Raw genomic sequence first — 55,062 nt, forward strand, 5'->3', positions numbered from 1 at the left:
TCCACCGCGCTCGGGCAAGTCACGCCGCTCATCGTGCTGGTCGGCTCCTCGATGCTGTTCGGCGAAAAGATCGGCGCCACGCGCATGGCGCTGATCGGCCTTGGCTTTGTCGGGGCGCTCGTGGTGGCGCAGCCGACCATGCAGGGCATTTCGGTCTATGCGCTGCTGGCGCTCGGCAACGCCGCCTTCGCGGCGGTGCGCGATATAGCTGGCCGTAAGGTAGGCGCTGAGGTGCCGGGCATGATCGTCGCCATCTCCGCGGTCGTGGTGGTGCTAGCCGGCTCAGGCGCGGCGCACCTTGTCTCCGAACAATGGGTAATGCCCGAAGGACATCATCTGCTCCTGATCGCCGGAGCGGGCCTGTTCCTGATTTTCGGCCATTTCTTCATCTTCATGGCATACCGGGTCGGGCCGACAAGCGCGGTCGCGCCCTTCTATTACTGCTTCACCGTCTGGGCGGTGATCTCGGGCCTGCTGGTGTTCGGGCAATTCCCCAATGCGCTCGCGGTCTGCGGCATCCTGCTGGTGATGGCCAGCGGTCTCGCCATCGTCTCGCTCGACGAAAGAAAACGCCGGCTGGCCATGGTCGCCTGACGGCGCGCATCCAGCCTGGGTCGACCCGACCGGGTCGACCTCCAGCAGCCTACTGGGCCGCTCCCTGGCCTTCTACAGCGTGCGCTTGCCGGAAAACTGGTGATAGGCCCAGAGCACGACGACCGAGCCGATGACGGCCACGATCAGGCTCCAGATGTTAAGGCCGGTGACGCCCGACGCGCCGAAGGCGCTGAAGATGACGCCGCCGACAATGGCGCCGACAATGCCGAGCACAATATCCATGATCATGCCCTGACCGGTCTTGTTGACGATCTTGCTGCCGATGAAGCCGGCAACGATGCCCAGAATGATCCAGCTGATAATGCCCATTATTCCCTCCAAATTCCCCTGCCGCGCCATCATGGTCATATGATTGTCAAAAGCTCAAGACAGCTTGAAATTCCGCCCGTTTGCGCCATTCTGGGGCCGGGCGGACTTGGCTGGACAAGGAGATCCACGATGGGCCTTTTCGACAATGCCGTTCCGGGCGGCAATATCACCAAACCCCTGATGATCGCGCTCGGCGCGCTTTTGGTCGGCAAGATGCTGAGCGGCAGAAGCGAAGAGGCGGCCGCGCCGCAAGCGCCGACGCCGACGCCGGCGGGAACCGACACGTCCGCCGATGGCGGCCTGCTCGGCGGCCTTGGCGGACTGCTCGACAGGCTGAAGAATGCAGGCCACGGCAACGTCGCCGACTCCTGGGTCGGCACCGGCCAGAACCAGTCGATCAACCCGGGCGATCTCGGCTCGGCGCTCGGCCCAGCGGTGATCCGCGAGATCGCGCAACGCACCGGCATGAACGAGCAGGAATTGCTGCAGCAGCTCTCCACGGCGCTGCCTGGCATTGTCGACAAGCTGACGCCGAACGGCCAGGTGCCGCAGAACCATCAGGTTGCCTCGGCCTTTAACAGCTAAGCGGGCTGGATGTAATGGAAACGCTGCGCGCCACGGCGCGGCGTTTTCTTTGGAGCGAAGAAGAAATCTGGAGCGGGTAGCGGGAATCGAACCCGCATATTCAGCTTGGAAGGCTGCTGCTCTACCACTGAGCTATACCCGCGCCTTGCACTGAGGTACCGGATTCACCGGAAAAGCGCCACGCATTTTCGGTCCGAGACTTTTCGTTTCAGGGCATCCGGGCCGGCAGTGGTGGAGAGGGTTGGATTCGAACCAACGTAGGCTAAGCCAACGGATTTACAGTCCGTCCCCTTTAACCACTCGGGCACCTCTCCAGTCTGCCGCCGGAGCCATGCAACGAGGCATTTCCGCCGATCCAGAGCCCGAGTAAGATCTTCTCCGAAATCAGCGAAGCGCCTTATGGCGGCAAGGCCGGTGGGTGTCAACCGGCGCGGCCAGGGTTTTTCGAGGATGTTCGGCATTCATTTGGCCAGCCCATATCCTTAGCCGGACGGGACGGCTATAGAGGCCGCCATGAGCGACGATAAAAGCAACAAATCCGGCACGCGCAAGGACACCCACTACGCCAAGCTGAGGCGCGCGCATCGCGACCAGAAGGCGGGCGGGGCGCCGGCATTCCGGCCTCGCCAGCCGGTGCCGCCAGGCGAGGCTGCCGCCGACGGGCTGGTGCGGCTTTACGGCCTGCATACGGTGCGGGCCGCGCTCGACAATCCGCGCCGCAAGATCAGGACGATGCTGGTGACGCGCAACGCCGCCGAGCGGCTTTCGATCGGCGATCTTGCCGCCCTGCCCTTCAAGGCCGAGCTTGTCGAGCCGAAGGACATCGACAGGATCACCGGATCGGACGCCGTGCATCAGGGCGTGCTGATTGAGGCTGAGCCGCTCAAGCCGAAGCGTCTCGACGCGCTTGGCGACACAACGCTAGTGCTGGTGCTCGACCAGGTGACCGACCCGCACAATGTCGGCGCGATCCTGCGCTCCGCCGTCGCCTTCGGCGCCGGCGCGCTGATCACCACTGCCCGCCACAGCCCGCAGGAATCTGGCGTGCTGGCCAAATCCGCCTCCGGCGCGCTCGAGCATATCGACCAGATCGAGGTGAAGAACCTCGCCGATGCGCTGGGACAGCTGCACGAGGCCGGTTTCCAGACCATCGGGCTCGATTCCGAAGGGCCGGCCGAGCTCGAAAAGACCTTCGACGGTGAGAAAATCGCGCTGGTGCTGGGCGCGGAAGGCAAGGGCCTGCGCCAGAAAACCCGCGAGACGGTGACAACGCTCGCCCGCCTCGACATGCCCGGCGCCATCCACTCGCTGAACGTATCGAACGCGGCGGCGGTGAGCCTTTATGCGGCGAGGAAATTCCTAGCGAAAAGGTGAACGGTGAATGGTGAATGGTGAATGGTTAGGACGCGCCCCCATTCACTATTCACTATTCACCCACTTCATGTCCCGCCATCCGCTCCAGCGCCCTGACCAGCGCGGAGTGATCCTCTTTGGCGCCGCCATTGGCGGCGCAGGAATTGAAGAGCTGCTGCGTGGTCGAGGTGTTGGGCAATGACACGCCGAGCGCCTTCGCCCCTTCCAGCGCGAGGCTGAGGTCCTTCTGGTGCAGCTCGATGCGGAAGCCGGGCGCGAAGCTGCGCTTGATCATGCGCTCGCCATGCACTTCGAGGATGCGCGAGGCGGCGAGCCCGCCCATCAGCGCCTGCCTGACCTTGGCCGGATCGGCGCCGGCCTTCGAGGCGAAGACCAGCGCTTCGCCGACGGCTTCGATGGTCAGCGCGACGACGATCTGGTTGGCGACCTTGGTGGTCTGGCCGACGCCGTTCGGTCCGACCAGCGTGATGTTCTTGCCCATTTTCTCGAACACCGGCTTGGCGCGTTCGAACGACTTCTCCTCACCTCCGACCATGATGGTGAGCGACGCCGCCTTGGCGCCGACCTCGCCGCCCGACACCGGCGCGTCGAGATAGTCGCAGCCGAGATCGTTGATCTTCTTGGCGAATTCCTTGGTGGCGATCGGCGAGATCGAGCTCATGTCGATGACGAGCTTGCCCTTGGTCAAGCCGGAGGCGACGCCGTTCTCGCCGAACAGCACGTCGGCTACCTGCGGCGTGTCCGGAACCATGGTGATGATGATGTCGGCGGCCTTCGCCACCGCGTTGTGGCCGGAAACGGTCTTTAGGCCCCTGGCGAGGAGGTCGGCGGGCGGCTTGGAGCGATGGTCGCTGGCGACGACCGGATGGCCGGCATCGAGAAGATGGCCCGCCATCGGCGCGCCCATTATGCCGAGGCCGATGAAGCCGATGGTTTCCATGTTGTTCTCCGTCGTAATTGTCGAGGTCGCGTTTCTTCGCGCCCCCCTCTGGCCTGCCGGCCATCTCCCCCACGAGGGGCGAGATCAGCAGTTTCGTCGCCGTGCTCTTAAGCCGCCGCGCTGCCTTGCCCGGCGAATTCGCGGAACCAGCCGAGCCCGGCCTCCGTGCCGGCCTTCGGCTTGTATTCGGCGCCGATCCAGCCGGAATAGCCGAGCCGGTCGATATGGTCGTAGAGGAAGGGGTAGCTGATCTCGCCCGTCCCCGGCTCGTGACGGCCGGGATTGTCCGCAAGCTGGATATGCGCGATGCGGCCGAGGTTGGCCTCGATGGTACGGGCGAGATCCCCCTCCATGATCTGCATGTGATAGATGTCGTACTGCAGGAACAGGTTCTTCGAGCCGATGCGGTCGATCAGTGCCAGCGCCTGGTCGGAATAGTTCAGGAAGAAGCCGGCGATGTCGCGGGTGTTGATCGGCTCGATCAGCAGCCGGATGCCGGCCTGCTCCAGCTTCTCGGCCGCGAAGGCGAGGTTTTCGGCAAAGACGTTCTCCAGCACCGTGCGATCCGCGCCCTGCGGCGCGATGCCGGCGAGACAGTTGATCTGCTCGCAGCCCAGCGCATGGGCGTAGGTGATCGCCTTGGCGACGCCCTGGCGGAATTCCGGCACGCGGTCGGGCAGCACGGCGATGCCGCGCTCGCCCTTCGCCCAGTCGCCGGCCGGCAGGTTGAACAGAACCTGCGTCAGGCCGTTCTTCTTCAGCCGCGCCGCGACGATATCCGGGGCATGGTCATAGGGGCCGATATATTCCACGCCCTTGAAGCCAGCGCGGGCGGCGGCATCGAATCTATCCAGGAACTCGTGCTCGCCGAAGAGCATCGAGAGATTGGCTGAAAAGCGCGGCATTCTTTTTCTCCTTCGTCCGCCTGAACTCAATCCAACATCATGATGGCCGTCGGCGCATCCTCATTACGCTCGGCAAGCTCCTCGAATTCGGTGACCTTGTCGATTTCCGTGCCCATGGAAATGTTGGTGACGCGCTCGAGGATGAATTCCAGCACGACCGGAACCTGGTGCTCCTTCATCAGCCGCTGCGCCTCCTTGAAGGCGCCGGCGAATTCCTCGGGCTTCCTCACGCGGACCGCCTTGCAGCCCATCGCCTCGGCGACCGCGACATGGTCGACGCCGTAGCCCGCCTCCGGATCGCCGGCACGATTGACGTTCTCGAAGGCGAGGGTCACCTCATAGTCCATCGAGAAGCCGCGCTGCGCCTGGCGGATGAGGCCGAGATAGGCGTTGTTCACGACGACGTGGATGTAGGGCAGCTTATGCTGGGCGCCGACGGCCAGCTCCTCGATCATGAACTGGAAATCATAGTCGCCGGAAAGCGCGACGATGTCGCGATCCGGATCCGCGGCGCGCACGCCGAGTGCCGCCGGCAGCGTCCAGCCGAGCGGGCCGGCCTGGCCGCAATTGATCCAGTTGCGCGGTTTGTAGACATGCAGGAACTGCGCGCCGGCGATCTGCGACAGGCCGATCGTGGTGACATAGGTGGTGTCGCGGGCAAACGCCTTGTTCATCTCCTCATAGACGCGCTGCGGCTTCAGCGGCACCTGCTCGAAGTGCGTCTTGCGCTTCATGGTCTTCTTGCGCTGCTGACATTCCTTGGCCCAACCCGACCAGTCGCGCAGCTTGCCGGCGGTGCGCCATTCGGTGGCGACGTCGAGCAGGATCTTTAGCGCGGCACCCGCATCCGAGACGAGGCCTAGATCCGGCGCGAAGACGCGGCCGATTTGGGTCGGCTCGATGTCGACATGGATGAATTTTTTCCCCTTGGTGTAGACGTCGACCGAACCGGTATGGCGGTTGGCCCAGCGGTTGCCGATGCCGATCACGAAATCGGCTTCAAGCATCGTCGCATTGCCGTAGCGGTGCGATGTCTGCAGGCCGCACATGCCGGCCATCAGCCGGTGGTCGTCGGGGATCGCGCCCCAGCCCATCAAGGTCGGGATGACCGGCACGCCGGTGACTTCGGCGAACTCGATCAAAAGATCGGAAGCGTCGGCGTTGATGATGCCGCCGCCGGCGACGATCAGCGGCTTTTCAGCCTCGTTGAGCATCGCCAGCGCCTTCTCGGCCTGCGCACGCGTTATCGCCGGCTTGAAAGGAGCGAGCGGCTCATAGGCGTCGATGTCGAATTCGATCTCGGCAAGCTGCACGTCGACCGGCAGGTCGACCAGAACCGGCCCGGGCCGCGAGGAGCGCATCAGATGGAAGGCCTTCTGCAGCGTCATCGGCACCAGATAGGGCTCCATGACGGTGACCGCCCATTTGGCGACCGGTGCTGCGATCGAAGCGATGTCGACGGCCTGGAAATCCTCCTTGTTGAGGCGCGCGCGGGGAGCTTGACCAGTTATGCATAAGATCGGAATCGAATCCGCCGAGGCCGAATAGAGGCCGGTAATCATGTCGGTGCCGGCCGGACCGGAAGTGCCGATGCAGAGCCCGATATTGCCGGCCTTGGCCCGCGTATAGCCTTCGGCCATGTGCGAGGCGCCTTCGACATGGCGCGCCAGCACATGGCGGATGGTGCCGCGCGCCTTCAACGCCGAATAGAGCGGGTTGATCGCCGCGCCCGGAACGCCGAAGGCATTGGTGATGCCTTCCTTTTCGAGAACGAGAACCGCAGCGTCGACAGCGCGCATCCTGGCCATGACAAGCCTCCATTTCATTGGGTGGCTTTGAGGATGCCAGTGTGCGTTCGATTTTTCAATTTTTTCAGAATATTTTTTCATTTCTAGAAAACCGGTGTTATCGGCTGATTTCGCTTCACTTTTCCTTTTCCAAAAAATCGCTCATGGCCGTCACTAAAAAACTTTTTCATTGCATGCGATGTCAAATCGGCGAGAATGGCCGGTATGGAAACCACGGAAAAACGCCAGCGCGGCCGGCCGCGCGCCTTCAATGGCCCATCCGAAGCGGCCTCGGTGCAGTCGCTCGACCGGGCGCTGCGGATCCTGGCCATCGTCGCCGAGGCCAGCGGCTTGTCGCTGAGCGAGATCGCGGCGCAAAGCGGCATTGCCGCCTCGACCGCCTATCGCATGCTGACGACGCTGGAAAACCACGGCATGGTCGAGTTCGATACGACCGATCAGCTCTGGTCGGTCGGCGTCGAGACCTACCGCATGGGCGCTGCCTTCCTGCGTCGCCGCAAGCTGGTCGACCGCGCCCGCATCGTCATGCAGGAACTGATGGAGAAGACCGGCGAGACGGCCAATCTCGGCGTCGCCGAGGACGATTGCGTCGTCTTCGTCAGCCAGGTCGAGACGCACCAAGCGATCCGGGCCTTCTTCCGGCCGGGCACGCGCAGCCCGTTCCATGCTTCCGGCATCGGCAAGGCGGTGCTGGCGCATCTCGAGCCCGAACGGGTCGCCGCTATCCTGCGCAAGGCGGGCCTGCAGCGCTACACCGACAAGACGCTTTCCGACATTTCGGCGCTTGCCCATGATCTGGCCGTTATCAAGCATCGCGGCTGGTCGGTCGACGACGAGGAGCGCCACCCCGGCATGCGCTGCGTGGCCGCCGCCATCTTCAACGAGTTCGGCGAGCCGCTCGGCGGCGTTTCGGTGTCCGGACCGACGGTGCGGGTCACGCCCGAGCGGCTGGCCGAGATCGGTCCGCTGGTGCGCGACGCCGCGGTCGAAGTGACGAAGATGATCGGCGGCGTGAAAGCCTACTAGAGCGTTTCGTTTCATGGAAACGGCGAACCGCTCTAGCTCTTTGTTTTAACGCAATTCCGGACGGAAAACCGCTCACACTTTTCCTGGAATTGCTCTAGGACGCGCCTGGCAATGCGCTCTTTGCCGATATGTCGAAGAAATCCAGCAGGATCGCCAGCCCAACGCCACAGGCCGCGAAAATGAGGCCGGCGAGGAATATCCGACTGGCGCGGTCATGAATGCTTCGCTGCAGGGATTTGATGTCGAGCAGAATGGCCAGCGCCCGGATCTGCAGCGCAATGCCGACCAGAATCGGCAGGACGGCAATCAGATGGTAGGTCTGCCATGGGATCGGGTTGGCCGCCCAATGGGTGATAAAGCCTAGCGAGAACGCCAGCAGGATGCCGACGATGGTGATGGTGCCGTTGCGGAAAACCGGTTCCACCCGTTCTTCCTTGGGATCCTGATTGTTCAAGTGACCCTCCCCTCGATGCCGTCAAAGCCAGACTAAACGCTTGCAAAATCGCTGTACATCGTTGGTGCTCGGCAAGACCGACAGACAATAGCCAGTCCGGACGCCGGGCTTGACCGTCTTGCCGCGCCGTCGGAATGCATGCGAAAGGGCGCGGATGCGGAAAACACTTTACCTCCTATCCGCCGCCTCACTTTGCGGATGCATGGCGGCGGCACCGCCGCCGCCCGCGACCAGCGGCAACCCCATCGGCAACCCACTGGTCGATCCCATTCCGATCTCGCTGGCCCTGGAGGAGATCATCACCGCCGGCGTCCGCCAGCATTTGAAGAACCCCATCGCTGCGAAATTCGGAACGATGCTCGCCGGAGAACGCACGTTGAACGGCCGCCACGAGATCGTGGCGTGCGGCTATGTGGACGACAAGGGCTCTCCCGGCGGCATCGAGCCTTTCGTCGGCAAGATCTATCCCGATGCCGGAAATAGTTTTGAACTCGTTGCGATAAATGACGTTTCAGTCATCGGCGCCTGCAAGGCGGCGGGATTGGCAATGCCGGAGCTGAAGCCCAATTCCTGAATTGCTGGAGGCGGAACATCGTCCGCTTCAAATCAATCAGGCGGATGCGCAATGCTCAACGCAAGAAAAGGGGCTGCGCGCAGCCCCTCTTTCCAGCCGTTTGTTCAGCTCCCTCCTAGAGCCTGCAATAGCGCGGGCCGTCGTAGCTCATATAGGTGTCGGTGCGCTCGTCGTAGCTGGCGTAGCGGGCGTAGCAGCGGCGGACGTGGATCGAGTCGTAGCCGTCGTCCTCGACATAGACGGTGCGGGGCTGCTGCTGGGCGAGCAGGCTGCCGAGAACGAAACCGCCGACGCCGGCGGCGATGCCGATGCCGAGCTCGCGGCGGTGATGATGGTCGTGGGCGGCCGAAGGCTGAACCGTGCCGACGAGCGAGCCGGCGGCGACGGTGGTGGCGATGAGGCCGGAAACGATGGTGCGCTTGAACATGACGATCTCCTGTTTCGGTGGAGAGGCGAACCATCCGCCTCTTGATCGTCTGTCGCTGCGGCCCGGAAAAAGGTTCGAAGTATTTTCGTGATTTTTTTCGCCGAGATTGAGCGAATAATAGCGAGTAGGGAAAGCGGGGATATGCTGAATGCAAATCCCCTATTCGCTACTCACTATTCGCTACTCGCTCACTTCATCCCATCCCCGTGACATGCCTCAGCCAGAAGGCCAGCACGATGAAGCCGACGAAGGTGGCGACGCCGGTCCAGTCGATGTTGGCCTTCTTCAGATCGCTGATGACCTTCACCAGCAGAAGCCAGGTCACGACGATGAGCGGCAGGATGATGACGAATCTGATCATGCGGCACCTCGTTCGATGCGATTGCACCCGAGAAAGATGTAGGAAGCGGCGCTCCGCTTTTCAGCATCCCGGGCCAAGCCACGGCATCCATTGGCAACCCAAAACGGAGTTTTGTCTTTACTGGCGCACCAAATGTGCTACCGGAGCGCCGTGCCCTTGTAGCTCAGCTGGTAGAGCAGCGGTTTTGTAAACCGAAGGTCGCGGGTTCGATCCCTGCCGGGGGCACCAGATATATCACGCGTTTTTCTTTCCTGTCGTCTGTCAAGGATCAATGCTCGCCAACGTCCTCGTCGAGGCGACAGGTGCTTGAGCTGAAACCAATCGCAACGCTGTAGGCCGCCCAGATGGCAGTTGCGTAAGCCATTGGCAACTTGCAGCAAAATCGACCGAAATCGGCTCCCGGCAGTCTCGCGCAATCGGCTGTGCGAACGTTGTTCGCCGTTTTCAGAACCTCCAGTTCGACGGACATTGGAGTTTCCCGCTCAGATGTTGTTTAGTCATCGAAGGGCAACGTCGAACGAACGGCGTGAGGTGGCTGTGAAAAGCCGCGTGAAAACCGCGAAAGAAATCGAAATTCAGAGCAAATCGCGATGAGCTTGGCGCGGCTCGATCTGCTGGGCGGGTTTCGCCTCACGTCTCGGGAGGGAACGAGGCTTGAGGTGCCCGCCAGGAAGAATCGCGCGCTTCTGGGCGTCCTCGCCTTGGCGCCCAACCAAGAGGCGACCCGCCAAAAGCTCGCCGGGCTCTTATGGGGTGATCGAGGGGAGGAGCAGGCCAGAAACAGCTTGCGGCAGGCCCTGGCTTCTATCCGCAAGGATTTTTGCGATCTGGAAGCTGACACTCTGGTTCTGATCGGAGATCGCGTCGCACTCAATCCAAGGCACATTTCGGTCGACGTAACCGAGTTCATCGCCGCCTCCGCAAGCCGCGATGCACCCGGGCTCCGCCAAGCGGCCGATCTGTATGCCGGACCGTTCCTTGACGGCCTGGGTTCGACTGACAATGTCTTAGAAGACTGGCTGCGCGACGTCCGCGCCGACTTGTTGGCCCGAGCAATTCGTGTGTTCGAGTCCCTGGCAGCATCGGTGAGCGGTAGCGAGCGCGTCGCGGCGGCCGCGCGGCTGGTGGCCCTCGAACCCCTACGCGAACAGTCACACATTGCCTTGGTTCAGGCCCATGTCTCCATGGGCCAGACAGCCCTTGCTATCAAGCAGTATGAGGCATGTAAGCTGTTGCTGAAGCGCGAGTTGAGCGTGGAGCCGGGCGACCAACTTCAGCAATTGCGCCGCGTCCTTGACGAGGCTTCGATGATGCAAGCCGGTGACAGTACCCCAAGCCATAGCCCGGTAATTGCTATTCTTCCCTTCGAGAACATGAGCGGCGATTCTGATCAGGACTATTTCAGTGACGGGATTACAGAGGATATAATTACCGAACTGGGCCGATTTGGTGAACTTCACGTCATTGCCCGCAATTCATCCTTCACCTTCAAGGGCAGGGCTGCCGACACCTCGACCCTAGCGAAGCAGTTGTCAGCCGACTACCTTGTTCAAGGAAGCGTTCGCCGTGCCGGCAACCGGGTGCGGATTTCGGCCCAACTCATAGATGCACGGTCTGACAATCAAATATGGGCGGATCGATTCGATCGGGAACTCGTCGACATTTTCGATCTTCAGGACGAGATTGCCAGAAGTGTTGCCACGATCGTGGTGGGAACGATCCGGATTTCAAGCGTAAAGAAAATACGGCGTGTTCCGATCACTCAACTTGATGCCTACGAACTGTACCTGCAGGCGCGTGTTCGCTTCGTTCGCTATGACACAATCCTGGAAGCGGAGCCCTATCTCGTCAGGGCGATCGAGCTCGACCCGAACGTCGCGTCGATTCGTGCCATGATGGCGATTGTACTATCGACAAGATGGCTGCTCGATGCGAATCCGCTCAATCGTGAATTACTCGAGGCGGCTCTGGTTTATGGCCGCAGCGCTCTCAAACTCGGACCGCAACAGGCGTGGTGCCACAAGGCGGTCGCTCACCCGCTCATGTTCCTGGGCCAACTCGACGAGGCTCTTGCCCATCTGGAACAGGGCGTCAGCCTCAATCCCAATGACATCTGGGTTCGAGCAATCCGCGGTTTGTGCCGCAGCTATATCGGTCAGCACGCGGCGGGGTTGTCCGATCTTGACGCATGCGTTGCCCGTGATCCGCTGACTTACGATTGGTTTTGGGACGTGCGTGGGCAGATTCTTTTGGTTCTCGGGCGCTATTCGGAGGCAATCAAGTCCTACCGCAACCTCAACTCCTACTCATTCTGGTCATACGCGTATCTGGCAGTTTGCCATTTGCGGGAGGGCGATGTCGCTCTCGCTGCCGATGCAGTCATGCAATGCCTGGCAGCCAAGCCCGGCGTAACCGTCAGCGCCGTTCTCATAGATCCATATCGTGACCCGAAAATCCTTGAGGGCCTTCGGAAGGACCTTCTTGCTCTCGGCATAACCGACGAGTGAGTCGCAATGCTCGACCCGGTTCTCCGTCCGCAACCGCCATGCGCCAATCGACGAAAGCTCCTGTTACAAGGAATGGCTCTGCGCGGGACGCCGCGTCAGTGAGGAATAGCGTTTGCCTCCTCTACATCCTCATACCCCAATCGCCACCACCAGCACCTTGTTCTGCCTTCGTATCGCCGCGCGCAGTTCCGGTATCTTCGCCTCGTCGCGCTTTACGAACTCGATGAACATCATGTTCATGTTGTTGAAGATCAGCTCGCCCACTGCCAGCCCGTCTATATCCGAGCGCACAAGCCCGATCTCCTGCAGGCGGACTATCAGCGCGCTAATCTGCCTGGTCAGTTCCCGGTCGAGGGCGGTGTAGGCCTGGCCGAAGGGGCTGTCGGGCAGTTGCGTCGAGATCGCCATCGCCTGGCGCCACATCTCCTTGCTGAGATAATTCAGCGAGTGCTCGATATAGATGCCGATCAGCGTGTCCAGCGCGTCGCCGACATTGGCGGGCGGGCTGGCCACCACCCCTCGCCCGGCATTCAGCACCTCATTGACCTCCATCGACACGATGGCGCCGAGGATGTCGCCCTTATTCTGGTAGTAGTTGTAGATGGTGCCGATCGAGACCTCGGCTTGCGCTGCGATCGCCTCGATCTTGGCGCCTTCATAGCCGGCCTCGCGGAACAACTCCGTCGCCGCATCGATGATGCGCCTGTGCCGGTCCGCCTTCTGCCGTTCGCGCAATCCGCTCATATCGGCCTCTCTGCCACAAAATCATAATTGACTCAATTTTAGAATTGGCTCAACTTTTCTTCCAACAAGCCAGCAAGGCAGGGAGAACACTCGATGACCGTCACCACCCGGACTCCGCATTTCACCCTGAAGTCTCATCTCGCAGCCGCCTGGGCGACAGCCGCGTTGCTGCTCGCAGCCAGTGCCGCACAGGCCGCCGATCTCAACGCGCTGATCTGGTGCGATCATTCCGATCCGGCGCTGCTGCAGCCCTTCGAGGAAGCCAACAACGTCAAGGTCAACGTCAAGGAATTCGAAGGCACCGGCGCGGGGCTGGCGATCGTCGACCAGTCGCAGCCCGGCGACTGGGATGTGATGGTGATCGATAGCATCGACGTGCCGCGCGGCGTCGAGAAAGGCCTGTTCGAGCCGCTGCCGGAGGACAAGCTGCCCTTCGCCGACCTGTTCCCGGAAGTGAAGATGGACAAGTCGACCGTCGTCGACGGCAAGCGCTACGGCATCACCGAAAAGTTCGGCTATAACACGATCGGCTTCAACAAGACCAAGGTCGATCCGGCCGACATGCAGTCGCTGGCCTCCCTCACCAGCGACAAATACAAGGGCAAGGTCGCGATCTACGACTATTACCTGCCGGTGATCGGCATGGCCGCTCTGGCCATCGGCAAGAAGACGGCCGACCTCACCGAGGCCGACCTTCCTGCCCTCAAGGCCGAGCTGCTCAAGATGAAGGCCAATGCCAAGCTGGTCGGCGAGGTCACAGCCAGCCAGACCGCTCTTGCCACCGGCGAGGTTGATATCTTGGTCGGCGGCGGCGAATGGGTGACGGCTGGGCTCGCCAAGGAGAACCCGGCGCTCGACTTCTCGATTCCGAAGGAGGGTGCTGTGCTGTGGTCGCAGTCGCTCGCCATGTTCAAGGATTCCAAGAACAAGGACATGGCGCTGAAATTCATCCAATACATCATGAGCCCCGAGGGCCAGGCGCGGCTTGCCACCTCCTCCTGCTATTGGGGCATGCCTTCGAACAAGAAGGCGGCGCTGAGCGACGAGCAGAAGAAGATCCTGCGCTTCGACGAGCAGCCCGGCTTCCTCGCCCGCGCCCAGGCCTATCCGGCGCCGAACGCCGATCTCGACAAGAAGATGCAGGACATGTGGACCGAGATGCTGCAGGCGCAGTAAACCGGCCGATGACATCAGCGGGAAACAAGTCGCGTGCCCTGCCCTGGGCGCTGGTCACGCCGGCGCTGGCGTGGACGCTTCTGTTCTTCGTGCTGCCCTTCATCGCCATGGGGCTTTCCAGCCTCACGGCGCATGACGGCGGCGGCTTCACTTTGGCCAATTACAGCCAGTTCTTCACCGACGCGTCCTACTGGCGGGCGATGGTGAACTCGCTGGAGGTGACGGCGATCGTCACTGTGATCTCGATCCTGCTTGCCTATCCCTTTGCCTGGATTCTTGCCGAGATGGTGCCGGAACACTGGCAACGGCTGGCGCTGATGCTGGCGGTTCTGCCGTTCTGGACCTCCTATGTCGTGCGCTCCTATTCCTGGCTGCTGGTGCTGGCGCAGAACGGTGTCATCAACCGGGCGCTGACCGGCATCGGCCTGATCGGCGAGCCGCTGCAGCTCGCCAACACGCGTTTCGCGACCGTCACCGGCTTCGTGCATTTCTTCGTCATGCTGTTGACGCTGACGATCTTCGCCAATCTGAAACAGCTCAGCCCGAGCTACCGCAAGGCTGCCGCCGATCTCGGCGCCGGGCCGGTACGCACCTTCCTGCATGTCGTGCTGCCGCTCACCTTGCCCGGCATCATGGTCGGCGCCTTCCTCACCTTCGTGCTCTGCATCGGCGACTACATCACACCGCAGATCCTCGGCGGCAACAACGAGCTGGTCATGCCGCAGCTCGTCATGATGCAGATCGGCCGCCGCGGCGATTTTCCGCTGGCTTCGGCGCTGTCGATCATCCTGATGGCTGTGGTGACCATCGCCTATCTCGCCTGCGCCCGCTGGCTGAAGATCGAGCGGGCCTGATCATGCGCGCCGCCATCCGCCTCGCCGCCTGGGTCTACGCCATCGCGATATACGGCTTCATCTTCCTGCCGGTGGTCGTGCTGGTGCTGTTCTCGCTGCAGGCGACCTCCTTCCCGATCCCGCCCTTCACCGGCCCGTCGCTGCGCTGGTACCAGGCAGTGCTGTCGGATGCGCGGCTCACCTCGGCGCTCCTCAATTCGCTGCTCGTCGCGGTGCTCTCCTCGCTTGCCTCCGTCACGCTCGGATTCCTCTCCGCCTGGGGGTTCGCGCGCTTCGTGCTGCCGGGTTCGGCCATCCTGCGCGGCCTGATCACGCTGCCGCTGACCGTCAGCTATCTCATCATCGGCATGGGCCTTCTGGTGCTGTTCAACTGGGCCGGCGTGCCGAAATCGCTGCTGGCGGCCGGCATCGGCCATGTCGTGATCAACCTGCCGCTCTGCTTCGCCATCATCTACAGCCAGATGGGCGACCACCAGATCAACATCGAGCGCGCCGCGCGCGACCTCGGCGCCGCCGAATGGAAAGTGCTGCTCATGATCACCGTGCCGGTCATGGCGCCGGCGATCTTCGCCAGTTTCTTCCTGTCGATGACCTTCTCCTGGGACGAATTCGTCATCTCCTTCCTGCTCACCCGCTTCGAGACGACGCTGCCGGTGGAAATCTGGAACCTGCTGCGTTCCGGCCTCAATCCCAAGACCAATGCCGTCGGCTCGCTGGTCTTTGCCGTCTCCATCGCCCTGGTGGTGTTTTTCGAGCTGACGCTGTTGCGGAGAAAGCCGGCATGAGCGCGCCCTTGGTCGATATCCGCAATGTCTCGCATCGCTTCGGCCAGCTATCGGTGCTGAAGAACGTCTCGCTGGCGATCGAGCCCGGCAGCTACACGATCCTGCTCGGGCCTTCGGGTTCCGGCAAGACGACGCTGCTTTCGATCCTCGGCGGCTTCGTCACGCCTAGCGAAGGCAAGGTCTTCATCCGCGGCGCGGATTGCACTGTCGTGCCGCCGGCCAAACGCCCGACAACGACGGTGTTCCAGGACTATGCCTTGTTCCCGCATATGAGCGTCGGCGGCAATGTCGGCTTCGGGCTGCGCATGCAGGGCGTCGATGGCGCGACCCGGGCAGCCAAGGCGCGCGAGGCGCTGGCGCTCGTCGGGCTGGCGACGTCCTTCGACAAGAAGCCGCATCAGCTCTCCGGCGGCCAGCGGCAGCGCGTGGCGCTTGCCCGGGCGCTCGTCATCGAGCCGGCGGTGCTTTTGCTCGATGAACCGCTCGGCGCGCTGGACCTGAAACTGCGCCGGCAGATGCAGGACGAGCTGAAAGCAATCCAGAAGCGCGTCGGCACCGCCTTCATCCATGTCACGCACGATCAGGAGGAAGCAATGGCGCTGGCCGACCATTGCGTGGTGATGAATGATGGCCGCATCGAGGACGAAGGCACGCCCGAGCGGGTCTATGCGCGGCCGGCGACGCGCTTTTCAGCCACCTTCATGGGCGAGAGCACGATCCTTGCCGGCACCGTGACCGAGACGAGGAACGGGACCGTCACGGCCTCGACGGCGGTGGGGCCGATTTCACTGCCAGGTGCTACGCCTGCCGGCGCCAGGGTCGCGCTCGCCATCCGGCCCGAGCACATTGTTCTCGGCGAAGCGAAAGGCGACGTAGCGCTCGGCACGGCCAAGATCGGCGACGTCGTCTTCCAGGGCAGTTTCAAACGCGTGTTGGCGACTTCAACGCTCGATCCCGCGCTACAATTCATCGCCAAGGCGCCCGCTTCCGCTACCATTCAGGCAGGCGACACGATCTCGGTTTCATGCAACGCTCAAGACATCATCCTGCTGGCGGACTGATCCATGAGCACGCTTCCGGTCATCGAGGCTCCGGACTGGTACGAAACCATCCGCATGGGCGACGACGTCACGCTCATCCATGAGCCGTGGATAAAACCGTTCTTCCGCTGCAACATCTGGCATGTTCGCGGGCGCGACCGCGACCTGTTGTTCGACACCGGCCTCGGCCACTTCAGCCTCAGGCGCCACGTGCCGATGGTCAGCGAGCGCAAGCTTACCTGCGTGGCCAGCCACACGCATTTCGACCATATCGGCTGCCACCACGAATTCCCGGACCGCTGCGTGCATTCCGCCGAAGCGGCAATCCTTGCCGATCCGCGCAACGAATGGACGGTGGCGGACCGCTACGCCAATGAGGCGATGTTCGACGGCGTGCCGCAAGGCTGGGATACGGCGCGCTACCGCATCCTGCCCGCGCCGGCGGCCCGGCTGCTCGAGCATGGCGATGTCGTCGACCTCGGCGACCGCGCCTTCGAGGTCATCCACACACCTGGACACTCGCCGGGCGGCATCGCGCTTTATGAGAGAAAGACGGGCATCCTGCTGTCCGGCGACATCGTTTATGACGGGCCGCTGATCGACGACGTCTATCACTCCGACATCGATGACTATGTCGCAACGCTGCTTGCCATGCGCGACCTCGACGTCTCGGTCGTGCATGGCGGCCATTTCCCAAGCTTCGGCAAGGTGCGCTACCGGCAACTCATCGACGAATATGTCGCGGGCAAGCGCAAGGCCGGGTGCCACTTGCAGAGATGAAGAACACCGAGGGCGACGATACGGTCCCGACTGGGAACAAGCATCTTTCGACGCTGCCGTCTCACCGTTTTGGATCCGCCCGATCCTTCAGGAGCGTGATCGTATATTTCGGCGGCGTTCCATTGCGGTTCTTCTTCCAGGGCCTCAACCGGTCCTTCAACCGCACCACCGTCTTCTTGTAGACAGGCGCCGGCAGTCCGGCGAGATCGTAATAATCCTCGAGGATCGTCGTGCCCAGAAGCGCCTTCTCTTGCGGGTAGAAGGAAAAGTGCGCCGCGATCAGATCGCCGAAAACCTTGCCCGGCCGTCCGAGCTTGACGGGAAGGACGGCGGAAAACCACTCTTCTTCATCTCCCAGCGGGTGAAAAAGGTCGCCCAGTTCGACAATCTCCGACCCGAAAAAGCCGATCGCATTGATGGAAAAACGCGATGCCTTGACTTCGCGATCGGGCACTCTGAAATCGCCCAGCCGGCCGGTGCGCACCGCTTCGATCAGCACCGGATGCATCGCGATCGGGAACGTCGGATAAGACCAGGAGAATGGGCACATCGCCTGGCAGGTCAGCGGCCCTTCGATCTGAACCGCGGAGAGGTATTTGATGAAAGTGTTGCAGATGGCGTTGTTGATGATGAGCGGCGCATACCAAAGGGCCGAGCCCCGCTCGGTCAGCACCCGTTCCACGTACTTTTCGAAAAAACCGTCCTCGAGAAACACGATGTCATCGTCCAGCCTCAGATAGAAAGCATCCGGATCGTCGCAGAAACGGAAAAAACGTCCGATGGCGTCGTTTTTTCCGTTGGCCTCGGGCAACGTCTTGATTTTAATTCGCGAATCGGCGCTCGCCAATTGCCTGAGATAGGCTCGATCCTGCTCGTTGCGGCAGTTGTCCCACAGATGCCATTCGTGCACATGAGAGCTCTTCAGGACATAGTGGCTAAGTACGCCAAGATATTTCTCACGTCCGGCCGGAGTAACAACGATCAGCTTCATGGATAGCCATCCTGACACGGGACGTGTTGCGCAATTGCCGAACTAGCCGTCAGTCGATAACCGGCCGCCGATCTCGCGGCAAGCGTGCCAAGCGTTCAAACCTTCTGAAGCGAGCAACTTTGGTGTAAGTGCCGCGAGACAGCAAAGCAGCCCACCGAAGCATGAACTCCACCAACAGATCTCCGCAGCCGACCAGCCACCGCAATCTCGTGATCGTCAGAGCCGGCGACCGTTCCCTGCATCGTGGTTGGGGAGCGGACGAACCAGGATGCGACTTCGACCTGATCGTTAGTTACTACGGATCCGATCCATCGGCCTTCAGCCTGCCTTACGAAAGACGAGTGGATCGGAAAGGCGGCAAGTTTGACGGCCTTTTCGCGCTGTTCAGTGAGCAGCCGGACTTGCTCCAGCGCTATCGGTATTTCTGGCTTCCAGACGATGATCTCGAAGCAGATCGAAGAACGATCGAGGCTATGTTTGCGAACATGCGCCGGCTCGACCTCGATGTCGGCCAACCCTCTCTGACGCTCGACAGCTACTTTTCGCACCTGCCGTTCATGCGTTGCGACAGCTTCGAGCTCCGCTTCGTGGATAAGGTCGAGATTATGGCTCCCTGCATCCGAGCCGACGTGCTGGTCAAGATGCTGCCGCTCTTCGAACATTCAATGAGCGGCTTCGGCCTTGATTCGATCTGGACGCGCCTGGCGCCGGACAACCGTCGCAAGTCCGCCGTGTTCGATGACTTGTCGATTCGTCACACGCGCCCTGTCGGTAGCGCGCTTGCCCAAGCGATGTTGGAAAAAGGCCTCACACCCAAGGCGGAATACGCGCAATTGAAGGCCAGATTTTTCCTGGATGAATTCTATCCGATCTCCTATGAGGCCGTGGACAAAAAAGGGCGCGTTTGGCGATCGAAGACTGCCATAGGCCTGCGCATGATGCTGCATTACGCCCGACGGCTAAATGCATTCAGACAGGTGTATCGATTGAAGAAAACGCTGTGGCGGCACGTTCGCCGTCAGCATTTCAAGGCGGCCGAACTCTCGACCATCGCGATCGAGCCGCCTCCGGTTCGGACTGCCGAAGGGGCGATGACATGTTGAACGGCGCCGATCTTCTTGTCGTGGGGGCGGGATTCTACGGCGCAACGCTTGCCGAGCGTGTTGCAAGCAGGCTGGGCCGCCGTGTGCTGGTGATCGATCGACGCGCGCACATAGGCGGTAACGCCTACACCGAGCCCGACGCTGCCACCGGCGTCGAGATCCATCGCTATGGGCCTCACCTCTTCCATACATCCAATAAAGAAGTCTGGGACTATCTGCGCACCTTCACGCAATTCAACTCCTATCGGCACCGTGCGTTTTCGTCATATCGCGATCAGATCTATTCCTTGCCGATCAACCTGGCGACGATCTGCCAGTTCTTCGGCAAACGGCTCAGTCCCGATCAAGCGCGAGCGCTGATTGCCGAGCAATCGTCCGAACTCGGCGACCGGCAGCCGGCTAATCTCGAGGAGAAAGCTATCTCGCTTATCGGGCGCCCGCTCTACGAGGCGCTCATCAGAGGCTACACTGCCAAGCAGTGGCAGACCGACCCGCGCGAGCTTCCGCCGCAGATCATCTCGCGTTTGCCGGTGCGCTATACATTCGAGGACGGCTATTTCAACGATCGATACCAGGGACAGCCGCTCGAAGGCTATACGGCAATCTTCCAGAAGATGCTTGCGCACCCGCTCATCGAGACCAGGCTCGGCGTCGATTTCTTCCAGATCAAAGGATCGCTACCCAAGAATATTCCGATCGCCTACACGGGCGCCATCGACCGATATTTCGACTACGCCGAAGGAGACCTCGGATGGCGGACAATCGACATCGAGTTCGAACATATGGACACGCCGGACTATCAAGGCACAGGAATCATGCATTACGCCGATGAAGCCGTGCCTTACACACGCATCGTCGAGTTCAGGCATTTCAACCCGGAGCGTGAATTTGACGGCGACAGGACGCTGATCGGTCGCGAATTCTCGCGTTTTGCTCGTCGCAGCGACGAACCTTACTATCCTATCGACACCCGCGCCGACCAACGTATCTACGAGCGCTACCAGGCGCGCGCTCGTCGCGAACAAAACACTCATTTCGGCGGCCGGCTCGGAACATACCGCTATCTCGACATGCACCAGGCAATCGGCGCGGCGCTCAAGGCGTTCGAGACCGTCTTCGTGCCATATCTCGAAGGTCGATCGGAGACGGTGTCGATGAGAGGCCGGCCTTCCTGAGCGAAGTGGGCCAAACTCTTAAGACCATGATCCCGAAAGTGGGAACCGGTTTTCGGAGAAGATCATGCTCCAACAAAGAGTTGGATCGGGATGGCGATTCAACGAAACGTCATCGTGATCTAGGCTGGGACCGCGGCAGGGGCGGCAATCTGGCTCCGGAACCACTCAAGGGTCCGTCGAATACCTTCCTGATAGCCTGTAACGGCTTCCCACCCAGGAAGAATACGCTTTGCCAATCTCAAGTCAGGGCAACGATTTGTCGGATCTTGAGGAACCGGTTCATCATGGACGATCGAGCTGCCGGGAACCAGGGAGCAGACGAATTTCGCGATATCCAGGACCGGAACCTCGCAATTGTTGCCGATATTCAGCGGGCCACGATGTGAAATGTTGTCGCGCCAGAAGAAACGCTCCAATCCGTCGACGATGTCATCGACATAACCCCAGCTGCGCGATTGCAGACCATCACCATAGACGGTCAGCACTCCAGTCGTCAGCGCCTGGCTTATGAAGTTCGAAATCGCACGCCCGTCATCTATACGTGTGCGGGGTCCGTATACATTGAAGAGTCGCACCACTCTCACGTCGAGACCCTGCGTGCGTTGGGTCTCGAACAACAGCGCTTCCGTGCAGCGCTTGCTTTCGTCATAGGAGGACCTGGGGCCCGTACAGTCCACTGAACCTCGGTAACTCTCCGGCTGTGGGGAGACCTGCGGATCCCCATACACCTCCGAGGTGGATGAAAAGCAGAAGCGGCCGCCGGGCTTGAGCAAACCGAGAAGGTTGAAAGCCCCGCCGACATTGGCACGAATGGTGCGTGCCGGATCGCTCATGTACCAGGACGGCGAAGCGGGCGATGCGAGGTGAATGATCTCGTCGAACCGTTGCGAGGTGGTGAAGGCCTCCGCATCCTCGATCTCAAGGCTCAATCGCGGATCGTTAAGATGCGCAAGGTTCTGGCGCGAGCCGGTCCATAAGTTGTCAACCACAACAAGGCAGTCGAGATCCGTGCGCTGCAGGAGACGATCGGCTAGATGCGAGCCTATGAAACCACTGCCTCCCGCGACCAACACCGAGCAACGATCCTTACGACTTATTCCATGCATCATCACGCCGACTTTGCTTTCGGAGCGCGCTCGCCCCAAGGTTGAATCGAAAAGACCCATAGAGCCTGGCGAATTGCTAGGCAATCCAGCGAGCGCGTTTTCGCTACCCCGCAGATCTGGCAAATACGAGTTAGCCGCAGTCATCGCGACCGCGCGCCGTTGATGCCGCGTATCTGGTGAATGTCATCCCGCGCGGCGTTTCATGGGAACGGCAAACCGCTCATCGCTCGGCGCTGATGCAATTGCGGACGGAAACCCGCTTCGCGCGTTTCCCGGAATTGCCTTAAAGCGCCCTTTGCGGGCAAAGTGTTCCCGTGGCGTCGCCGCAGCGGGAAGCTGTCGGCTGCGGCCGCTGGCTCATCTCTTCGGAATGACGCACCAGCTCGGCGAACATCAGCGCGAAACTTCCCATCATCAGGAAGACTATGATCAGACGCGTTACCGGCAATAGACAGGGCTCTCGACTGGCTAGCCCCCGCCAACCCATCCACTGTCGGCTAACATGATCGATCCGGCTTTACGAGTGTTTAAGCTTCGCCTTAACCATGGCAGCCATCACATTCATGTCGCCGCTGTCACGAAGCGCGATTGTCGGGTGTGACCGCCAGCTGGCGCTGCGCCCTTCACAGATGTGGGCGGCGCATGCTACGCCGTCGCCGGCGCGGCCCAGCAGACGGTCGCCCTCCGGGAGCCATGAGCAAAGCCGACAGCCGTTTCGCCTTCGTTTCTTCCGACACCGACGACGCCCGCGCGGCGCTGGAAAGCCTGTCCGCGCGCTATGGGCAGGTGCCTGTCGCGGATGCCGAGATCATCATCGCGCTCGGCGGCGACGGCTTTCTTCTGCAGACGCTGCGCGAGACGATGAGCACGGGCAAGAAGGTCTACGGCATGAACCGTGGCACCATCGGCTTCCTGATGAACGAATATCGCGCCGGTGGCCTCGAGGAACGCATCGCAAACGCCGTCTCCGAGACGATCCGGCCGCTGGAAATGGTCGCCGTGACGCATGACGGCGAAACGATTTCGGCGCCGGCCATCAACGAGGTGGCGTTGTGGCGCCAGTCCTATCAGACGGCGAAGATCCGCATCACCGTCGACGGCCAGGTGCGGCTGGAGGAGTTGAACTGCGACGGCGTGATGATCGCGACGCCCGCCGGTTCCACCGCCTACAATCTGTCGGCGCATGGGCCGATCCTGCCGCTCGATGCGCCGCTTCTGGCGCTGACGCCGGTCAGTCCTTTCCGGCCGCGCCGCTGGCGCGGGGCGCTGCTGTCCAACAAGGCGACCGTGCGCTTCGACATCCTGGAAGCCGAAAAGCGCCCGGTGAATGCCGCGGCCGATCATACCGAGGTCAAGGCGGTGGCCTCCGTCACCGTGCGGGAATCGCCGACGGCGACGGCAACTTTGCTGTTCGATCCGAACCATTCCTGGAACGAGCGTATCCTTGCCGAGCAGTTCCGCTACTGAGCCGGCGCAAGGATATTGTTTCGATCAATGCATGTCGCCCAAAAGCGCGCAGCGGTTTTGGGCATACGACGTGATCAAGCAAAGATATAAAGCGCGGAGCCTCAAACCGTTTCAGCTCGACGCGCTTTAAGCATCGCGATTAAGGTTACGTCTTCACAATCGCTGTATTTCGGTCCGTTTCTGTTGACAAATCGAGGGCTTGCGCCTAACTGCAACACCGATCTTGCAGGCGCGCGGCGCCTGCCGCGGCTACTGTGTCGCGATTTCCCCAACCAACAAAGACAACAAACACTTGTCCTCAGACACCACGATCGCTCAAGAAGCGTTGACATTCTCAGACCTCGGCTTGTCGCCGAAGGTTCTCTCCGCGGTCACCGATGCCGGCTACACCAAGCCGACTCCGATCCAGGCCGGCGCCATCCCGCATGCGCTGCTCGGCAAGGACGTGCTGGGTATCGCCCAGACCGGCACCGGCAAAACTGCTTCCTTCGTGCTGCCGATGCTGACGCGCCTGGAAAAGGGCCGGGCGCGAGCCCGCATGCCGCGCACGCTGATCCTCGAACCGACCCGTGAGCTCGCCGCGCAGGTCGAGGAAAACTTCATCAAATACGGCAAGAACCACAAGCTCAATATCGCGCTGCTGATCGGAGGCGTCTCCTTCGACGAACAGGACAAGAAGCTCGAGCGCGGCGCCGACGTGCTGATCGCGACGCCCGGCCGCCTGCTCGACCACCGCGAGCGCGGCAAGCTTCTGCTCAATGGCGTCGAGATCCTCGTCATCGACGAGGCCGACCGCATGCTCGACATGGGCTTCATTCCCGATATCGAGCGCATCTGCGAGATGATCCCGTTCACGCGCCAGACGCTGTTCTTCTCGGCGACGATGCCGCCGGAGATCACCAAGCTCACCGAGAAGTTCCTGCACGCGCCGGTGCGCGTCGAGGTTTCGAAGGCCGCCTCCACGGCGACCAGCATCACGCAGCGGCTGGTGAAGTCCGGCACAAAACCCTGGGAAAAGCGCGAGACGCTGCGCAACCTGATCAAGGCCGAAGACGCCGATCTGAAGAACGCCATCATCTTCTGCAATCGCAAGGTCGAGGTGTCGGAGCTGTTCCGCTCGCTGTTGAAGCATGATTTCGATGCCGGCGCGCTGCATGGCGACATGGACCAGCGCGCCCGCATGCAGATGCTCGCCAATTTCCGCGACGGCAAGCTGCGCTACCTCGTTGCCTCGGACGTCGCAGCGCGCGGTCTCGACATTCCCGATGTCAGCCATGTCTTCAATTATGACGTGCCCATCCACGCCGAGGATTACGTCCACCGCATCGGCCGCACCGGCCGCGCGGGACGCGCCGGCAAGTCCTTCACCATCGCCACGCGCTCCGAGACCAAATATGTCGACGCCATCGAGAGGCTGATCGGCACCAAGATCGAGTGGCATGACGGCGACCTGTCGACCGTGACCGAGAGCGAGGGCGAGGAGCAGCCGCGCCGCGGCCGCGGCGCCCCGCGTCGCGCCGGCCGCAAGGACGAGGATCGCAAGGACCGGGGCGAGCGCAAGAAGGACCGTCACGCCAAGCGCGACGAGACGCCCGATGCCGCGCGTGAGGAACAGCCTGTCGCCGAAGTGGCCGACATCGCCGAACGCCGCGCCCGCAAGGATGCGATCCGTTCCGAGAACGAACGCAAGGGCCCTGGCAACCGTCACGAGCAGCGCGGCGACGCCCGACCGCAGCGCGACCGCCCCGGCCGCCATCGTCAGGGAGAAGACGACGCAACCGTCGGCTTCGGCGACGACGTGCCGGCCTTCATGCGGATCGTCGCAAAGGTCTGAAGTCGATACCGGCATAGCCTGAATTGAAAACGGCCCCACACGGGGCCGTTTCGTTTTTGGCTTCGCCTGAAGCAATTCAGCCAAAGGCGATGCCTACATCGGACCCGGCATCATCTTGGTCGGCTTCTCAAGCATCGGGAACTCGGCCCTGCTGCATTTCACGTTCGGGTTCGTTGGACTGAACATGCCGTTCGGATTGTCCTTGAACAGCCATGCATGCAGGTCGTAGTGGACGAACTCCCTCGGAATGAGCGGATAGTGGCCTTCCATCGGCCCCATGAATTTCTGCCCGAACAGCGTCGGCACCTCCTTGGTGTCCGGCGTCAGCGGCACCAGCCATTCCACCCCGACCAGCTTCAAGCCTTTCTTGGTCGGCTCGTAGATCAGGACGTTGGGTTTCATCGGGTCGAGCGGCTTGCCGACGCTCGGGACGTTGACGAAATGAATGCCCATCGCGCCCTTCTGATAGTACATAGCGCCGTCTATCTTCTCGCCGCCATAGTGGATGCAGCCGACGGTCGACAAATAGAGGTCGCGAACAGCGGCGGTGTAATCTTCATACTTGGCCAGCGATTTCTTCAAGGCTTCGATGTCGGCCTTGTTGGCGTCCTCGGCCCGAGCCGCAGCGAGCCCGAACGATGTGCCGATAAGACATGCCAAAACGAGGACGCCGCAGCGCCCCAAGCGAGCTGTTCTTGTCATGCATTCCTCCCAGATTCTCTTGATCTGGCCGTGCAAGACCGGGGCGGCAGATGTTGATTGCGCGGCCTATTGACCGCCCCATCCCCTCTGGAACAGCAGAATGTTAGTCCTTTCCCCGGTTCTGGAAAAGCATTAGTTTCTTCTAATTGATGTCCTAAGACCTTCGACCCATCTTTGGGCCATTTCAAACAAAAACGGCCCCCTTTCGGAGCCGTTGTCTTGATGGAATCACGCCTCTGCGCGCCGTTTTCTCAGGTGAGCGGCGACAGCTGGATCTCGACGCGGCGGTTCTGCTCGCGGCCGGCGGCGGTCGCATTGGATGCGATCGGGCGGGTCTTGCCGAAGCCGGTGACGGCGAAGCGGCGCTGGTCGACTCCCTGGCCGGACAGGTAATTTGCGACGGCAAGCGCGCGACGCTGCGACAGGTCGAAATTGTGCTCGTCGCCGCCGGTCGAATCGGTGTGGCCGAACACGTCCACAGTGGTCTGGCGGAATTTCTTCAGCACCAGCGCGACCGAATTCAGCACCGGATAGAAGCCCGGCTTCACCGCGTCCTGGTCGACATTGAAGGTGATGTCGGACGGCATGTTGAGGATGATCTGGTCGCCGCTGCGGGTGACGCTGACGCCGGTGCCCTGCAATTGACGGCGAAGCTCGGCCTCGTTCTGGTCCATCGTCGCGCCGATCGCGCCGCCGGCGAGCGCGCCGATGCCGGCGCCGATCAACGCGTTGCGGCGGTCGTTGCCACCGGCCAGCAGGCCGAGGCTGGCGCCTGCCAGGGCGCCGAGGCCGGCACCGGCCGCCGTGTTGGAGATCTTCTGGTCGCCGGTATACGGATCGGTGGTGGTGCAGGCGCTCACCAATAGAGCCGCCGCCACGGCGACGAGCACAGTCTTCTTCATGAGATTGGTCCCTCTCCAATTCGCGGCCTTTGCGACCGCGCCAAATCAGCCCTTCCGCAGCCTTGTAACATGAAATGCGGCGAAAAACGGAACGGGAATGCCGCCGGTAATGTCCGGCGGTGGCTCCCCTGTCGGCTCTACCACAAATTCTTGCCGTCGATGACCACCACCTCGACCTTGTCCAAATCGAAATCATCGAACAGGCGCGAATTGACGCTGATCTTCGGGTTGTCGAAATCCGGCTTTCCGGTCGACCAATCAGGCGTCTCGGTGAAGGTGCCGCAGCCGCAAATGGCGCAGAAACCATGCTTCACCGTCTTTGAGCCCCAGCGATAGAAGGAGACGTTTTCCGGCGGGCTCGTGAGCTTGAATTGCGACGGCACATAGTAGGCCCATAACGAGCCCCGCTTCGAGCAGAACGAGCATGTGCATTGCGTCACCGTCCGCGGCGCCTCGGCAACCTCGAAGGTTGTCGCCTTGCAGTGACAGCTTCCCCTGATGGTCATGGACTCAACCTCTCCGTTGTCAGCCGCGCCCTTGGTTTCACGCAATTCCGGACGGAAAACCGCTACGCACTTTTCCTGGAATTGCGCATCCTGGGTGCACGCAATTCCGGACGGAAAACCGCTACGCACTTTTCCTGGAATTGCTCGGTGCAAGGCAACATAAAGAAACCGTCCTGACAACCGTCTGTCAGCAAGGTCGCAGCCTTCTCCTGCCGTGGATCGAGCCCCAGCGCCTCGCCTTCCGCGGCAGGTTCAGAGTCTTAGTAAGAGGGAGGCGGCACGAACAGGCAGATGGTCTTGCCGGCGTCGAGCCCGGCCTGGTGCGCACACCAGTGGTACTCGCCGTCGGGCGAATTCTTGACGCGCTTGTCGGCATAAGCCACCACCTCGCCCGTACCCTTTATGACGTAGCCCTCGGGCCGCTCGCTGATCGACGACTGCGGCACCTCCTTGCAATCGTAGTTGGCACAACAGGCAAAGGGATATTTCCAGCCTTGCGGCGTGGCCGCGGTGGGCTGGGCGTCGTGCGCAGCAGCCGGCGGCGCCAGCGCCGCGATCGCTCCAACGGCGAACAGGGAGAACAAAAGTCGGCCAGCCGGTCGAACGGCTTGGGCCGATCTTGATATGGCAGCAGACATCGAAGCGTTCCTTTCGAGCATCAAGCGTTTTCGCTTGCCCGTTCCCGGAACGTATCTTCCCAGTGGCCGATCGTCGGTCGCAGATATGCCGCATCCGGCCATAAATGCTTTTTACCCAGCACGAAGGCTGGGCTGATTCCCTGGCTGGCGCAAGCATCCGCTTGCAACGGCAATGCCGCGCTTCACGCCAACCTCTGCCATCCAGAATCGTGCGTCGGCTTGGTTGATGAGCGGTTAGCCGCGCGGATCTGGTGCCCGACAACGAGATTCGGCTCAAGCTGGTTCCAGACGTTCAGTCGGGAACGTGCTCATCATACTGCGGCAGGGAGTCGGCGATTGTGAACCACTTCGCCTTGGACCCGACAAAAATGTGCGCGCTCGGCCGTATCGTCGGCTCGTCGACCAGCGTGCCCATGGCGACATGCACGTAGGCGCCGTCGCGGACCAACGAATAGAGGAGCGAGCCGCATCGCCCGCAATGCGCGTCGTGGCCGCTCTCGTCGCCGAAGATCAGCAGCCCGCCCTCGCCCGCGATGAGACGGAACTTGTCGCGCTCGATGCCGGCGAACGGCTTGAACGCGGAGCCTGTCGTGCGCCGGCAGTTCGAGCAATGGCAGTTCGCCGCGTAAATGAATTCGTCCGCAACCTCATAGTGGACGGCGCCGCAGAAGCATTTTCCCGCAAGTACCGTAGACACCGGCTTCCTCCTTCGTCCCCAGGCGGGATATGTTCAGATTCAGGTCAGGCTGAGCCGAGAATGATGGTTTCCGAGAACCGGAGCGGAGCGTACTTCAGTACGTGAGCACCGGAAGCGCAGGAAATCATCGTTCGCAGGCCAACCTCACCTGAATGTGGGCATATTCTAGTCGAGGTCCGCCACCGCTTCGCCTGCGCCGCCCTCGATGCGATGCGAGAGCGAGGCTTCCATGAATTCGTCGAGGTCGCCGTCGAGCACGCTCGAAGGCGAGGTGCTTTCGACGCCGGTGCGCAGATCCTTCACAAGCTGATAGGGCTGCAGAACATAGGAGCGGATCTGGTGCCCCCAGCCGATGTCGCTCTTCGACGCCTCGGTGGCATTGGCGACCGCCTCGCGCTTCTTCAGCTCTTCCTCGTAAAGCCGCGAGCGCAGCATTTCCCAAGCCTTGGCGCGGTTCTTGTGCTGCGAGCGCTCGGCCTGACAGGCGACCGCGATACCGGTCGCCAGATGGGTGATGCGCACCGCCGAGTCGGTGGTGTTGACGTGCTGGCCGCCCGAACCCGAGGAACGATAGGTGTCGATGCGCACGTCCGATTCGGAAACATTGATCTCGATCGAGTCGTCGATGACCGGATAGACCCAGACGCTGGCGAAGGAGGTGTGGCGCCGCGCGTTGCTGTCGTAAGGCGAAATACGCACCAGGCGATGGACGCCGGACTCCGTCTTAAGCCAGCCATAGGCGTTGTGGCCCTTGATCATCACGGTGGCGGACTTGATGCCCGCTTCCTCGCCGTCATGGACTTCCAGCACCTCGACCTTGAAGCGGCGACGCTCGGCCCAGCGCGTGTACATGCGCAGGAGCATCGAGGCCCAGTCCTGGCTCTCGGTGCCGCCGGCGCCGGCATGGATTTCGAGATAGGTGTCGTTGGCGTCGGCCTCGCCCGACAGCAGCGTTTCGACCTGGCGGGCCTTCGCCTCGCCCTGCATCGAACGCAGCGCCGCCTCCGCTTCCGCGATGATGCCGTCGTCGCCCTCTTCCTCGCCGAGCTCGATCAGGCCGATATTGTCTTCCAGCGCCTGCGTCATCCCTTTGACGGCAGCGATGCCGTCCTCGAGCTCCTGGCGCTCCCGCATCAGCTTCTGCGCTTCGATCGGATCATTCCAGAGACTGGAATCCTCGGCGCGCGAATTCAGGTATTCAAGCCGCTTTACAGCCTGATCCCAGTCAAAGATGCCTCCTCAGCAGGGTTATCGCCTGCCTGATCTCGTCGACGATGTTGAGCGTTTCCGCGCGCATGGCTCTTGGTTCGGTCCTGTTCTTTTCGGTCTTTTCGGAATAGGCGCGATACATAGGCACGGCGTCGCTGCCTGTAAAGCGAAATGGGCCGGCACCACCCTGCCGGCCCATCGCGAAATCGGGCAAGGTCAGTAGAGGCCGCCGCCGCCGTCCTGGATGGCCTGGTTGGCTTGCGGCGACAGCGCTCCGCCCGAACCGTTCGAGCCATCCGCGCCCATGCCGATCACCCAGTAGCTGTCAGCCGGACCGGTGCCAGGCTTGAAAGCCTCGATGATGGTGTTCGGATCGCCTTCGGCGGCACGCATGCCGGTCTTGCGGTTGATTGCGATCAGCTTCATGCCGTCGGGAACCTGGAAGTCGGTGTTCGGCTTGCCGTCGAGCGCAACCCGCATGAAGTCCTTGAAGATCGGGGCCGCCAAGCCGCCGCCGGTGGCGCCGTGGCCAAGGCCGCGCGGCGTGTCATAGCCCATATAGAGGCCGACAACGAGGTTCGGGGTGAAGCCGATGAACCAGGCGTCCTTCTCGTCATTGGTCGTGCCGGTCTTGCCGGCAATGTGGCGGCCGAGCTCGCCGATGGTGGCGCCGGTGCCGCGCTGCACGACGCCCTCCATCATCGAGGTGATCTGGTATGCCGTCATCGGGTCGAGCACCTGCTCGGAATTGTCGACCAGCTCCGGCTCGGTCTGGTTCTTCCACTCAGTGGCGTTGCAGCCTTCGCAGCCGCGCTCGTCCTGCTTGAACACCGTCTTGCCGTAACGGTCCTGGATGCGGTCGATCAGCGAGGGTTTGATCGATTTGCCGCCATTGGCCATGATCGAATAGGCCGACACCATGCGCATGACGGTCGTCTCGCCCGAGCCCAGCGCCATCGGCAGATAGGGCGCCAGATGATCGTAGACGCCGAAGCGCTCGGCATATTCCACGACCAGCTTCATGCCCATGTCGTTGGCCAGCCGCACGGTCATCAGATTGCGCGACTTTTCGATGCCCGAGCGCAAGGTGGCCGGGCCGGCGACCGTGCCGTCATAGTTCTTCGGCGTCCAGGTGGTGTTGCCGCTCTGGATGGTGATCGGGCCGTCCATGATCACCGAAGCCGGCGTGTAGCCATTGTCGAGCGCCGCCGAATAGACGATCGGCTTGAACGAGGAACCGGGCTGGCGCATCGCCTGGGTGGCGCGGTTGAATTCCGACTGCGCGTAGGAGAAGCCGCCGACCATGGCCAGCACGCGGCCGGTATGCGGATCCATGGCGACGAGGCCGCCTTCGACCTCCGGCACCTGGCGCAGCATGTAGGTGTTGTCGGAGCCGTCGTTCTTCTGCACGAAGATCACATCGCCGGGTTCCAGCACGTCGGCCGGAGACTTCGCCCTGACGGACTTGCCGTTGACGAAGTGGCGCATGGCGAAGCCCATGTCCTCCTTGCTGACGGTGCCCTGGACGCGCTCCTTGACCAGATCGCCGGAAATCTGCCTCGTCGGCTGGACGCCGACGGTCAGCCCGGTTGCCGAGCTGTCGAGCACGACGGCCAGCGTCCATTCCGGAACATCCTCGAGACCCTTCACATTGCCGAGTGGCACGCCCCAGTCGCCGGAGACGTCGATATGCGTCACCGGACCTCGATAGCCGCGCAGCATGTCGTATTTGAGCAGGCCGTTCTGCATCGCCTTGCGGGCGATAAGCTGGATATTCGGATCGAGCGTGGTGCGCACCGACAGGCCGCCCTCGTAAAGCGCATTCTCGCCGTAGCGCGCGATGATCTGGCGGCGGACTTCCTCGGTGAAGTACTCGCCGGCAAACAGATAAGAACCGTTGCGGCGCGGCGTCACGCCGAGCGGTTCGGCCTTGGCCTTGTCGCCCTCCTCGCGGGTGACGTAGCCATTCTCGACCATCTGGTCGATGACCCAGTTGCGGCGCTCCAGGGCACGGTCGGCGTGCTTGAAGGGGTGATAGTTGTTCGGGCCCTTCGGCAACGAGGCGAGATAAGCGGCTTCCGCGACTGTCAGCTCGTTGACGGACTTGTCGAAATAGGTGAGCGCGGCGCCCGCGACGCCATAGGCGCCAAAGCCGAAGAAGATTTCGTTGAGATAGAGCTCGAGGATGCGGTCCTTCGAATAAGCCTGCTCGATGCGGAAGGCCAGGATCATCTCCTTGATCTTGCGCTCATAAGTCTGATCAGAAGAGAGCAGGAAGTTCTTCGCCACCTGCTGGGTGATCGTCGAGGCGCCGACCTGCCGCCGACCCGAACCGAAATTCTGCAGGTTGACGATGATGGCGCGGCCAAGTCCGGTGATGTCGATGCCGGGATGGTTGTAGAAATTCTTGTCCTCGGCCGACATGAAGGCGGCCTTGACGCGGTCCGGGATGGCCTGGATCGGCAGATAGAGACGCCGTTCGCGCGCATATTCGGCCATCAGCGCGCCGTCGGAGGCGTGAATGCGCGTCGTCACCGGCGGTTCGTATTTGGCCAGAACCTCGTAGTCGGGCAGGTCCTTGGTCAGATGGCTGATATAGATGGCAAGACCGGCCGCCACCAGCAGCGCCAGCGTCGTGCCGATGCCAAAGAAATAGCCGATGAGACGAATCATGCCCGCTCCAGTCCGAGGTTCGGGAATTTCCTAAACGAAGCCGACAGTCGCGCAAGCTTCCCGGGGCGGTCCCAATCCGCAATCGAAAAACCCATGTAGCGGCCATGTGGACAAAATACGGCAGCGCGAAATTTGAGGACTCGGTTGCCGAATAATAACGCCGGGTGTTGTTGTCATGCAACGCCGCTTGCGGTTGCAGACGTCCGGCAGTTGCGGGCAGGTCCGGCGGGTCAGCCGCCCGTCGCGGTTCCGGCCTTGGCGGCGGCAAACAGGGCAACCGCGTTGGTTATGCTTTGCGCCGCCTTGCCTCGCCAGTCGGCGTTCAGCAGTTGCGCCTCGTCCTTGTTGTTGGAGAGGTAGCCGAGCTCGACCAGGACGGACGGCACATCCGGAGCCTTGAGCACCCTGAAGCCGGCCGAGCGCTGCGGATTGTTGATCATGCCGACGCTGGTCGACAGCTGACCGACCAGCGTGTGGGCGAAGCTCATCGAGAAACCATGGGTCTCACGGCGGATCAGGTCGATCAGGATGTCGGTGACTTCCTTGTTGTCGTCCTCGATCTTCATTCCGGCGAACTGGTCGGACAGGTTCTCGCGATCGGCGAGCGCCTGGGCTTCCGGGTCGGAAGCCTTGTCGGAAAGCGTGTAGACCGTGGCACCGCGAAGACCTTTGACGGCGATCGTATCGGCATGGACGGAGATCAAAAGATCGGCCTCGTGCTGGCGCGCGATGCGCACGCGTTCGTCGAGCGCCAGGTACACGTCGTTGTCCCGCGTCATGTAGACATCGTATTTGCCGACCGCGGCCAGCTTGTCGCGCAGTTCCTTGGCAAAAGCGAGCGTGACGTCCTTCTCGACCGTGCCGGCGGAGCTTTCGGCGCCGCCATCGACGCCGCCATGACCGGGATCGATAACCACCGTGAAGCGATGGCCAGGCGCCGAGACCGGTCCGGTGCCGACCCGTTCGCCTTTTTCGGTCGAAACCGTCGAACCGGTCGTCAGCGACTGGTTGGCGAGAGCTTCGTCGAACTCCCGTTCGGAGGCAGCCGACATATCGATGGCGATGCGGTAGCCGCTGCCGTCATTCTTGAGCACGTCGAGCTTGTCGACGACGAAAGGGCCTTTGCCGGTGAGGATCAGGCGCGAGCCATGTCCCTGATCGCCGTACCGAACGGCCCGTACAAGGCCCCGCGGCTTCACATCCTTGGCGTCGAGCGCGAATCGCGTGCGCGGAAGATCGACGACCAGGCGATTGGGACCGCGCAGCAGGAACCATTTGACGTCCGGCTCGTGGTCGAAATTCACGACGATGCGCATCTTCGTGGCGTCGCCGGCCATCTTGTAGCCCGTCGCGCCAAGCAGGATGTCGGCGTGCGCGGCGGCGACGAAACAGGACAGGACCGCCAGCAGCAAGCCAGTCCAGGTCACGCGCAGGAGATGCCCGGCGGCCCCACTCCTCTTGTCTGCGGCGCCCGCCGATCCCATCTCTTATCCGTCGCTCCCGGTTTGACGCATTGCGCCCGGTCTTCTCGCAGAATGCCTGTCAGGCCGCCAACTCGATTAACGATTGGTATTCAGAGAAGGTTAACCAAGCCTTTCAAGGAGCGGGACGAAGACGCCTTCCCTAGGGGAAGCGCTTTTTGCCGGCATCCGAAATCGGGGTTGCCTTCCATCCCGCCAAATCATAAAAGCGACATTGGATCACTGCAATCCTGGAACCGCTCGCCTCAGCAGTTTCCTGCCAAAAGGCTGGATGCAAAGGCGGCTCCTTTACCCTTCCAGGCTCAGGTGGTCGCGACGATTTTCGCAGGCGTGCCCTCGTGGCGGGGGAATCGCTTGCGTGAGGAAAACGGCCGGGTTTGTCCCGCGCCGGCTCTTTATGAGCAAACAAGCTGGTCCGGCTTAGCCCGGGCTTTGGTTCAAAAGGTTCTGCCGGGTGCCGATGGCTTCAAGCGCAATCATGGAAAGGTCCGCATCAAACCGCGCCGTAATGGCTGCGGGCGGCACCGCCATTGCGCTCAAGCGGCGGCCGGCGGACATTCAATTATCCGGCATGCACACAGATACAGGCGCACAGCGGCGGGCATTGCCACGCCAGCTGCGGCCGTCGGCTGCCGGCAGGAAACAAAATAATGCCCAACAAGATGCTGATAGACGCCTCCCACCCGGAGGAAACACGCGTTGTTGTCGTTCGCGGTAACCGCATCGAAGAATTCGACTTTGAATCCCAGGACAAAAAGCAGCTCAAAGGAAACATCTATCTCGCCCGCGTAACCCGCGTCGAACCGTCCCTCCAGGCGGCCTTTGTCGAGTATGGCGGCAACCGTCACGGTTTTCTCGCCTTTAGCGAAATTCATCCCGATTATTACCAGATCCCGGTCGCCGACCGTCAGGCCCTGCTGCGCGCCGAGGCGCAGGAGGCCGAGGACGAAGACGACGAGGAAGCCGAGAACGGCGAAGAGCAGCAGGCGCGCGACCGCGGCGGCCGGCGCAACCGCCGGCGCGGCGGCAAGAACCGCGACCGCGGCGAGCACAAGCACGCTTCCTCGGAGAACGAGGAAAGCCCGGTCGAAGCAATAGCCGTTGACGAAACCGCCGCTGCGGTTGCCGGGGACGAGGAAGCCCGGGGCGAGACCGCCGCTACCCCGGCAGAAAATGCCGGAACAGCCTCCGAGGCCGTCGAGGCCGTATCGGAAGCGGCTGAAGAACCCGCCGCCGAGGCTGGCGGAGATGACGCCACGGACGACAACGATGGCAAGCCTTCCGAAGGCGGCCCTACTTCGATTGCCGCGAGCATCGATGCCGACGTAATTTCCGAAGCGATGCCGCAGGCGGATCAGCAGAGCGGCGAAACCGCCGCCAGCGACGATGATCGCGGCATGCTGGAGGACGTCTCGGCCTCGCATTCGGACGAGCACGAGGTGGAATCGGTCGGCGCCGAGGACGCGCTCGAGGAAATCCGCAACCGCCGCAAGCCGGTGCGTCGCCAGTACAAGATCCAGGAAGTCATCAAGCGCCGGCAGATCCTTTTGGTGCAGGTGGTCAAGGAAGAGCGCGGCAACAAGGGCGCGGCGCTCACCACCTATCTGTCGCTTGCCGGCCGCTATTCGGTGCTGATGCCGAACACGGCGCGCGGCGGCGGCATCTCGCGCAAGATCACCAACGCCCAGGACCGTAAGCGGCTGAAGGAGGTCGTGGCCGATCTCGACGTGCCGCAGGGCATGGGCGTCATCCTGCGCACCGCCGGCGAGAGCCGCACCAAGGCCGAGATCAAGCGCGACTACGAATACCTGATGCGGCTTTGGGAAAACGTCCGCAACCTGACGCTGCAGTCCTCGGCCCCGGCCCTGGTCTATGAGGAAGGCAGCCTGATCAAGCGTTCGGTGCGCGACCTCTACAACAAGGACATCGACGAGATCCTTGTCTCCGGCGAAGACGGCTACCGCGAGGCCAAGGATTTCATGCGCATGCTGATGCCGAGCCACGCCAAGGTGGTTCAGCCATTCCGCGACACCACGCCGATCTTCGTGCGCAACGGCATCGAAGCGCAGCTCGACCGCATGCTGCAGCCGCAGGTGACGCTGAAGAGCGGCGGCTACATCATCATCAACCAAACCGAGGCGCTGGTTTCGATCGACGTCAATTCCGGCCGCTCCACCAAGGAGCATTCGATCGAGGAGACGGCGCTCCACACCAATCTGGAAGCGGCGGAGGAAGTCGCGCGGCAGTTGCGATTGCGCGACCTTGCCGGCCTGATCGTCATCGACTTCATCGACATGGAGGAGAACCGCAACAACCGCTCCGTCGAGAAGCGGCTGAAGGATCACCTCAAGAACGACCGCGCCCGCATCCAGGTGGGCCGCATCTCGCACTTCGGCCTGATGGAAATGTCGCGCCAGCGTATCCGCGCCAGCGTGCTGGAATCGACCATGAAGCCTTGCCCGCATTGCGGCGGCACCGGCCATGTGCGCTCCGATTCCTCCGTGGCGCTGATGGTCGTGCGGGCGATCGAAGAATTCCTGCTCAAGGATTCGCGCAGTCACATCATCGTGCGCACGCCGTCGGCGACCGCGCTCTATGTGCTCAACCATAAGCGCGCCAACCTGGTGGAGCTCGAAGCCCGCTTCGGCCTGACCATCACGATCGAGGCTGACGAGACGCTCGGCACCCAGCATTACGCGATCTTCCGCGGCGCCATCGCCGAGAAGCCGGAAGGTTTTGTCGAGGTGCGCAGCCTACCGGCCTATGTCGAGCCGGACGAGCCCGAGGATGAGATTGTCGTCGAGGAAGCGGAGGACGAGGTCTCGGTCCAGGCCGAACAGCCGCGCCACGGGCAGCAGGACCAGCACCAGCAGCGGTCCGAGGATGGCGAAGGCCGTGACCGCAAGCGTCGCAAGCGCCGGCGGCGGCGCGGCGGCAGGGATCGCGACCGCGAGCACAATGGGGACGTCGCGGCGGCGCCGACGGAAGCCGGCGAAACCGATGACGACGAGACGACGGACGAGGCCGCCGAGGAGGCAACCGTGGGCGGTGAGGCTGTAGCGGCCGCTGCCGACGACGGTTCCGGAAAGAAGCGCCGGCGCGGGAAGCGCGGCGGCAAGCGCAACCGCCGTGAGGACGAAGCTTCGGAGGCCGCTGCCGGCGAAACTGTCGGCGATATCGAGGGTGAGTCGGTTGAAGGCCGGGACGCAGTAAGCGAGCCGGCGATGGCCGCTCCTGCGGAGCAACCTGCTGCTCCCGCCGCGGCTAACGACGATGCCGAGGCGGTCGAAAAGCCGAAGAAGCCCCGCCGTTCGAGGGCCAAGAAGGTGGCTGAGGAAGCCGTGGCCGAGACGGTATCGGAGCCTGTGGCCGAAGCTCAGGTCGCGCCCCCGGCCGGCCAGCCCGAGCCGGAGCCGACGGCTGCCGCTCCCGCGGCCACCGAGGCGGAGCCTGCCACCAATGCCCATCCGACGCGGCGCAAGCAACAGTCAGTCGACGCGCCGGTTGTTCCCGTCGTGTCTTCGAACGTGTCCGACGACGCCAAGGCCGAAGAGAAGCCGAAGCGCGCCGGCTGGTGGCAGCGCAAGGGTTTTTTCTAAACCTTTCAGGTCGTTAAGCTGATCTTTTGAAACAATCCCGCGCCATATCCGGCGCGGGATTTTTCATTTCACCGACTGCCTTTTCAGCGCAGCTCCGGGTGGAACCGCCAACGCTTTGCTGCTTTACGGCGCGAAGATCGACCAGTTCATCATCCGGGCGAGCTTCTCCAGCGCGATGGAGCCGAGCTTCGAGTTGCCGTTCTCGTTGAGGCCGGGCGACCACACCGCCAGCGAAGCAACCCCTGGCACGATGCCGAGAATGCCGCCGCCGACACCGCTTTTGCCAGGGATGCCGACGCGGAAGGCAAAATCGCCGGAACCGTCGTAGTGGCCGCAGGTCAGCATCAGCGCGCCGATGCGGCGTGCCCGTTCGGCCGAGACGACCGAATGCCCGGTCGCCGGGTTCCTGCCGCCATTGGCTAGAAAGCGGCCGGCCATGGCGAGCTGCCGGCAGCTCATGGCAATGGCACAATGGTGGAAATAGACACCCAGCGCGAGCTCCGGAGCATGATGGAGATTGCCGAAGGATTTCATGTAGTTGGCCAAGGCAAAGTTGCGGTGGCCGGTGGCGCGCTCGGAGGCCGCCACCTCGCGATCGATGATGATCGTGTCGTCATCGGCGAGGAACTGAATGAAGCGCAGGATTTCGCCGATCGCCTCGCGCGGCTGATGGCCCGCAAGCAGGACGTCGGAGACGACGATGGCGCCGGCATTGATGAACGGATTGCGCGGTATGCCGTTCTCATGCTCGAGCTGCACGATCGAGTTGAACGGGTTGCCGGATGGCTCGCGGCCGACGCGATGCCATAACGCATCGCCGACCTTGCCCAGCGCCAGCGTGAGCGTGAAGACTTTCGAGACGCTCTGGATCGAAAAGGGCTGATCGGCATCGCCGGCCAGTATGACACGGCCGTCATTGGTCACGGCGGCAATGCCGAATTTCTTCGGATCGACCTTGCCCAACTGCGGGATGTAGGTCGCCACCTCGCCGCGATCGATGCGCTCCACCATTTCGGCGGCGACTTCGGCCAATGCCTGCTCGAGTTCCGGCATCTATTTCAGCCAGCGTTCGATGCGCGCCAGCGCCTCGACCATGTCGTCATGGCTGCCGGCATAGGAAAAGCGCATGGTGCGATGGCCCTGCAGCGGGTCGAAATCGCGGCCGGGCGTTGCTGCGACATGCGCCTCGGCCAGCATCCTGCGCGCAAAGGCCATGCTGTCATTGGTGTGGCGCGTGACATCGCAGAACGCATAGAAGGCGCCGTCCATCGGTGCGGCGAGCGCAAAGCCAAGTTCCGGCAGGCGCTTCATCAGAAGGTCGCGGTTCCAGGCATAGCGCGCCTTCACCTTTTCCAGCTCCTGCGTCGCCTTGAACGCCTCGATCGCCGCGACCTGCGACAGTTCAGGCGGCGAGATATAGAGGCTCTGGGCGACACGCTCGACCGGCCGCACAAGCTCTTCCGGCAGCACCATCCAGCCGATCCGCCAGCCGGTCATGCAATAGTATTTCGAGAAGGAATTGATCGCGGTCACGCCGGCGCCATGCGCCAGCGCGGTGACATCCGGCGCCGCGTAGGCCAGCCTGTGATAGATTTCGTCCGAGATCACGGCGATGCCGAGCTCCTCGGCAGTCTTCACCAGCGCCGCAAGCTCATCGGCCGGAATCACCGCGCCGGTCGGATTGGCGGGACTGGCGAACAGCACGCCCTTCAGCGGCTTCCCGCGATGCGCGGCCTTGAGGTGCTCGGCATGCAGGTAGGCATCCGAGCCGAGCTCGATTTCGACGATCCCGATGCCGAGCGCGGCCATGATGTTGCGGTAGGCGGGATAGCCGGGCGCGGCGATGGCGACGCGGTCGCCCGGATCGAACATGGCCAGGAAAGCCAGGTTGAAGGCGGCCGACGAGCCGGTCGTGACGGCGATGCGCGATGGCGCGACGTCGATACCATAGTGCTCGCCGTAATGCGCGGCGATCGCCTTGCGCAGATCGGCCAGGCCCAAGGCGTCGGTGTAGCCGATGCGGCCATGCCGCAGGGCCGCGGCCGCCGCCTCGCGGACGCCGACCGGCGCGGGATCCGACGGCTGGCCGACCGCCATCGACACCACGGGCACGCCGGTGGCCTTCAGCCGGTTGGCTTCGGCCAGGATGTCCATGGCGTGGAACGGCTCGACTTCCCCGCGGCGCGAAAGCGAAACGACCATCTGACCTCTTCCAACTGCTCTATTTGGGCGAATTCTGGACGCAAGCCAGAGCAGACTTGCCCTAACTGCCCTAGTTACGGGACAGCGCCGCACAAATGCCCGATTGATGTGGGGATCACAAGCGCGCAGGAAGTTGCCGGCGCCGACTTTTCATCTTTCGCCCGCTCGTCTACCAGTGGACCTATGTTGAGCCGACCCCGACCGTTAATTGGCAAAGCGACCTCACTCAGCCGAACCGCGCGCGGCTTCGCGACGCTTCTGCTGGCCGCCACCGTTGCTTTATCGAGTTCGGTCAGCGCCTTCGCGCAAGGCGTGCCGGTGGTGCGCGACGCCGAGATCGAGGCGCTGGTGCGCGATTATGCCCGGCCGATCTTCAAGGCGGCGGGGCTTGCCAATGACGGCATCGACATCGTTCTTGTCAACGACCAGAGTTTCAACGCCTTCGTCACCGGGCGGCGGCTGTTCATCAACACCGGCGCGCTGGTGACCGCCGAAACGCCGAACGAGATCATCGGCGTCATCGCGCACGAGGCCGGCCATATCGCCGGCGGCCACCAGGAGAAATTGCGCGACCAGCTCGACCGCGCCAAGACCATGGCCATCATCGCCACGCTGCTCGGCGCCGGCGCCATGGTGGCCGGCGCCACCACCAACAGCCGCGGCCTTGCCGGCGCCGGCATGGGGGTGGCCGCCGGCGGCGGCGAGATGGCGCAGCGCTCGATCCTTGCTTATCAGCGCACCGAAGAGATCACCGCCGACCGTTCGGCGATCACCTATCTGAACGCCACCGGCCAGTCCGGCATGGGCATGCTGAAGACCTTCGCCCGCTTCCAGAGCGCGCTCTCGCTCGCCGGCACCCAGGTCGATCCCTACCGGATCAGCCATCCGATGCCGCAGGAGCGCATCGCCAACCTCGAAGTCCTCATCAAGCAAAGCCCCTTCGTCAACGCTGTCGACCCGCCGGCACTGCAGCAGCGGCACGACATGATGCGCATCAAGATCGCCGCTTATATGCAGGGCCAGGCAGCCGTCGCGCGGCTGATGCGCAAGAACCCGACCAGCCTCGCCTCGCGCTATGGCGACGCGCAGCAGACCTATCTTTATGGCAATCCGGGCGCGGCGCTCGCCAAGACAGCGGCGCTGATCAAGGAACAACCGAAGAACCCCTATTTCCACGAATTGCGCGGCGATATCCTGATGAAGGCCAACAAGCCGAAGGACGCGGCGGACGCCTATGCCAAGGCGGCCAGCCTCGATCCCGCGCGCTCCGGCCTGCTGCTGGTTTCGGTCGGCCAGTCGCTGATGGCGGTCGGCACGCCCGATTCGCTGAAAAAGGCTGTCACCCAGCTCAACAACGGCGTCGCGCGGGACAGGGAGAATTCCGAAGCCTATCGTTTTCTGGCGCAGGCATATGGCGAGATCGGCGACATTCCGGCTGCCGATCTTGCCACCGCCGAGGGTCACTATTATGCGGGCGACTACAAAAACGCTAAGATCTTCGCCATGCGCGCTCAACAGAAATTGAAGCGCGGCGAACCCCGCTGGGTCCGCGCGCAGGATATTGTAAACTACACGCCATCGAACAAACTCAAATGAACCTCCCGGGCCCTGGCGGCGACCAAGGCGGACCGGAACGGGCAAAAGGAACGACGATATGAACAAGGCAATCCTGCTTGGCAGCGCCGGCGGTCTGGCGGTGGCGCTCGGCATGCTGGCTTTCGGTTTCATGGCGGGAAACCCGCAGCCCGCGAGGGCCGACACCGTGCAAGTCGCCCAGATCACGTCTTCCACCGATACCAAGGCCTCCGCCGACACCAAGATCGATCGCAAGGAGGTCGAAGGCATCATCCGCGATTATCTCTTGAAGAACCCGGAAGTTCTGCTCGAGGTGCAGGACGCGCTCGAGGCCAAGCAGAAGGAAGAGCAGCGGCTCGCCGCGCTCGGCGTCATCAAGGACTCCAAGGACGAGATCTTCAACTCGACCTTCGACGGCGTCGTCGGCAACCCGAAGGGCAAGGTCACGATCGTCGAGTTCTACGATTACAATTGCGGCTTCTGCAAACGCGCCATCGAGGACATGCAGGCGCTGACCAAGTCCGATCCGGACCTGCGCTTCGTGCTCAAGGAGTTCCCGATCCTGAGCCCGGATTCGCAGAAGGCCAGCGTCGTCTCCATGGCGTTCCACCTGATGCATCCGGAGAAGTATCGTGAGTTCCACACCGCGCTGCTCGGCGGCCAGGGTCGCGCCACCGAGGCGACCGCGATCAAGGTGGCGCTTTCGCTCGGCGCCGACGAGGCAACGCTGCGCGAGAAGATGAAGGACCCGCGCATCGCCGAAACGCTCTCGCGCACCTATGATCTTGCGACGAAACTGTCGATCACCGGCACGCCGTCCTATGTGGTCGGCAACGAGGTGATCTTCGGAGCGCTCGGCCAGCAGGTTCTGGCAGAAAAGATCGAAGCGGCAAAGAGCGCGCTCTAGGCGCCCGCGGCGCAAAAGCCAGCCGCTGTGGACAGCGAAAGAACGCACTTGCGCTCTTTTCGCGGGCGACTATGCCCATTATAGAGGCCCAGTGCGCCCGGCTTAGGGTCGGCGCAGAACAAGGTCGGCATATTGAAAACGATTTTCGTCCTCAACGGTCCCAATCTCAATGCGCTCGGCAAGCGCGAGCCGGGGATTTACGGCGGCAAGACGCTTGCGGCCATCGCCGAGGACTGCAAGGCGGCCGGCGCCACGCTCGGGCTCGAGATCGATTTTCGCCAATCCAACCATGAGGGCGATCTGGTCGACTGGATCCAGGAAGCCGGCGAGAAGGCGGCGGGAATCGTCATCAACCCCGGCGCCTACAGCCACACATCGATCGCCATCCATGACGCCATCCGCGCCGCAGCACCGCTGCCCGTCGCGGAAGTCCATCTTTCCAACATCCACGCGCGGGAGCCTTTCCGCCACGTCTCCATGGTCGCGCCGGTCGCTGTCGGCATGATCTGCGGGTTCGGGCCGCTCGGCTACACGCTCGCGCTGCAGGCACTGGCGGCTCGCCTGTGACCGGCCCCCAAACAGAAGGCTCGAAAATGTCGATAAAAAAGAACGGTGTTGACCAGCAACTGATCCGCGATCTGGCGGGTATTCTGAACGACACCAATCTGACCGAGATCGAGGTCGAGCTCGGCGACCTCAAAGTGCGCGTCTCGCGCCAGGCGCAGGCCGTCCATGCCGTCGCCGCGCCGTTTGCCGCGGCTGCTCCTGTTGCCGCGGCAGCGGCTCAGCCCGCAACGGCGGCCGGGGCCGCCGATGTGTCCAAGAACGCAGTGCCCTCGCCGATGGTTGGCACCGCCTATCTGGCACCCTCGCCCGACGCCAAGGCGTTCATCGAGGTCGGCCAGAAGGTCAAGGAAGGTCAGACGCTGCTCATCATCGAAGCGATGAAGACGATGAACCAGATCCCCTCGCCGCGCGCCGGCACGGTGACGGCGATCCTCATCGAGGATGCCCAGCCGGTCGAATACGGCATGCCGCTGGTGGTTCTTGAGTAGCGCCGGGAACAATCAGCAGATGTTCCAGAAAATCCTCATCGCCAATCGCGGCGAAATCGCGCTCCGGGTGCTGCGCGCCTGCAAGGAGCTCGGCATCCAGACGGTGGTCGTCCACTCGACCGCGGATTCCGACGCCATGCATGTGCGGCTTGCCGACGAGAGCGTCTGCATCGGCCCGCCGCCGTCCCGCGAAAGCTATCTCAACATCCACCAGATCGTCGCCGCCTGCGAGATCACCGGCGCCGATGCCGTGCATCCGGGCTACGGCTTTCTGTCGGAGAACGCCAAGTTCGCCGACATCCTGGCGGCCCACAACATCACTTTCATCGGCCCGTCGGGCGACCATATCCGCATCATGGGCGACAAGATCGAGGCCAAGCGCACGGCGAAGCGTCTCGGCATCCCCGTCGTGCCTGGATCCGATGGCGCGATCAGCGAAGAAAAGGAAGCCAAGCGCGTCGCCGCCGAGATCGGCTATCCGGTGATCATCAAGGCCTCCGCCGGCGGCGGCGGCCGCGGCATGAAGGTGGCGCACACCGAGGCGGACCTCGAAGTCGCCTTGCAGACGGCCAAGTCGGAAGCGGGGGCGGCCTTCGGCGACGACGCCGTCTACATCGAGAAATATCTGGAGAAGCCGCGGCATATAGAGGTGCAGGTGTTCGGCGACGGCGCCGGCCGAGGCGTGCATTTCGGCGAGCGCGACTGCTCGCTGCAGCGGCGCCACCAGAAGGTCTGGGAGGAAGCCAATTCCCCCGCGCTCAATGCCGAGGAGCGTTCGCGCATCGGCGGCATCTGCGCCAGGGCTATCGCCGATCTCGGCTATTCGGGCGCCGGCACGATCGAGTTCCTCTACGAGAATGGCGAGTTCTATTTCATCGAGATGAACACGCGTCTTCAGGTCGAGCATCCGGTGACCGAAGCGATCACCGGCATCGATCTCGTGCATGAGCAGATCCGCGTCGCCTCGGGCGGCGGGCTGTCGGTCAGGCAGGAAGACATCAAGTTCAACGGCCATGCCATCGAGTGCCGCATCAACGCCGAGGATCCGCGCACCTTCACGCCCTCGCCCGGCACCATCACGCATTTCCATACGCCCGGCGGCCTCGGCATCCGCGTCGATTCCGGCGTCTATTCGGGCTACAAGATCCCGCCCTATTACGACAGCCTGATCGGCAAGCTGATCGTGCATGGCCGCAACCGCGTCGAATGCATGATGCGGCTGCGCCGCGCGCTCGACGAATTCGTCGTCGACGGCATCAAGACGACGCTGCCGCTGTTCCGCGACCTGGTCGGCAATCCCGACATCGCCAATGGCGACTACGACATCCACTGGCTGGAAAAATATCTGGCCAAGGGTGAATAGCACGGGGATGCGATGACCCGCCCCTACGCGCCAGGCTATCGCATTCCGACCGACCTGCTGCTTCGGGCATACGCCTCGGGCGTCTTCCCGATGGCCGAGAGCGCCAACGACCCGGAAGTGTTCTGGGTGCGGCCGGAAACGCGCGGCATCATTCCGCTGGACGGATTCCACACACCGCGCAGCCTGAAGAAGACGATCCGTAAGCATCCGTTCGAGATCCGCTACGACTTCGATTTCGAGGCGACGATCGACGGCTGCGCCGAAAAGCGCGAGGAGCGCCGCTCGACTTGGATCAACGCGCCGATCCGCGAAGCCTATGTCGAGCTCTATCGCCTGGGCCACTGCCATTCGGTCGAAGCATGGCGCGAGGAACGGCTGGTCGGCGGCCTCTATGGCGTCTCGCTCGGACGCGTGTTCTTCGGCGAAAGCATGTTCGCCAGGGAGACCGACGCGTCGAAGACCTGTCTCTACCATCTCGTCGAGCGGCTGAAGGCGCGCGGTTTCGCGCTGCTCGACACGCAGTTCACGACCGAGCATTTGAAGCGCTTCGGCGCTGTCGACGTGCCGCGCGGCCAGTATGAGAAGCTGCTGGCCGAGGCGCTGAAGGGCGAGGCCGTCTTTTATCCTTGAGCCGGCGCTGCCGCCTCGATCGGCGTTTGCGAATGGAACATCATCTTCCAGCCGTCAGCGCGATGGACATAGCCGGTGCTGACGAGGGCAGCATAGGATTCGCCGTTCTCGCGCGTCGCGCGCGCCTCGTAAGTGAGCATGACGATGTCGCTGCCGGGCTCGACCATGCCCTTCAACCTGATGTCGAGGTCGCGCCATCTGTTGGGCTTGGCGGCGGTCTTTGCGAGATCGGCGTTGGTCATCGCCTGCGCCATCTGCGGGAACGCCACCAGGCACTCCACGTCGGCATTGGCTTCATAGTAGGCGGAATCGCCTGTCCAAAAGCCCTTCTCAATATCGAGAAGCTCCTGCTTGTTGGCCGTGATCGATCTGGTGGCCATCGCGAAATCCTCCTCGCCTCGTTGCCGATTTGCAACGGCTCAACGGCGGGCAGGTTCCGAGATCAGTTCGTGTCGGTCGTGTCGTCCGGTGCCGGCGCCGCGTCAGTCGGTTCGGACGCGGCGTCCGCCGGCTGCGCCGGAGCCCTGGGCTTGGCGGCTTCGGTCTTCGGCTTGCCTGTGTCGGCCTTGGCCGCGGTCGGCGGCGGCACGTCCGACTTCTGCTTGCAGCCCTTGAGCCAGACGTCGTAGACGGCGTGCTCGACGGCGTTGAGTCCGGGGCTTTCGGCAAACATCCAGCCGGTGAAGATGCGCCGGATCTTGCGGTCGAGCGTGATCTCGTCGACCTCGACGAAGGAATCGGTCTTCGGCTGCTCCGTGTCCGGCCGCGAATAGCAGACGCGAGGCGTCACCTGCAAAGCGCCGAACTGAACGGTCTCGTCGATATAGACGTCGAAGGTGATGATGCGGCCGGTGATCTTGTCGATGCCGGCGAACGCGGCCACCGGATTGGTGATGCGGTCGGAGGCCGCAGGTGCCGCGGCCGGCGCCTGCGCGGCGGCGAACACCGCTGTCGAGGCAAGCAGAATGGACGTCGCCGCGATCAGCGCCTTTGAGATGTGGCCTGGAATCTTGGGTCGCAATTCCGGACGGAAAACCGCTGCGCACTTTTCCTGGAATTGCTTAGAAGAGCTCATGCAAAATACCGGTGGTTGCGCCCGGGTGATTCTCTCAACGCCCAAGGCTAGTCATGGCTGCGCAGTCAGCAAGCAGCTAAATGCCAATTGTGGCGATAACGGACCGAAGCGGCGTCTTGGATTACAATCCGAGGGATTACGACCCCGGCGTCCAGGCGTCGTAGTCGCCGGTCACCTGCGGGCGATGCTGGTTGGTCAGGATGGAACCCTGCGGACGATAGGCGCCGGGCGTTCCGGTCAGGTTCGGCCGATGCTCCTTCTGCCACTCGCGCGCCTTGTAGCTCTCGCTGGAGGGAGCGGTGTCGACGCGGTGGTGGATCCAGCCATGCCAGCCCGGCGGGATCTTCGAGGCTTCCGAGTAGTCGCGATAGATGACCCACCGGCGCGTGCGGCCTTCCGAATCGATGCCGCCCTCGTAATAGACGTTGCCGGCTTCGTCCTCGCCGACCCTCTTGCCGAAGCGCCAAGTGTGGAAGCGGGTGCCGAGCGTCTGGCTGTTCCACCAGGTGAAAAACTGCAGCAGGAAAGTTTTCATCCAAATCCTCGCGGCGGCAGCGGCTGCGCCTTTCCCCTGCTTATGGCGTCACGTCACCGCGAAGGCAAGGGTTTTGCCATGCCCCGAACGCAAATGCTCCATGCGTTCATATCTTGATGCATGTCGTCGTCCCAGAACCGCTCCACACTTCTGGGCGACATGCATTAAATCGATGCATTTGTTCTGCCGGCGGCAACGCGGCTTGCCAAGCGTTGCCTGTCTTTCTAAAGCTCGGCCCGCCCGTTTCGGGCACGCCTTGAGGAGGTGACGATTGAGCCGGGATCCGTCCGCCGACAGCCGGATCAGCGCCGAAGACATTCGCCGCCGCAAGGGCGGCGTGCCGATCGTTTGCCTTACCGCCTATACCTATCCGGTCGCCCGCCTGCTCGATCCGCATGTCGACCTGCTGCTGGTCGGCGACAGCGTCGCCATGGTCCTGCACGGCCACGCCACCACGCTCGGCGCCTCGTTGGAGATGATGATCGCGCACGGCCAGGCCGTGATGCGCGGTTCAGCCAAGGCCTGCGTGGTGGTCGACATGCCGGCGGGCAGCTACGAGGCCTCGCCGGCGCAGGCCGTGGCGTCGGCAAGGCGGATCGTCGGGGAAACAGGCTGCCAGGCCGTGAAGATCGAGGGCGGCATCGACATGGCAGCCCAGATCGCGGCGATCGTCGCCGAAGGAATACCGGTCATGGGTCATATCGGCCTGCAGCCGCAATCGGTGGAGAAGGACGGCGGCTACAAGATCAAGGGCCGGACAGACGACAATATCGCAGCGCTCTTGCGCGATGCAGAGGCGGTGGAAAAAGCCGGCGCCTTCTCGGTGGTCATCGAGGGCACGATGGAGACCGTGGCGGCGAAACTTACCCATCATATTTCCATACCGACCATCGGCATCGGCGCCAGCGCCGACTGCGACGGCCAGATCCTGGTGACCGACGACATGGTCGGCATGACCGTCGACCGCGTGCCGAAATTCGTCAAGGAATACGTCGACTTGCGCGGCGTGATCGCGAATGCGGCGGCCCGCTATGCCGCCGAGGTGCGCAGCCGTGCCTTTCCCGGCCCCGACCACGTCTTCACGACGGCATCCGGCAGGGACGAGCCATGAACGCGCCAATCGTCGCCGACAGCGTCGCCGCGCTTCGGACGCAGGTCCGGGACTGGCGACAGGCCGGCCTGAAGGTCGCCATGGTGCCGACCATGGGTGCGCTGCATGACGGCCATATCTCATTGGTCAGGATCGCGCTCGAACGGGCCGATCGCTGCGTCGTCTCGATCTTTGTCAACCCGGCCCAGTTCGCGCCGACGGAGGATCTCGACAAATATCCACGCCAGCTGGCGCACGATCTCGACCGGCTGCGGGATGCGGGTGCGCATCTCGCCTTCACGCCGGGCGTAAACGAAATATACCCCGCCGGCTTCGCCACGAAGATCTCGGTGGGCGGCCCCTCTCGCGGCCTGGAAACCGACTTCAGGCCGAGTTTCTTCGACGGCGTCGCGACCGTGGTAGCAAAACTCTTCCTGCAGGCGGCGCCCGATCGCGCCGTGTTCGGCGAGAAGGACTACCAGCAGCTTTGCGTCGTCAGGCAGCTCTGCCGCGACCTCGACCTGCCGGTCGAGATCGTCGGCGCGCCGACGGTGCGCGACGCCCATGGCCTCGCCATGTCGTCGCGCAATGCCTATCTGGGCGAAGCCGAGCTCGACATCGCGCGCAAGCTCAACGTGATCCTGCGCCGCACGGCGGCGGCGCTTGCGGCCGGCACGGACGAAGCCAGCGCCACCGACGCCGCCGCGAAGGCCCTCGTCTCCGCGGGCTTCCGGAAGGTCGACTATGTCGCCGCCCGCGCGAGTATCACGCTCGAACCCTGGCAGCGGAATCGCGACGGCCGCCTGCTGGCGGCGGCCTGGCTCGGCACGACACGCCTGATCGACAATGTGGAAATTCCCTCCGCCTGATCGGACTTTTGTTCGATCAGGCTCGCCGCCTACTCTTCCGACGGCATATGCAGATACATCGACTGGATGCCGACGCGGCCTGGCCCGGTGAAGCGATTGACGACGAAATTCATGGCGGCGCCGAAGAAGCCGCTGGAAAGCCGGTCGATCCTTGTATCCATCTTTACTGATGCGTCCTTGAACAGCCAGCCGCCCGGCTCGATGTCGATGGTCTCGCCGGGCGCCAGCACCTTCTCGAAGACATTGCCGTAACCGTGCAGCCAGACGATGCCGTCGCCTGTCTCGCCGCGGAAGCGGTCGATGAAGAAGCCGCTCTGGCCAAACAGCATCGTTCCCAGCCCACGCACGCGCTCAAACGTGTAGTCGACGCTGGCGGTCGCGGCGAGGAACTGGTGCTCGCGCACCTGGATCTCCTCGCCGCGCCGAAGATGGATCGGCACGATATGGCCAGGGCCGTCGCGGCTGAAGGCGATGATGCCCGGCCCCGACGCCTCGGTGACGAATATCTGCATGCCGGCGATCATGCGCTTCAGCGCGCCCTTCAGCGATTTCAGGCCGATGGTGATGGCGGTGTTCTTCCAGAGCAGGATATGGTGCTCGAAATAGACCGGCATGTTGGTCACATCGACCGACAGCACCGGCACAAGTTCGCCGGCGACGTGATAGGTCACGCCGCCAAAAGTCTCGTCCGACACCTCGGTCGGCATCAATTCAGGCAAGCTCGGCATGGTTTCCCCCGATTGCGGACGGCGCCCCTGCCTTATGGAGGGTGCGACGCCGCGACGAGCAGCCTTGATCGCGCGGACCGGCGCGATCAAATCAAAACCGCGCGATGAACGGGCGCGCTCGCCGGCGCTCTAGTGGAAACGCTTCTCCATGATCATCGCGGGCAATCCCGAGTTGCCGCCGCAATCGGCGGTTCTACCTGCCGGGCGGAACCCGTTCGCCTCGTAGAAGGCGATCGCCGCGGCATTTGCTTCTTCGACCTCGAGGCGCAGCGTATGCATCTCCGGAAAACTGGCTTCGACTTCATCGAGCAGCGACCGGCCAATCCCCTGCCGCTGGCAGGCCGGGTGGACGTAGAGCTGGTTCAAAAGGACGATCTTCGGGTCGGCGGTGGCGGCAGCGAACGCCATGCCGCCGAGCCGCTTGCCGTCGTCAGCCACCAGGAACTCGGAGTTCGGCCGCGCCAGCCGCGCCTTGAGCGAGGCGATCGAATGCCAGTCATCCGTGATTTCAGTTACCCGCTTGACGCCATAGACGGCGTCGTAAGTGGCATGCCAAGTCTCGACCAGCAACGCACGGACGGCTGCGAGATCGCGTTCGCTCGCCGTCCGCACGAACATCGCTAGCCCTCGATGCCGAGCTTGGCCTTGACGAGGTCGTTGACCGCCTGCGGGTTGGCCTTGCCGCCGGTCGCCTTCATCACCTGGCCGACGAACCAGCCGGCCATGGTCGGCTTGGCGCGCGCCTGCTCGGCCTTGTCGGGGTTGGCGGCGATCACCTCGTCGACGGCCTTCTCGATGGCGCTGGTGTCGGTGACCTGCTTCATGCCGCGGCTCTCGACGAGCTGGCGCGGATCGCCGCCTTCGTTCCAGACGATCTCGAACAGGTCCTTGGCGATCTTGCCGGAGATGGTGCCTTCCTTGATCAGGTCGATGACGGCGCCGAGCTGCTCAGGCGAAAGCGGAGCATTTTCAATGTCTTTGCCGGCTTTGTTAAGAGCGCCGAGCAGGTCGTTGATGACCCAGTTGGCGGCGAGCTTGCCGTCGCGGCCGGATGCCACCTTCTCGAAATAGTCGGCAATCGGCTTTTCCGACACCAGCACGGAGGCGTCATAGGTCGACAGGCCAAGCGAGGAAATCAGCCGCGCCTTCTTGTCGTCGGGCAGCTCCGGCAGGTGTTGCGCCAACGCGTCGACATAGGCTTGGTCGAATTCCAGCGGCAGAAGATCGGGATCCGGGAAATAGCGATAGTCATGCGCCTCCTCCTTGGAGCGCAACGAGCGCGTCTCGCCCTTGACCGGATCGAACAGGCGGGTCTCCTGGTCGATCTTGCCGCCATCCTCGAGAATGGCAATCTGCCGGCGCGCCTCGGATTCGATCGCCTGGCCGATGAAGCGGATCGAGTTGACGTTCTTGATTTCGCAGCGTGTGCCGAATGCACCGCCCGGGCGGCGCACCGAGACGTTGACGTCGGCGCGCAGCGAGCCTTCGTCCATGTTGCCGTCGCATGTGCCGAGATAGCGCATGATGGTGCGCAGCTTCGTTACATAGGCCTTGGCCTCGTCGGCCGAGCGGATGTCGGGCTTGGAGACGATCTCCATCAGCGCCACGCCGGAGCGGTTGAGGTCGACATAGGACATGGTCGCATGCTGGTCATGCATCGACTTGCCGGCATCCTGCTCCAGATGCAGGCGCTCGATGCCCACCTCGATATCCTCGAACTCGCCCTGGCGGTCGGGCCCGACGGAGACGATCACCTTGCCCTCGCCGACAATCGGCTGCTTGAACTGCGAGATCTGGTAGCCCTGCGGCAGGTCCGGATAGAAATAGTTCTTCCGGTCGAAGACCGATTTATGATTGATCGCGGCCTTCAGGCCGAGCCCGGTGCGGATCGCCTGCTTGACGCATTCCTCGTTGATGACCGGCAGCATGCCCGGCATCGCCGCGTCGACAAGGCTGACATTGGCATTGGGCGCCCCGCCGAAAGACGTCGAGGCGCCGGAAAAGAGTTTTGCCTCCGAGATCACTTGGGCATGCACCTCGAGCCCGATGATGATCTCCCAGTCGCCGGTGGCGCCGGAGATCAGGCGTTTTGCGTCGGGGGTGCGGGTGTCGATGATGCTCATGGCGGCCTACGTATCTTAGAATTCACGAATATGCGTAAACGGATAATTTGACGAGCAACTTCGCTAGTGCAAACCGCCCTGGGAGACAAGCGCAAAGCCCGCACGCTGGCCTTTTCCGCCTTAGGACACCCATTTCAATGGAGAGTGGATGTCCACTTACGCTCAGTCCCGGTGAAGCCCTGACTTCGTAGCCGAGGCAGGGCAGAAAAACCTGAAACCCCGTGCCGCGATGTCTCGCGGTGGCTTTTGTTGTTTTTCCCGGGGCTTCTCCAATGGACATTTCGCAGCGCATGACTCCGAAAATCGGGATCGATTTTCGGGGTCATGCGCCAAAACTAGAGTGCCACAGCGTCCTTTTGCGCGTCCAAGAGGACGCGGCGCTGTGGGGAACAACGCATCCTGCACCTGCTCGCGCAGGGCGGGCGTATTGAAATCGAAAAGAACGAAAGCAGAAAGATCGCCTCGGTCCTGTGCCTGACCCGCGATGGCTGGCGCTATCCGGGCTTCGACTTGGAGCTCTTCCGAAAGTTGAGGCGCAAGAAGGCAGTTTCTTCGACGAACGGCGGTCCTTAGCGGATCACCCGACGCGGGCTCGCGCTCGTGCGCGCCGAGCTCGACAATCGCTAATGCCCAATGCCGCCGGACGAAACGCCGGCGGCACCTTTCCGTTTGCTTCAGGCCGTGGCGATGTAGGCCCTGATCTCTTCAGCCTCGCGCTCGACATCCTCGATGCGGCGCTTGACCACGTCGCCGATGGAGACGATGCCGTCGAGCTGGCCGCCCTTTTCCACCGGCAGATGGCGGAAGCGGCCTCGCGTCATGATCTCCATGACCTCGTTGACCGTGTGGTTTTCGTTGCAGATCTTGACCTTCGGCGTCATCGCCGAGCGCACGGCGATGTCGAGCGCGGCGGCGCCCTCCTTGGCCACCACCCTGACGATATCGCGTTCCGAGAGAATGCCGACGATCTTGCGATCGCCGTTGGTGATGACGAGTGCGCCGATCCTGTGCTCGGCCAGCATGCGAATGGCCTCGCTGAGTTTTTCATTGGGCCCGAGCGTGAACACGTCATGGCCCTTGCTTTCAAGAATTGCCTTAACCGTCATGGCGTCCTCCACTGCTTTGACGCCGGCTCCGCCTGACCGGCTTTTGAGCCCCGGCGCCCTTACTTAGGAAGACACTGGGTGCTTGGGCATCATCGTGCGCCGTGATTGGCTGCATTTCAAGTGCGCCTTAGGACTAGATCAGGATGGCGTCTCGCTGAATCGCCATCCTGATCTATCTCTTTGTTGGAGCATGATCTTCTCCGAAAACCGGTTCCCACTTTTTTCGGGATCCTGCTCTAGGCGGCAGCCGGCGGACGGTCGAAGAAGCGCAGTCCGAAAAAGCCGGCGACGAAGCCGCCGATATGGGCTTCCCAGGCGATCTGGCCGTCGATGCCCGGCGCGAAGCCGAGCAGGCCAGTGGCCAGATTGATCACCATCCAAACGCCAAGAAAGGTCATGACGCCGCGCGAACGCAACACCGATGCGACCGTCAGCGGCTCGCCGGCGAAGGCACCCCGGCCCAGCGAACGGTCGACGCGGAAGCCGTAGCGCGCGGCCGCGCCCATCATGCCGGAGATCGCGCCCGATGCACCGACGAGCGGCATCTCGCCATAGGGATGCAGTGCCCAGAACAGAGCGACCGAGGCCAGTCCGGTCACAGCGTAGAACATTGCGAAACGTAGCGCGCCAAGACGATTGGCGAGCGGCGAGCCGAAGGCCGCAAGCCAGATCATGTTGATGGCGATATGGGCGACGCCCCCATGCATGAAGGCATAGGTGAACGGACGCGTGAACAAGAACCAGTCGAAGCCGTATTGGCCTGTGTACAGCACCGGAATGAAGGCACCGTCATAGAGCAGCGTCATTTGCTGCGCTTCGTTCAGCACATATTGCTGCAGCAGATAGACGACCGCGCAAATGCCAATCACGGCGAGCACCACCGGCGGCAGGTTGAACACGGGTTCGCGGCGTCGCGGCTCGGAAGCCTCGTCCGGCTGCGGTTCGTTTTCAGTGGGGCTTACGGGCTCGCTCATGCGCCCTTGCAGGTCCGGGACTCGGCATTTTCGACGAGCATGTAGATCACGCGCTTTGGAATCACAAACGGCTAATCGCCACAGCGCCCGAACAGAAAAAACGGCGAATCAGAGCACGGCGAATCAAAAAGAAGGCCGTCCAGGAATTTCCCCTGAACGGCCGGTCGAGTCCCCTGTTCCCCGTAAACTCGTGACTGAAGTGCTGCCGATCGCTGCTGAAGCGACCGTTTTGGAGTGGTTTTGATGTGCCACAGGCTTCTGCGGCACGCAATGTAAACCACTTGTTAACCTTAACGACCCCGAGCCGTGAACAAACGTTAACGATACTGGCACGCATCCTGCTCCGCACCGCATGAAGGTCATCGGAGGGCACCCTGTCTGTTCGCCGATGGGACATCAAAAGACAGATTGTGCGGAGCGGAATGGACATGAGAGAAAAAGGATCGATCGCGCTGTTCCAATATTGGAACCAGCTGCGTGATGGCCGCCTCGCCCCGAAGCGATCGGAAGTGGAGCCGGCGGACATCAAGTCGCTTTTGGCCGACACCTTCATCCTCGAGCGCGACACGCGCGGCGAGGCGGTGTTCCGGCTCGGGGGCACACGGCTCTGCGCCTATTATGGCCGGGAGCTCAAGGGCTTCTCCTTCCCTTCGCTCTGGCGCGAGAAGGATCAGCGGCTGGTGTCGCGGCTCATGCAGGGCGTTTTCGATCAGAAATCGGTTCTGCTCATGACCTATGAGGGATTTAGCCGTAACGGCCGTTCCAACAAATTCGAGCTCCTGGCGCTGCCATTGGACGGCGGCGCCGAGAACCCGCGCTGCCTCGGCATCATCAGTACCGCCGACAAGCCGTTCTGGCTTGGTGCCGACCCGCTCGCCGACGCGCTCATCGACACGATCCGGGTGATAGACCCCGAGAAGGAGCCGATGTTCCTGAAGAACCGTCCGGCGATCGACGTCCCCTCGCTCGTTCCGACCGAATTCGATGCTCCGGAGACCATTTCAGCGCTCGGCCGCGTGCGCCGCATCCGCCATCTCGTCGTTCTCGACGGCGGGCGTCACGAGTGAGCCTGGCAGTGTGAGGTCTGCCCTCGCTCTCGCTGAATTTTTCCGCGCTGAGCGTGCCCCAGGCCCAGGCTTTTGCGGCCGATTTTTCCCGTTTGTTAACCTGCTTTGCTGTAGTTTTTCGGGTGAAGTTCCCCGCATCATCGCGTGGAATGGCAACGGGGTGTAGGCAGTCATGAGGTCAGCGGCGGTAGAATATGCACCGTCACGAGCTGAGCGGCGCAACTTTCAGCGTGTCCGCGTCAAGATCTATGGGCGTTTCATGCTGGAAGACCGCACCGAGCATCCTTGCCAGGTTGTCGATATGTCGCCCGGCAACGTTGCGTTGCGCACGGACCGGATCGGCATGCCGGGCGAGAAGGTCATCGCCTATATCGACCATATCGGTCGTGTCGAAGGCATCGTGACGCGTACGTCGC

General features: G+C 62.5%; 57 protein-coding genes and 3 tRNA genes (2 of these 60 only partly in view). 28 read left to right on the forward strand and 32 right to left on the reverse strand.

Annotated elements, in window-relative coordinates:
- On the forward strand, positions 1–594 hold the 3' portion of the coding sequence (locus FJ419_RS23720; RefSeq protein WP_140698727.1) for a DMT family transporter. 294 nt of this gene lie to the left of the window's left edge; the window shows 594 of its 888 coding nt (coding positions 295–888); its start codon lies beyond the left edge, outside the window; the stop codon is at positions 592–594.
- Positions 595–666: 72 nt separating this feature from the next.
- Here the strand turns inward: FJ419_RS23720 and FJ419_RS23725 are convergent, their stop codons facing one another.
- A complete protein-coding gene (locus FJ419_RS23725; RefSeq protein WP_140636804.1) occupies positions 667–924 on the reverse strand; it encodes a GlsB/YeaQ/YmgE family stress response membrane protein in 258 nt (85 codons plus the stop codon).
- A gap of 129 nt (positions 925–1,053) precedes the next feature.
- Here FJ419_RS23725 and FJ419_RS23730 point away from each other — a divergent pair, with 129 nt between their 5' ends.
- The gene (locus tag FJ419_RS23730; protein WP_140698730.1) at positions 1,054–1,509 is read left to right on the forward strand and encodes a YidB family protein; all 456 of its coding nucleotides are present in this window, start codon (positions 1,054–1,056) and stop codon (positions 1,507–1,509) included.
- Between the two features lie 68 nt (positions 1,510–1,577).
- Here the strand turns inward: FJ419_RS23730 and FJ419_RS23735 are convergent.
- Together FJ419_RS23735 and FJ419_RS23740 are read right to left on the reverse strand one after the other, a co-directional pair.
- Positions 1,578–1,651, reverse strand: a tRNA-Gly gene (locus FJ419_RS23735).
- A gap of 87 nt (positions 1,652–1,738) precedes the next feature.
- A tRNA-Tyr gene (locus FJ419_RS23740) sits at positions 1,739–1,823 on the reverse strand.
- A 199-nt stretch (positions 1,824–2,022) separates the two neighbouring features.
- On the opposite strand from FJ419_RS23740, the gene FJ419_RS23745 reads away from it, so the two are divergent.
- Complete coding sequence (locus FJ419_RS23745) at positions 2,023–2,883, forward strand: RNA methyltransferase (protein WP_140698733.1); 861 nt, start codon at positions 2,023–2,025, stop codon at positions 2,881–2,883.
- A gap of 52 nt (positions 2,884–2,935) precedes the next feature.
- On the opposite strand, the gene FJ419_RS23750 is transcribed toward FJ419_RS23745, so the two are convergent.
- From FJ419_RS23750 to gcl, 3 genes are all read right to left on the reverse strand, one after another.
- Positions 2,936–3,823, reverse strand: a complete 888-nt coding sequence (locus tag FJ419_RS23750; RefSeq protein WP_140698744.1) for a 2-hydroxy-3-oxopropionate reductase — start codon at positions 3,821–3,823, stop codon at positions 2,936–2,938.
- A gap of 107 nt (positions 3,824–3,930) precedes the next feature.
- On the reverse strand, positions 3,931–4,728 hold the full coding sequence (otnI, locus tag FJ419_RS23755; protein WP_140698748.1) for a 2-oxo-tetronate isomerase: 798 nt from the start codon (positions 4,726–4,728) through the stop codon (positions 3,931–3,933).
- Between the two features lie 26 nt (positions 4,729–4,754).
- Positions 4,755–6,536, reverse strand: a complete 1,782-nt coding sequence (gene gcl / locus FJ419_RS23760; RefSeq protein WP_140698751.1) for a glyoxylate carboligase — start codon at positions 6,534–6,536, stop codon at positions 4,755–4,757.
- 204 nt (positions 6,537–6,740) lie between these two features.
- Between gcl and bhcR the strand changes: the two genes are divergently transcribed.
- Positions 6,741–7,562 carry an HTH-type transcriptional regulator BhcR gene (gene bhcR / locus FJ419_RS23765; RefSeq protein WP_140698754.1) on the forward strand — a complete coding sequence of 274 codons (822 nt, stop codon included), beginning with the start codon at positions 6,741–6,743 and terminating at the stop codon, positions 7,560–7,562.
- A 94-nt stretch (positions 7,563–7,656) separates the two neighbouring features.
- Here the strand turns inward: bhcR and FJ419_RS23770 are convergent, their stop codons facing one another.
- A complete protein-coding gene (locus tag FJ419_RS23770; RefSeq protein WP_140698757.1) occupies positions 7,657–8,016 on the reverse strand; it encodes a hypothetical protein in 360 nt (119 codons plus the stop codon).
- A gap of 202 nt (positions 8,017–8,218) precedes the next feature.
- Between FJ419_RS23770 and FJ419_RS23775 the strand changes: the two genes are divergently transcribed.
- Entirely contained in the window at positions 8,219–8,590 is a 372-nt protein-coding gene (locus tag FJ419_RS23775; RefSeq protein ID WP_246679323.1) for a hypothetical protein, read from the forward strand.
- A gap of 115 nt (positions 8,591–8,705) precedes the next feature.
- Here FJ419_RS23775 and FJ419_RS23780 read toward each other — a convergent pair whose 3' ends face one another.
- A complete protein-coding gene (locus tag FJ419_RS23780) occupies positions 8,706–9,017 on the reverse strand; it encodes a BA14K family protein (RefSeq protein ID WP_140546392.1) in 312 nt (103 codons plus the stop codon).
- A gap of 193 nt (positions 9,018–9,210) precedes the next feature.
- Positions 9,211–9,378: a hypothetical protein gene (locus FJ419_RS23785; RefSeq protein WP_140698760.1), complete on the reverse strand. Its 168-nt coding sequence runs from the start codon at positions 9,376–9,378 to the stop codon at positions 9,211–9,213.
- A gap of 152 nt (positions 9,379–9,530) precedes the next feature.
- Between FJ419_RS23785 and FJ419_RS23790 the strand changes: the two genes are divergently transcribed.
- Positions 9,531–9,606: transfer RNA gene (locus tag FJ419_RS23790), tRNA-Thr, on the forward strand.
- A 40-nt stretch (positions 9,607–9,646) separates the two neighbouring features.
- Here the strand turns inward: FJ419_RS23790 and FJ419_RS23795 are convergent.
- Positions 9,647–9,847 (reverse strand): hypothetical protein, encoded by a 201-nt coding sequence (locus tag FJ419_RS23795; protein ID WP_140698763.1) that lies wholly within the window; start codon positions 9,845–9,847, stop codon positions 9,647–9,649.
- A gap of 121 nt (positions 9,848–9,968) precedes the next feature.
- On the opposite strand from FJ419_RS23795, the gene FJ419_RS23800 reads away from it, so the two are divergent.
- Positions 9,969–11,885, forward strand: a complete 1,917-nt coding sequence (locus FJ419_RS23800; RefSeq protein ID WP_140698766.1) for a BTAD domain-containing putative transcriptional regulator — start codon at positions 9,969–9,971, stop codon at positions 11,883–11,885.
- Between the two features lie 129 nt (positions 11,886–12,014).
- Here FJ419_RS23800 and FJ419_RS23805 read toward each other — a convergent pair whose 3' ends face one another.
- On the reverse strand, positions 12,015–12,629 hold the full coding sequence (locus FJ419_RS23805) for a TetR/AcrR family transcriptional regulator (protein ID WP_140698769.1): 615 nt from the start codon (positions 12,627–12,629) through the stop codon (positions 12,015–12,017).
- 93 nt (positions 12,630–12,722) lie between these two features.
- On the opposite strand from FJ419_RS23805, the gene FJ419_RS23810 reads away from it, so the two are divergent.
- From FJ419_RS23810 to FJ419_RS23830, 5 genes are read left to right on the forward strand one after another with little or no spacing between them, the layout of a single operon-like run.
- Positions 12,723–13,805, forward strand: coding sequence for a spermidine/putrescine ABC transporter substrate-binding protein (locus FJ419_RS23810; protein ID WP_140698772.1), 1,083 nt, complete (start codon positions 12,723–12,725; stop codon positions 13,803–13,805).
- Between the two features lie 8 nt (positions 13,806–13,813).
- Positions 13,814–14,659 carry an ABC transporter permease gene (locus FJ419_RS23815; RefSeq protein WP_140698775.1) on the forward strand — a complete coding sequence of 282 codons (846 nt, stop codon included), beginning with the start codon at positions 13,814–13,816 and terminating at the stop codon, positions 14,657–14,659.
- 2 nt (positions 14,660–14,661) lie between these two features.
- Positions 14,662–15,444, forward strand: a complete 783-nt coding sequence (locus FJ419_RS23820; RefSeq protein ID WP_140698778.1) for an ABC transporter permease — start codon at positions 14,662–14,664, stop codon at positions 15,442–15,444.
- On the forward strand, positions 15,441–16,505 hold the full coding sequence (locus FJ419_RS23825; protein WP_140698781.1) for an ABC transporter ATP-binding protein: 1,065 nt from the start codon (positions 15,441–15,443) through the stop codon (positions 16,503–16,505). Before FJ419_RS23820 ends, FJ419_RS23825 begins: the two co-directional genes overlap by 4 nt.
- A gap of 3 nt (positions 16,506–16,508) precedes the next feature.
- Positions 16,509–17,264 (forward strand): MBL fold metallo-hydrolase, encoded by a 756-nt coding sequence (locus tag FJ419_RS23830; protein ID WP_140698784.1) that lies wholly within the window; start codon positions 16,509–16,511, stop codon positions 17,262–17,264.
- Between the two features lie 61 nt (positions 17,265–17,325).
- Here the strand turns inward: FJ419_RS23830 and FJ419_RS23835 are convergent, their stop codons facing one another.
- Positions 17,326–18,255: a glycosyltransferase gene (locus tag FJ419_RS23835; protein ID WP_140698787.1), complete on the reverse strand. Its 930-nt coding sequence runs from the start codon at positions 18,253–18,255 to the stop codon at positions 17,326–17,328.
- Positions 18,256–18,416: 161 nt separating this feature from the next.
- Between FJ419_RS23835 and FJ419_RS23840 the strand changes: the two genes are divergently transcribed.
- Positions 18,417–19,358 carry a hypothetical protein gene (locus tag FJ419_RS23840; RefSeq protein ID WP_140698790.1) on the forward strand — a complete coding sequence of 314 codons (942 nt, stop codon included), beginning with the start codon at positions 18,417–18,419 and terminating at the stop codon, positions 19,356–19,358.
- Positions 19,352–20,533, forward strand: a complete 1,182-nt coding sequence (glf, locus tag FJ419_RS23845) for a UDP-galactopyranose mutase (protein WP_140698926.1) — start codon at positions 19,352–19,354, stop codon at positions 20,531–20,533. The genes FJ419_RS23840 and glf overlap by 7 nt, the downstream gene beginning before the upstream one ends.
- A 119-nt stretch (positions 20,534–20,652) precedes the next feature.
- On the opposite strand, the gene FJ419_RS23850 is transcribed toward glf, so the two are convergent.
- Positions 20,653–21,639, reverse strand: a complete 987-nt coding sequence (locus tag FJ419_RS23850; protein ID WP_140698929.1) for an NAD-dependent epimerase/dehydratase family protein — start codon at positions 21,637–21,639, stop codon at positions 20,653–20,655.
- 693 nt (positions 21,640–22,332) lie between these two features.
- Here FJ419_RS23850 and FJ419_RS23860 point away from each other — a divergent pair.
- Both FJ419_RS23860 and FJ419_RS23865 read left to right on the forward strand, forming a co-directional pair.
- The gene (locus FJ419_RS23860) at positions 22,333–23,106 is read left to right on the forward strand and encodes an NAD kinase (protein ID WP_140546433.1); all 774 of its coding nucleotides are present in this window, start codon (positions 22,333–22,335) and stop codon (positions 23,104–23,106) included.
- A 292-nt stretch (positions 23,107–23,398) separates the two neighbouring features.
- Entirely contained in the window at positions 23,399–24,940 is a 1,542-nt protein-coding gene (locus tag FJ419_RS23865; protein ID WP_181170795.1) for a DEAD/DEAH box helicase, read from the forward strand.
- A gap of 93 nt (positions 24,941–25,033) precedes the next feature.
- Here the strand turns inward: FJ419_RS23865 and FJ419_RS23870 are convergent, their stop codons facing one another.
- From FJ419_RS23870 to FJ419_RS30910, 9 genes are all read right to left on the reverse strand, one after another.
- Positions 25,034–25,642 (reverse strand): hypothetical protein, encoded by a 609-nt coding sequence (locus FJ419_RS23870; protein ID WP_140698799.1) that lies wholly within the window; start codon positions 25,640–25,642, stop codon positions 25,034–25,036.
- 251 nt (positions 25,643–25,893) lie between these two features.
- Entirely contained in the window at positions 25,894–26,544 is a 651-nt protein-coding gene (locus FJ419_RS23875) for an OmpA family protein (RefSeq protein WP_140546436.1), read from the reverse strand.
- A 137-nt stretch (positions 26,545–26,681) separates the two neighbouring features.
- Positions 26,682–27,050 (reverse strand): GFA family protein, encoded by a 369-nt coding sequence (locus FJ419_RS23880; protein ID WP_140636767.1) that lies wholly within the window; start codon positions 27,048–27,050, stop codon positions 26,682–26,684.
- 260 nt (positions 27,051–27,310) lie between these two features.
- Complete coding sequence (locus FJ419_RS23885; protein WP_140698801.1) at positions 27,311–27,688, reverse strand: hypothetical protein; 378 nt, start codon at positions 27,686–27,688, stop codon at positions 27,311–27,313.
- 292 nt (positions 27,689–27,980) lie between these two features.
- The gene (locus tag FJ419_RS23890) at positions 27,981–28,385 is read right to left on the reverse strand and encodes a GFA family protein (protein WP_140698804.1); all 405 of its coding nucleotides are present in this window, start codon (positions 28,383–28,385) and stop codon (positions 27,981–27,983) included.
- Positions 28,386–28,550: 165 nt separating this feature from the next.
- A protein-coding gene (gene prfB / locus FJ419_RS23895; RefSeq protein ID WP_140636761.1) for a peptide chain release factor 2 occupies positions 28,551–29,682 on the reverse strand; the annotation gives its coding sequence in 2 pieces (ribosomal slippage) (positions 28,551–29,615 and positions 29,617–29,682; 1,131 coding nt in all).
- Between the two features lie 128 nt (positions 29,683–29,810).
- Positions 29,811–32,267: a penicillin-binding protein 1A gene (locus FJ419_RS23900; protein WP_140698807.1), complete on the reverse strand. Its 2,457-nt coding sequence runs from the start codon at positions 32,265–32,267 to the stop codon at positions 29,811–29,813.
- A 230-nt stretch (positions 32,268–32,497) separates the two neighbouring features.
- Positions 32,498–33,694, reverse strand: a complete 1,197-nt coding sequence (locus tag FJ419_RS23905; RefSeq protein WP_246679325.1) for an N-acetylmuramoyl-L-alanine amidase — start codon at positions 33,692–33,694, stop codon at positions 32,498–32,500.
- A gap of 474 nt (positions 33,695–34,168) precedes the next feature.
- Positions 34,169–34,306, reverse strand: a complete 138-nt coding sequence (locus FJ419_RS30910; protein WP_176477023.1) for a hypothetical protein — start codon at positions 34,304–34,306, stop codon at positions 34,169–34,171.
- 92 nt (positions 34,307–34,398) lie between these two features.
- On the opposite strand from FJ419_RS30910, the gene FJ419_RS23910 reads away from it, so the two are divergent.
- Positions 34,399–37,347, forward strand: a complete 2,949-nt coding sequence (locus FJ419_RS23910) for a ribonuclease E/G (protein WP_140698830.1) — start codon at positions 34,399–34,401, stop codon at positions 37,345–37,347.
- A 123-nt stretch (positions 37,348–37,470) separates the two neighbouring features.
- Here FJ419_RS23910 and FJ419_RS23915 read toward each other — a convergent pair whose 3' ends face one another.
- Positions 37,471–38,400: a glutaminase gene (locus FJ419_RS23915; RefSeq protein WP_140698833.1), complete on the reverse strand. Its 930-nt coding sequence runs from the start codon at positions 38,398–38,400 to the stop codon at positions 37,471–37,473.
- Positions 38,401–39,549, reverse strand: coding sequence for an aminotransferase class I/II-fold pyridoxal phosphate-dependent enzyme (locus tag FJ419_RS23920; protein ID WP_140698837.1), 1,149 nt, complete (start codon positions 39,547–39,549; stop codon positions 38,401–38,403).
- 183 nt (positions 39,550–39,732) lie between these two features.
- Between FJ419_RS23920 and FJ419_RS23925 the strand changes: the two genes are divergently transcribed.
- The 6 genes from FJ419_RS23925 (at position 39,733) to aat (ending at position 45,079) form a co-directional block, all read left to right on the forward strand.
- Entirely contained in the window at positions 39,733–41,145 is a 1,413-nt protein-coding gene (locus FJ419_RS23925; RefSeq protein WP_140698841.1) for a M48 family metalloprotease, read from the forward strand.
- 58 nt (positions 41,146–41,203) lie between these two features.
- Positions 41,204–42,031: a DsbA family protein gene (locus FJ419_RS23930; RefSeq protein ID WP_140698844.1), complete on the forward strand. Its 828-nt coding sequence runs from the start codon at positions 41,204–41,206 to the stop codon at positions 42,029–42,031.
- A 132-nt stretch (positions 42,032–42,163) separates the two neighbouring features.
- The gene (aroQ, locus tag FJ419_RS23935; protein ID WP_140698847.1) at positions 42,164–42,598 is read left to right on the forward strand and encodes a type II 3-dehydroquinate dehydratase; all 435 of its coding nucleotides are present in this window, start codon (positions 42,164–42,166) and stop codon (positions 42,596–42,598) included.
- Positions 42,599–42,624: 26 nt separating this feature from the next.
- Positions 42,625–43,086, forward strand: a complete 462-nt coding sequence (gene accB, locus FJ419_RS23940) for an acetyl-CoA carboxylase biotin carboxyl carrier protein (protein WP_140698850.1) — start codon at positions 42,625–42,627, stop codon at positions 43,084–43,086.
- Between the two features lie 19 nt (positions 43,087–43,105).
- Positions 43,106–44,449, forward strand: a complete 1,344-nt coding sequence (gene accC, locus FJ419_RS23945; RefSeq protein ID WP_140698853.1) for an acetyl-CoA carboxylase biotin carboxylase subunit — start codon at positions 43,106–43,108, stop codon at positions 44,447–44,449.
- 12 nt (positions 44,450–44,461) lie between these two features.
- Positions 44,462–45,079 carry a leucyl/phenylalanyl-tRNA--protein transferase gene (gene aat / locus FJ419_RS23950; protein WP_095767610.1) on the forward strand — a complete coding sequence of 206 codons (618 nt, stop codon included), beginning with the start codon at positions 44,462–44,464 and terminating at the stop codon, positions 45,077–45,079.
- On the opposite strand, the gene FJ419_RS23955 is transcribed toward aat, so the two are convergent.
- The 3 genes from FJ419_RS23955 to FJ419_RS23965 form a co-directional block, all read right to left on the reverse strand.
- Positions 45,070–45,459, reverse strand: coding sequence for a hypothetical protein (locus FJ419_RS23955; RefSeq protein WP_140698856.1), 390 nt, complete (start codon positions 45,457–45,459; stop codon positions 45,070–45,072). The two genes, aat and FJ419_RS23955, sit on opposite strands and share 10 nt — an antisense overlap.
- 62 nt (positions 45,460–45,521) lie before the next feature.
- Positions 45,522–46,154: a DUF2155 domain-containing protein gene (locus FJ419_RS23960; protein ID WP_246679328.1), complete on the reverse strand. Its 633-nt coding sequence runs from the start codon at positions 46,152–46,154 to the stop codon at positions 45,522–45,524.
- A 136-nt stretch (positions 46,155–46,290) separates the two neighbouring features.
- Positions 46,291–46,689, reverse strand: coding sequence for an NADH:ubiquinone oxidoreductase subunit NDUFA12 (locus FJ419_RS23965; protein WP_095767613.1), 399 nt, complete (start codon positions 46,687–46,689; stop codon positions 46,291–46,293).
- 271 nt (positions 46,690–46,960) lie between these two features.
- Here FJ419_RS23965 and panB point away from each other — a divergent pair, with 271 nt between their 5' ends.
- Positions 46,961–47,800: a 3-methyl-2-oxobutanoate hydroxymethyltransferase gene (gene panB, locus FJ419_RS23970; RefSeq protein ID WP_140698859.1), complete on the forward strand. Its 840-nt coding sequence runs from the start codon at positions 46,961–46,963 to the stop codon at positions 47,798–47,800.
- Positions 47,797–48,648, forward strand: coding sequence for a pantoate--beta-alanine ligase (gene panC / locus FJ419_RS23975; RefSeq protein ID WP_140698862.1), 852 nt, complete (start codon positions 47,797–47,799; stop codon positions 48,646–48,648). The genes panB and panC overlap by 4 nt, the downstream gene beginning before the upstream one ends.
- Positions 48,649–48,677: 29 nt before the next feature.
- Here panC and FJ419_RS23980 read toward each other — a convergent pair whose 3' ends face one another.
- From FJ419_RS23980 to gatB, 3 genes are all read right to left on the reverse strand, one after another.
- Positions 48,678–49,376, reverse strand: a complete 699-nt coding sequence (locus FJ419_RS23980) for an AIM24 family protein (RefSeq protein WP_140541352.1) — start codon at positions 49,374–49,376, stop codon at positions 48,678–48,680.
- A gap of 129 nt (positions 49,377–49,505) precedes the next feature.
- Positions 49,506–49,994, reverse strand: coding sequence for a GNAT family N-acetyltransferase (locus FJ419_RS23985; RefSeq protein WP_140698874.1), 489 nt, complete (start codon positions 49,992–49,994; stop codon positions 49,506–49,508).
- Positions 49,995–49,996: 2 nt separating this feature from the next.
- The gene (gene gatB / locus FJ419_RS23990) at positions 49,997–51,499 is read right to left on the reverse strand and encodes an Asp-tRNA(Asn)/Glu-tRNA(Gln) amidotransferase subunit GatB (protein ID WP_140698891.1); all 1,503 of its coding nucleotides are present in this window, start codon (positions 51,497–51,499) and stop codon (positions 49,997–49,999) included.
- Positions 51,500–51,895: 396 nt separating this feature from the next.
- Between gatB and FJ419_RS24000 the strand changes: the two genes are divergently transcribed.
- Positions 51,896–52,072, forward strand: coding sequence for a YjhX family toxin (locus FJ419_RS24000; protein WP_140698935.1), 177 nt, complete (start codon positions 51,896–51,898; stop codon positions 52,070–52,072).
- Between the two features lie 101 nt (positions 52,073–52,173).
- Here FJ419_RS24000 and FJ419_RS24005 read toward each other — a convergent pair whose 3' ends face one another.
- Together FJ419_RS24005 and FJ419_RS24010 are read right to left on the reverse strand one after the other, a co-directional pair.
- Positions 52,174–52,605, reverse strand: coding sequence for a CBS domain-containing protein (locus FJ419_RS24005; protein ID WP_140541349.1), 432 nt, complete (start codon positions 52,603–52,605; stop codon positions 52,174–52,176).
- 236 nt (positions 52,606–52,841) lie between these two features.
- Positions 52,842–53,579, reverse strand: coding sequence for a rhomboid family intramembrane serine protease (locus FJ419_RS24010; protein WP_140698906.1), 738 nt, complete (start codon positions 53,577–53,579; stop codon positions 52,842–52,844).
- A 428-nt stretch (positions 53,580–54,007) separates the two neighbouring features.
- On the opposite strand from FJ419_RS24010, the gene FJ419_RS24015 reads away from it, so the two are divergent.
- Entirely contained in the window at positions 54,008–54,646 is a 639-nt protein-coding gene (locus FJ419_RS24015) for a PAS domain-containing protein (RefSeq protein ID WP_140698909.1), read from the forward strand.
- 172 nt (positions 54,647–54,818) lie between these two features.
- A protein-coding gene (locus tag FJ419_RS24020) for a PilZ domain-containing protein (protein WP_140541346.1) crosses the window boundary here: on the forward strand, positions 54,819–55,062 show its 5' end (the start). 374 nt of this gene lie beyond the right edge of the window; only the first 244 of its 618 coding nucleotides appear in the window; it begins with the start codon at positions 54,819–54,821; its stop codon lies off the right edge, out of view.

The organism is Mesorhizobium sp. B2-6-2 (genome assembly GCF_006440615.1).
In the GTDB taxonomy this organism is placed as follows: Bacteria; Pseudomonadota; Alphaproteobacteria; order Rhizobiales; family Rhizobiaceae; genus Mesorhizobium.

Excerpts from the sequence above, each read along its gene's own strand:
- FJ419_RS23725 (WP_140636804.1), bottom strand. The coding sequence starts at position 924 with ATGGGCATTATCAGCTGGATCATTCTGGGCATCGTTGCCGGCTTCATC.
- FJ419_RS23730 (WP_140698730.1), top strand. The coding sequence starts at position 1,054 with ATGGGCCTTTTCGACAATGCCGTTCCGGGCGGCAATATCACCAAACCC.
- FJ419_RS23745 (WP_140698733.1), top strand. The coding sequence starts at position 2,023 with ATGAGCGACGATAAAAGCAACAAATCCGGCACGCGCAAGGACACCCAC.
- FJ419_RS23750 (WP_140698744.1), bottom strand. The coding sequence starts at position 3,823 with ATGGAAACCATCGGCTTCATCGGCCTCGGCATAATGGGCGCGCCGATG.
- otnI (WP_140698748.1), bottom strand. The coding sequence starts at position 4,728 with ATGCCGCGCTTTTCAGCCAATCTCTCGATGCTCTTCGGCGAGCACGAG.
- gcl (WP_140698751.1), bottom strand. The coding sequence starts at position 6,536 with ATGGCCAGGATGCGCGCTGTCGACGCTGCGGTTCTCGTTCTCGAAAAG.
- bhcR (WP_140698754.1), top strand. The coding sequence starts at position 6,741 with ATGGAAACCACGGAAAAACGCCAGCGCGGCCGGCCGCGCGCCTTCAAT.
- FJ419_RS23775 (WP_246679323.1), top strand. The coding sequence starts at position 8,219 with ATGGCGGCGGCACCGCCGCCGCCCGCGACCAGCGGCAACCCCATCGGC.
- FJ419_RS23780 (WP_140546392.1), bottom strand. The coding sequence starts at position 9,017 with ATGTTCAAGCGCACCATCGTTTCCGGCCTCATCGCCACCACCGTCGCC.
- FJ419_RS23785 (WP_140698760.1), bottom strand. The coding sequence starts at position 9,378 with ATGATCAGATTCGTCATCATCCTGCCGCTCATCGTCGTGACCTGGCTT.
- FJ419_RS23795 (WP_140698763.1), bottom strand. The coding sequence starts at position 9,847 with ATGTCCGTCGAACTGGAGGTTCTGAAAACGGCGAACAACGTTCGCACA.
- FJ419_RS23800 (WP_140698766.1), top strand. The coding sequence starts at position 9,969 with ATGAGCTTGGCGCGGCTCGATCTGCTGGGCGGGTTTCGCCTCACGTCT.
- FJ419_RS23805 (WP_140698769.1), bottom strand. The coding sequence starts at position 12,629 with ATGAGCGGATTGCGCGAACGGCAGAAGGCGGACCGGCACAGGCGCATC.
- FJ419_RS23810 (WP_140698772.1), top strand. The coding sequence starts at position 12,723 with ATGACCGTCACCACCCGGACTCCGCATTTCACCCTGAAGTCTCATCTC.
- FJ419_RS23815 (WP_140698775.1), top strand. The coding sequence starts at position 13,814 with ATGACATCAGCGGGAAACAAGTCGCGTGCCCTGCCCTGGGCGCTGGTC.
- FJ419_RS23820 (WP_140698778.1), top strand. The coding sequence starts at position 14,662 with ATGCGCGCCGCCATCCGCCTCGCCGCCTGGGTCTACGCCATCGCGATA.
- FJ419_RS23825 (WP_140698781.1), top strand. The coding sequence starts at position 15,441 with ATGAGCGCGCCCTTGGTCGATATCCGCAATGTCTCGCATCGCTTCGGC.
- FJ419_RS23830 (WP_140698784.1), top strand. The coding sequence starts at position 16,509 with ATGAGCACGCTTCCGGTCATCGAGGCTCCGGACTGGTACGAAACCATC.
- FJ419_RS23835 (WP_140698787.1), bottom strand. The coding sequence starts at position 18,255 with ATGAAGCTGATCGTTGTTACTCCGGCCGGACGTGAGAAATATCTTGGC.
- FJ419_RS23840 (WP_140698790.1), top strand. The coding sequence starts at position 18,417 with ATGAACTCCACCAACAGATCTCCGCAGCCGACCAGCCACCGCAATCTC.
- glf (WP_140698926.1), top strand. The coding sequence starts at position 19,352 with ATGTTGAACGGCGCCGATCTTCTTGTCGTGGGGGCGGGATTCTACGGC.
- FJ419_RS23850 (WP_140698929.1), bottom strand. The coding sequence starts at position 21,639 with ATGCATGGAATAAGTCGTAAGGATCGTTGCTCGGTGTTGGTCGCGGGA.
- FJ419_RS23860 (WP_140546433.1), top strand. The coding sequence starts at position 22,333 with ATGAGCAAAGCCGACAGCCGTTTCGCCTTCGTTTCTTCCGACACCGAC.
- FJ419_RS23870 (WP_140698799.1), bottom strand. The coding sequence starts at position 25,642 with ATGACAAGAACAGCTCGCTTGGGGCGCTGCGGCGTCCTCGTTTTGGCA.
- FJ419_RS23875 (WP_140546436.1), bottom strand. The coding sequence starts at position 26,544 with ATGAAGAAGACTGTGCTCGTCGCCGTGGCGGCGGCTCTATTGGTGAGC.
- FJ419_RS23880 (WP_140636767.1), bottom strand. The coding sequence starts at position 27,050 with ATGACCATCAGGGGAAGCTGTCACTGCAAGGCGACAACCTTCGAGGTT.
- FJ419_RS23885 (WP_140698801.1), bottom strand. The coding sequence starts at position 27,688 with ATGTCTGCTGCCATATCAAGATCGGCCCAAGCCGTTCGACCGGCTGGC.
- FJ419_RS23900 (WP_140698807.1), bottom strand. The coding sequence starts at position 32,267 with ATGATTCGTCTCATCGGCTATTTCTTTGGCATCGGCACGACGCTGGCG.
- FJ419_RS30910 (WP_176477023.1), bottom strand. The coding sequence starts at position 34,306 with ATGTCCGCCGGCCGCCGCTTGAGCGCAATGGCGGTGCCGCCCGCAGCC.
- FJ419_RS23910 (WP_140698830.1), top strand. The coding sequence starts at position 34,399 with ATGCCCAACAAGATGCTGATAGACGCCTCCCACCCGGAGGAAACACGC.
- FJ419_RS23915 (WP_140698833.1), bottom strand. The coding sequence starts at position 38,400 with ATGCCGGAACTCGAGCAGGCATTGGCCGAAGTCGCCGCCGAAATGGTG.
- FJ419_RS23920 (WP_140698837.1), bottom strand. The coding sequence starts at position 39,549 with ATGGTCGTTTCGCTTTCGCGCCGCGGGGAAGTCGAGCCGTTCCACGCC.
- FJ419_RS23925 (WP_140698841.1), top strand. The coding sequence starts at position 39,733 with ATGTTGAGCCGACCCCGACCGTTAATTGGCAAAGCGACCTCACTCAGC.
- FJ419_RS23930 (WP_140698844.1), top strand. The coding sequence starts at position 41,204 with ATGAACAAGGCAATCCTGCTTGGCAGCGCCGGCGGTCTGGCGGTGGCG.
- accB (WP_140698850.1), top strand. The coding sequence starts at position 42,625 with ATGTCGATAAAAAAGAACGGTGTTGACCAGCAACTGATCCGCGATCTG.
- accC (WP_140698853.1), top strand. The coding sequence starts at position 43,106 with ATGTTCCAGAAAATCCTCATCGCCAATCGCGGCGAAATCGCGCTCCGG.
- aat (WP_095767610.1), top strand. The coding sequence starts at position 44,462 with ATGACCCGCCCCTACGCGCCAGGCTATCGCATTCCGACCGACCTGCTG.
- FJ419_RS23955 (WP_140698856.1), bottom strand. The coding sequence starts at position 45,459 with ATGGCCACCAGATCGATCACGGCCAACAAGCAGGAGCTTCTCGATATT.
- FJ419_RS23960 (WP_246679328.1), bottom strand. The coding sequence starts at position 46,154 with ATGAGCTCTTCTAAGCAATTCCAGGAAAAGTGCGCAGCGGTTTTCCGT.
- FJ419_RS23965 (WP_095767613.1), bottom strand. The coding sequence starts at position 46,689 with ATGAAAACTTTCCTGCTGCAGTTTTTCACCTGGTGGAACAGCCAGACG.
- panC (WP_140698862.1), top strand. The coding sequence starts at position 47,797 with ATGAACGCGCCAATCGTCGCCGACAGCGTCGCCGCGCTTCGGACGCAG.
- FJ419_RS23980 (WP_140541352.1), bottom strand. The coding sequence starts at position 49,376 with ATGCCGAGCTTGCCTGAATTGATGCCGACCGAGGTGTCGGACGAGACT.
- FJ419_RS23985 (WP_140698874.1), bottom strand. The coding sequence starts at position 49,994 with ATGTTCGTGCGGACGGCGAGCGAACGCGATCTCGCAGCCGTCCGTGCG.
- gatB (WP_140698891.1), bottom strand. The coding sequence starts at position 51,499 with ATGAGCATCATCGACACCCGCACCCCCGACGCAAAACGCCTGATCTCC.
- FJ419_RS24005 (WP_140541349.1), bottom strand. The coding sequence starts at position 52,605 with ATGACGGTTAAGGCAATTCTTGAAAGCAAGGGCCATGACGTGTTCACG.
- FJ419_RS24010 (WP_140698906.1), bottom strand. The coding sequence starts at position 53,579 with ATGAGCGAGCCCGTAAGCCCCACTGAAAACGAACCGCAGCCGGACGAG.
- FJ419_RS24015 (WP_140698909.1), top strand. The coding sequence starts at position 54,008 with ATGAGAGAAAAAGGATCGATCGCGCTGTTCCAATATTGGAACCAGCTG.